Below are 45,802 nucleotides of genomic sequence, written 5' to 3'. Positions count from 1 at the left end.
TCGGCCATGCCCATTGGGGCACCGGGATGGCCGGAGTTGGCTTTCTGCACCGCATCCATACTGAGGACGCGGATGGCATTGGCAAGCACTTTACGGGAAGTCATGTTTTTACTCCGATCGGATAAAAAAACGCCGGTAATCAGTCAGAGGAACGCATTCTGCCTGGTCATGCAGCGGCGTAAAAGGAACCGGATAAATGTACCCCGATTGTACGGACGCTGTACATGCAGTAAATAGCGCTAAATCAGGTGTAAATACCCTGAACTCGGCAAGTTGAAGGACGCATCGATTTACATTTACAGACATTTCCCCTGTTATGGCTGACAAAAATCAGACATATTCATTGCAGCGCCTCATTATTTAACTAAACTACAACAATCAATTTCAAAGGGATTTAATTAATGAATAAGAGCTGCACTCTTCTGGGCGGAGCGATTGCCCTGGCCTTGTTGGCCGGTTGTCAGAATATGGATACCAATGCCCTGATGCAATCAGGCACCCAGGCCTTTTCGGCCGCCACCTTATCCGACGAGCAGGTAAAAACCCTGAGCGTGGAATCCTGCGCCAAAATGGACCAGGAGGCCAAGATAGCGCCTGACAGCAGTACCTATGCGGCACGGCTCAAAAAGATTTCCGCCGCCCTGGGCGACAATATCGAAGGCACCCCGGCCAACTATAAGGTCTACCAGACCTCAGATGTCAATGCCTGGGCAATGGCCAACGGCTGCATCCGCGTGTACAGCGGCCTGATGGACTTGATGACCGACCAGGAAGTCGAGGCGGTGCTCGGCCATGAAATGGGCCACGTGGCGCTCGGCCACAGCCGTAAAGCGATGCAGGTCGCCTATGCCACGACCGCCGCGCGCACCGCCGCGACCTCGGTCGGCGGCGCTACCGCAGCCCTTTCCCAGTCCCAGTTAGGTGATTTGGGTGAAGCCCTGGTAGGCGCACAGTTCTCCCAGCGCCAGGAAAGCCAGGCCGATGATTACTCATATGATTTATTGAAAAAGCGCGGTCTGAGCACGCAGGCACTGGTGACCAGCTTCGAGAAGCTGGCCAGCCTGGATAAGGGCAAGTCGAGCAGCATGTTTGATTCCCACCCGCCTTCCGAAGCGCGTGCCCAGCATATCCGGGACCGGATCGCTTCAGGCAAGTAACTGTCCGGCGGCATCAAAAAGGGCGGCATCGATGATGTCGCCCTTTTGTGTTTCAGCCGTCAGCGTCAGACTGCAGGCTTTATTTCTTGGCTGCCTGGATATACAGCATTTCCAGGGCCAGCGTGGCGGCGGCCAGCGCCGTGATCTGGGCATGATCGTAAGCTGGCGCCACTTCCACCAGATCCATACCAACGATATTTAACGATTGCAGGCCACGCACCAGTTTCAGTGCGCGATCGGAGGTCAGGCCGCCGATAACCGGGGTGCCGGTGCCGGGGGCGGCAGACGGATCCAGGCAATCGATATCAAACGTCAGATAGACCGGCATATCGCCGACAATCTGCTGCACTTGGGCCAGGATATCGTCGACGCTGCGATCATTGACCTGAGCGGCATCCAGTACGTTGAAACCATTATCCCGATCATACTCGGTACGGATACCGATCTGCACCGAACGGGTCGGGTCGATAAGGCCTTCTTTAGGTGCATGATAGAACATGGTGCCATGGTCAAATTTGGCGCCATTGGAATAGGTATCGGTGTGGGCATCAAAATGAACCAGCGCCATCTTGCCAAAATGCTTGGCGTGGGCGCGCAGCAGCGGCAGGGTCACATAATGGTCGCCACCGAACGACAGCAGGCGTTTACCGCTGGCCAGCAGCTGTTCCGCATGAGCCTGCAGCTTGTCAGTCAAGTCCTGGGCGTCGCCAAAATCATAGACCAGATCGCCGCAGTCAACGACGTTCAAACGCTCGCGGACGTCAAAATCCCACGGCCAACGGTTACCTTCCCAGGCCAGGTTGGTCGAAATCTGGCGGATGGCGCCCGGGCCATGGCGGCTGCCGGAGCGTCCTGAGGTCGCCATATCAAACGGAATACCGGTAATGACCCAGTCGGCATCGCTCTGGTAAGGATTGAATTCCAAGGGAAAACGCATAAATCCGAAGGCGTTGGACACCAGCGAATTATCATATTTATTAGCCAGGGTAGCGTTCATGGTTTGTCCTTCATTATTATTCATCTTCAAGGTAGGTATAACCGTATAGACCTGCCTCGAACTCTTCGAGGAACTCGGTTTGCAATGCGCTGTCCAGGTCGGTTTCCTTGACCTGGTCACGGAAACGCGTCAGCAACACATCCGGATCCAGCTGCACATAGCGCAGCATGTCCGCTACCGTATCGCCTTCGTCTGATTCGTTGACTTCAATGCTGCCGTCTTTGAAGACAAAAACATCCACCGTTGCGGTATCACCGAACAGGTTATGCATATTGCCGAGGATTTCCTGATACGCGCCGACCATGAAAAAGCCCAACGCCGGCGGATTATCAGGATCGTATGGCGGCATCGGCATGGTGGCGGCAATGCCGTCGCCATCGACATAATGATCAATGGTCCCGTCCGAGTCACAGGTAATGTCCAGTAGTACCGCGCGACCGACCGGCGGCTTGTCGAGCCCCTCCAGCGGCAGCACCGGGAACAGCTGATCTATACCCCAGGCATCCGGCATCGATTGGAACAGGGAGAAGTTCACATAAAGCTTATCAGCCATGCGCTCCTGAAGTTCATCGATAATCGGCCGATGGGCGCGGTTGCTCGGATCCAGCTGAGTCTGGATCCGCTGGCAGATATTAAGATACAGCTGTTCGGCCCAGGCGCGCTGCGTCAGGTCGAGCATGCCATGGGTATAATGGGTATGGACATCGTGCAGGTCCATCTGGCTGTCATGCAGCCACTCGCGCAGGGAGCGGCGATTAAGCGGTTCCTGCATTTCCTGCCAGGTCTGCCACAGGCTTTCCAGCGCGCGGGGCGCATCTTCAGCCGGCGGGTGAGGCTCGGTAAACTCGTTGCGCTCAACGCCTATCACGTTAGACACCAGCACGGTGTGGTGCGCAGTTACCGCCCGGCCCGATTCAGTAATGACCGTAGGATGCGGCAGGCCATATTCATTACAGGCGTCGCCAATCCCCCAGATCACATTGTTGGCGTACTCGTTCAAGCCATAGTTGGCGGAACAGTCAGACTGAGAACGCGTCCCTTCATAATCGACCCCCAGACCGCCGCCGACATCGAAGCATTCAATATTGACGCCCAGCTTATGCAGTTCCACATAGAAGCGCGCCGACTCACGCACCCCTGAGGCGATATCGCGAATGTTCGACAACTGCGATCCAAGATGGAAATGCAGCAGTTGCAGACTGTCCAGACGGCCTTTGCTGCGCAGCAGTTCGACCAGTTGCAGCACCTGAACCGCCGCCAGGCCAAATTTGGATTTTTCACCGCCGCTGGACTGCCATTTACCCGATCCTTGCGAGGCCAGACGAGCACGTACACCCAGGCGCGGCACCACGTTCAGACGTTCAGCCTCTTCCAGCACCAGCTTTATCTCGGTCAATTTTTCAATCACCAGATAGACTTTATGGCCGAGCTTTTCGCCTATCATCGCCAGGCGGATATATTCCCGATCTTTATAACCATTACAGACAATCACCGTACGGGTCATGCCGGCATGAGCCAGCACCGCCATCAGCTCGGCTTTGGAGCCGGCCTCCAGGCCCAGCGGTTCGCCTGAGTTCACCAGCGACTCAATCACCCGGCGGTGCTGGTTTACCTTGATCGGATAGACCAGGAAATAGCCGCCCTGGTAGCCAAACGACTCGCGGGCGCGCTTGAAAGCGCCATTAATAGAGCGCAGCCGGTGCTGAAGGATTTGCGGAAAGCAAAACAGCGCCGGCAGCCGCTGACCGTCACGCTGCCGTTCCTTTACCAGTTCGGCCAGATCGACTCGGGCCTCAGGATAGTCAGGATCGGGGCAGACGCTGATATGGCCCAGCTCATTGACGTCATAGTAGTTATTGCCCCAATGGGTGACATTGTAGGTTTGCAGCATTTTGCTGGCATCGCTGTCATTCATTGCTACCTCCTGCATGGAACGCATATTGTCCTGGAGTCCGGCTCGGCTCGGCCCCTGCTTGTTGTTACCATCAGACATGGTGACACACTCTTGATTTCACGTTGATGATCCTGTTCACCGGGTTATCGGTACCCGACACCTGGAGGTTGGGGGTCAATAAAAAACGCTGCGGGATAAGGTCATTACCCGCGACATCATTACAGTAATTGTAAAACACCTTGATGAACTCCGTGGAACGGGATGAAAAATAGCCGGATAAATGAGCCGGATGAACGGCCTGGGCCACCGCCTTCAGCAGGCTGATAAAGCGGTGCCGGCCCGGGGATCCCGGCAGGCGCAGCCAGAGCGGAAACGTCGACGAAAAACAGTGATGATGGCAGAGGGAGCAATGGCGTAAAGGCGACGCTCATGGCCAGCAACGGGGTTGGACAGTGCCGGTAGATTGCGGATCATTAACTGCGTCACCTCCAGAAATACCGTCGTTGTCGCGGTGTGCATCGTGTGCCAGATAAAAGCGTTACCTGATGTAAATGTGCGGCGATGGAGCTGCCCTTCGCCAGCGCCGGATTTATACCGCCAACCCTGGCAAAAAGCAAAATGAAATTCACCCAGGCCGTTATTTTACCGGCGATTATCGCAGTTTCGGAGTAACCCGATTAACAAGCTGACAAAATTCAGCTTAAAAATCGCTGGTAATCGGTCAGCGGCGTACCTTAAAATAGCCATCCAGAAGTTAATCCATCTATACGGGTTAACTGTTTTACTGCTAAACACGTTTTCCGGGGAACGTCCAATGACGCGTAACGTCATCATCAGAACATCGCTGTTTTACTGATGCCCTCTCCCCAGCGCTACGCAGTCATTTGCAACCCGTACTAAGGTAAAAAAAGCCATGGCCAAACATTTATTTACGTCCGAGTCGGTGTCAGAAGGGCATCCCGATAAAATCGCCGATCAGATTTCCGATGCGGTGCTTGATGCCATCCTCGCCCAGGATCCCAAGGCGCGTGTTGCCTGCGAAACCTATGTCAAAACCGGTATGGTGTTAGTCGGCGGTGAAATCACCACCAGCGCCTGGGTTGATATTGAAGAACTGACCCGCAACACCATTCGCGAGATTGGCTATATACATTCCGATATGGGTTTTGATGCCAATTCCTGCGCCGTACTCAGCGCCATCGGCAAGCAATCACCCGATATCAACCAGGGTGTTGACCGGGCTGATCCCTTGGAACAAGGCGCCGGCGACCAGGGACTGATGTTTGGTTACGCCACCAATGAAACAGAAGTGCTGATGCCGGCCCCTATCACTTACGCTCACCGCCTGGTCGCGCGCCAGTCACAGGTCCGTAAAAACGGTACCCTGCCCTGGCTGCGTCCCGATGCCAAAAGTCAGGTCACTTTTGCCTATGACAATGGCAAAATCGTCGGTATCGACGCGGTGGTGCTATCTACTCAGCATTCCGAAGAGGTTTCTCTGACCACCCTGCAGGAAGCGGTCATGGAAGAGATCATCAAACCGGTACTGCCGGCTGAATGGCTCTCGGCCAGTACCAAATTCTTCATCAACCCGACCGGCCGGTTTGTCATCGGCGGCCCGATGGGCGACTGTGGCCTGACCGGACGTAAAATCATCGTCGATACATACGGCGGCATGGCCCGTCACGGCGGCGGCGCGTTCTCCGGCAAGGATCCGTCCAAGGTTGACCGTTCAGCTGCGTATGCAGCCCGCTATGTGGCTAAGAATATTGTTGCCGCCGGCCTGGCCGATCGCTGTGAAATTCAGGTGTCTTACGCCATCGGCGTGGCTGAACCGACTTCGATTACCATCGAAACGTTCGGCACTGAAAAGATCTCGACCGACAAGCTGACCCAGCTGGTACGTGAATTCTTTGATTTACGTCCTTATGGCCTCATCACCATGCTGGATCTGCTGCAGCCGATTTATCGCGAAACGGCGGCCTATGGCCACTTTGGTCGTGAACATTTCCCATGGGAAAAGACCGACAAAGCGGAACTGCTGCGCGACGCTGCTGGTTTAAAATAACTTAGCCTGCCAAAAACAAAACTTCATCTACACTAGAAACGGTAATCCAAGGGTTACCGTTTTTTTTTGTCATGAATGAAAACGATTACAGCCGTTAAATCCTGTATTTACAGTCATATATAAATCATGGTTATTATTATAATTGATTTTGTTACGTCTATTTTCAGCTGGTGACGGTCTATCGGAATTTTCCGACTTCATCAGGGCGACTTTTCTGCTGATATGCGCGGCTGCAGGTATGTAAAAAGATAATAATGCTAACAATCGGTCAAAATTTTATGTAACCGATTACATGTTTGTGATCTAAATCACACTTCGGCAGTATACGTTTAATTAACATCGCTAATTAATTATTTACATAATAAGGACGGAGGTACTATGAGTACTGCCTCAAAAAGGTCCGGGCATTCCCATGGCCGTATAACCTTTTTTGTTTGTTTTCTGGCCGCGCTGGCCGGATTGCTTTTTGGACTGGATATTGGCGTCATTGCAGGGGCATTGCCTTTCCTGGCAGATGAATTCCAAATCACCTCTCATCAGCAAGAGTGGGTGGTCAGCTCCATGATGTTTGGCGCAGCAGTCGGTGCCGTAGGCGCAGGCTGGATGTCATTTCGCCTGGGCCGTAAATACAGCCTGCTTATCGGGGCAATCTTGTTTGTCGTCGGTTCGCTTTGTTCGGCATTCGCGCCTAATGTTGAATTGCTGATCATTGCCCGGGTGCTGCTCGGTCTGGCAGTCGGTATTGCGTCTTATACCGCCCCGCTTTATCTGTCTGAAATTGCCCCCGAGAAGATCCGCGGCAGCATGATCTCGATGTATCAGCTGATGATAACCATTGGTATCCTGGCCGCTTACTTATCCGATACCGCCTTCAGCTATACCGGCTCGTGGCGCTGGATGCTCGGCATCATTACCATTCCGGCGGTACTGCTTTTCGTCGGCGTGCTGTTTTTGCCGCGCAGTCCGCGCTGGCTAGCTGCCCGTGGTCGCTATCATGAAGCGGAAAAAGTACTTAATATGCTGCGCGGCGGTTCTGAACAGGCCAAAACGGAGCTGGACGAAATCCGCGAGAGTCTGAAAATCAAGCAAAGCGGCTGGGCGCTGTTCAAGAGCAACGGCAACTTCCGTCGTGCAGTCTGGTTGGGTGTGCTGCTGCAGGTGATGCAGCAATTCACCGGTATGAACGTCATTATGTATTACGCGCCGAAAATTTTCGGCATGGCCGGTTTCTCCAGCACCACTGATCAGATGTGGGGTACGGTAATTGTCGGTCTGGTCAACGTATTGGCCACCTTTATCGCTATCGGACTGGTTGACCGCTGGGGTAGGAAACCGACGCTGAAACTGGGCTTCCTGGTGATGGCGGTCGGCATGGGCGTTTTGGGCGCGCTGCTGCATCTGGGTATCGAAACCGACGCCATGAAATACTTCGCCATTGCGATGCTGATGATGTTCATTGTCGGTTTTGCCATGAGCGCCGGCCCACTGATTTGGGTACTGTGTTCTGAAATCCAGCCGCTTAAAGGCCGTGATTTCGGTATTACCGTCTCAACGGCAACCAACTGGATTGCCAACATGATTGTCGGGGCTACCTTCCTGACCATGCTGGACACCCTTGGCAATGCCAATACCTTCTGGGTATACGGCGCGTTAAACATCCTGTTTATCATCCTGACCTTTATGCTTATTCCGGAAACCAAAAATATTTCCCTTGAGCATATCGAACGTAACCTGATGAAAGGCAAACCCCTGCGGGATATCGGCTCACGCTGATATCCACCCGTTAGCAACCGCTGCATTGCCCCGCTGAACAATCAGCGGGGTTTATCCACCGGCTTTCAACTCCGCCAGCTTCCCTCTGCCGCCACCAACAGCCTATCGCCCCGGGAGATCAACTTATCCCCCTCGACGGCTGCCGGTGCTTGCATCGTTGCAGGGAGATGAATTAATGCCCCTCGACGGCTGCCGGTGCTTGCATCGTTACAGGGGCACCGTTAATCTTGGCGCTATGAAACCCGTCCGTATCCCCATCGCCCTTCAGCAAGCCGTAATGCGCTGCCTGCGGAGCAAGCTGCTGCTGGCCGAAACCCACTTTGGCCGCGAGTTTGCCGTGCCGCTGATCAACTACCAGCAGAGAGGCACTTCTGCCGGCACCGCCTGGCTGGAAAAATGGGAGATCCGGCTCAATCCCCTGCTGCTAATCGAAAATCAGCAGATGTTTATCGATGAAGTGGTACCCCACGAGCTGGCTCATCTGCTGGTATACCGGCAATTCGGTCGGGTAGCGCCCCACGGCAGGGAATGGCGCTGGATGATGTCACAGGTACTACACACTTCGCCCAGCCGCACACACAATTTCAGCCTTGACGCGCTGCCGACCAAAACCTGGTCTTATCTGTGCCGTTGCCAGGCCCACTCTCTGACGGTGCGCCGGCATAAACGGGTACAGCGTGGCGAGGCGCAATATCGCTGCCGGCACTGCGGCGAGCTGCTGCGCCCGGCCGAGCGCCAAACGTCTCAATTAAAGGCTTTACCGGAAAGGGATTAGGTGCAGCGTTCCGATTGCCTGGAGCGCTGCAATTCGCTACCCTGCCGTTTTCCTTTATAAAAAAATGAATATGATTCGCAAAACCTTATATTTTATCACCCTCACCTTTCTGCTAGCCTCGAACGTATCCGCCGCCCAGAAGATCAATAACTTTAACCAGGCCAAGGCCGCGGCGGTGAAAATCAACCAGGACGGACCGGGCAGTTTTTACTGCGGCTGCAGCATCAGCTGGCAGGGGAAAAAAGGCACGCCTGATTTAGCCTCATGTGGCTATACCGTGCGAAAAAGCGAGTTGCGTGCGAATCGTATCGAATGGGAACACGTTATGCCGGCATGGGAATTCGGCCACCAGCGGCAGTGCTGGCAACAAGGCGGCCGTAAGGCCTGCGCTAAAGATGCGGGTTACCGTAAAATAGAAACCGATCTGCATAATCTTCAGCCGGCGATCGGTGAAGTTAACGGCGATCGCGGTAACTACCAATTTACGCAGTGGCGTGGCGGCGAAGGACAATATGGCCAGTGTCCGATGAAAGTCGATTTCAAGAATAAGCAGGTGGAACCCCCTGCCCCGGCGCGTGGCGCCATTGCCCGTACCTATTTCTATATGCGTGACCAGTATCAACTGCGTCTGTCCCGCCAGCAGACTCAGCTATTTGAAGTATGGGACCGCCAGTATCCGGTAACCGCCTGGGAGTGCAAACGCAATCTGCGCATCGCGGCAGTACAGGGCAATGCCAATCCCTATATTTCGCAAGCTTGTCAGAGGCAAAAAGGCTGACCTACACTGATACCCCTGGCAGTAACACCGCTGCCGCCTGAAATACAACGAGCCGCAGGCTGATGCCGCGGCAGAGCAACTCACAGGATCCTGAACAATACCGACATGCGAATTCCGCGAATTTATCATCCGGCACCGCTCGCTCAAGGCCAAACCATTGCCTTGAGCGAAGACGCGGCCCACCATCTTCGCGTACTGCGAATGGCGCCAGGTCAGCCGATTGAGCTGTTTGACGGCAGTAACCATATTTATTCCGCCCAACTTGAGGGTCTGGATAAAAAAACCGCCGTTGCCAAGGTCATGGCCGGTGAACTGGCGGACCGCGAGTCGCCGCTGCATCTGCATCTGGGCCAGGTGATGTCGCGGGGTGAAAAAATGGAATTTACCATTCAGAAATCCATTGAATTAGGGGTAAATGTGATTACCCCATTGTTTTCAGAGCGCTGTGGCGTCAAGCTGGAAGGTGAGCGTCTGGCGAAAAAAATACAGCAGTGGCAAAAAATCGCTATTGGCGCCTGCGAGCAGTGTGGACGCAACAGCGTGCCGCTGATCCGTGACGCCATGACGCTTGAAGACTGGTGCGCCGAGCCTGCGGACGGGCTGAAGCTCAATCTGCATCCGCGCGCCCGTCAGAGCATCAATACCCTGGCGCTGCCGGTGGAAAGCATTCGCCTGCTGATAGGGCCGGAAGGCGGCCTGTCGGCACCAGAGATAGACATGACCTCCAGGCAGGGATTTACCGATATCCTGCTGGGGCCCCGCGTTTTGCGCACAGAAACCACAGCTCTCACCGCCATCACCGCATTGCAGGTACGTTTCGGCGATCTGGGGTAAAGGAGATAATAATGATCAAGATAGGCATTGTGATGGACCCGATAGCGTCCATCAATATCAAAAAAGACAGCAGCTTCGCCATGCTGCTCGAGGCCCAACGTCGCGGCTGGCAAATCCACTATATGGAAATGAGTTCCCTTTACCTGCGCGGTGGCGAGGCCAGGGCAGCCACCCGCTTGCTGGCGGTGAAACAGGATTACGACCAATGGTACAGCTTCCATGGCGAGCAGGATATCGAGCTGGGCTCGCTGGATGTTATCCTGATGCGCAAGGATCCGCCGTTCGACACCGAATTTATCTATGCCACCTATATCCTGGAACGCGCCGAAGACCAGGGCACGCTTATCGTCAATAAGCCGCAGAGCCTGCGTGACTGCAATGAAAAACTGTTCACCGCCTGGTTTGCGCACCATACGCCGGATACCCTGGTCAGCCGCAGCGATGCCCATATCCGTGCATTCTGGCAGCAGCATGGCGATATCATCCTCAAGCCGCTCGACGGCATGGGCGGTACCTCCATTTTCCGCGTCAAGCAAGACGATCCCAATCTGTCGGTGATCATTGAAACCCTGACCGGCTACGGCCAGCATTTCTGTATGGCGCAGAATTTCCTGCCGGCAATCAAGGACGGCGACAAGCGCGTGCTGGTGGTCGATGGCGAGCCGGTGCCCTATTGCCTGGCCCGGATACCGAAAAGCGGCGAGACGCGGGGCAACCTGGCGGCCGGCGGCCGCGGCGAAGCCCGTCCACTGACCGACAGCGATTGGAAAATCGCCCGCGACGTGGCGCCGGTGCTTAAGCAAAAAGGCCTGATTTTCGTCGGCCTGGATATTATCGGCGACAAGCTGACTGAAATTAACGTCACCAGCCCTACCTGCATACGCGAGATTGAAGCGGCATTCCCGATTTCAATTACCGGCATGCTGATGGACGCCATTGAAAAGAGGCTCAGCGCCAGCGCCTAGCCCTCAGCGTGGCTGCGGGCTGAATTGGCCCGCAGCGAGTGACATATTCCCGGTTTGCCCTCATACTGAACCTCGCCTCTTTATTAAACTAACATGACCTGCACACTGACAGAATGAATCTACAGCATCACTTTCTTATCGCTATGCCCGCGCTTTCGGACCCGCTGTTCAAGCGCTCGGTTATTTATATCTGCGAGCACAATGATGACGGCGCCATGGGGATCGTCATCAATAAGCCGGTGGAGCAGTTCACCGTTGAATCGGTATTGCATAAATTGAAAATCATGCCTGCCAAACGTGACCCGGCGATCCGCCTGGATAAACCGGTGTTCGCCGGCGGACCGATGGCTGACGATCGCGGTTTCATCCTGCACACGCCGAGGGAAGGGTTTGGATCGAGTATCGAGATTTCGCCAGAGACCATGATAACCACCTCCAAGGATGTACTGGAGACGCTGGGCACCGCCGATCAGCCGCAAGACGTGCTGGTCGCCCTGGGCTACGCCGGCTGGGAGAAAGGCCAGCTGGAGCAGGAGCTGCTGGAAAATGCCTGGCTGACCACCCCTGCCGACAGCGATATCCTGTTCCATACGCCGATAAGCGCCCGCTGGCGCGAGGCGGCCAAAAAGATCGGCATCGATATCCATAATATCGCCAATCAGGCGGGCCACGCATAATGGCCAGCCGCACCATGATGGCCTTTGATTTCGGCACCAAAAGCATCGGCGTGGCGATCGGCCAGGAAGTCACTCGCACCGCCCGCCCGCTGGCGGCCTTCAAGGCGCAGGATGGCACACCGGACTGGTCGCTGATAGAAAAGTTGCTTAAAGAATGGCAACCCAGCCTGCTTATCGTCGGGCTGCCGTTAAATATGGACGGTACCGAACAGCCGCTGACCGCCCGGGCCAGGAAGTTCGCCAATCGGCTTGCGGGACGATTCGGTATTGAGGTGCTGCTGCATGACGAACGCCTCAGCACCGTGGAGGCCAAGGCAGGGCTGTTCGAACACGGCGGCTATCGGGCGCTGCAGAAAGGCCGCATCGATGCCGGCTCGGCCGTGGTGATCCTTGAAAGCTGGTTTGAACAGTCTCCCGGCTGAGTCAGCGGTGAGGTCCCACAGCGCCGAGAGTTGGGTTCCCCGTGTCGTTAACCATCGGTTCGCCGGGCTTGCGGTACGACGCCTTTCGGCACCGCTCAAGGCAAATAAAAAACCTCAAGCAGCTCATCGCTCTTGGGGCTGTGGTCTGCATTGGCCGGCATCACATCGGTCATGTGTTTCCACCAGCGCTGACAGATTTCGGTCTGGGCGACCGCATTCCAGCGAGCTTCGGACTCGATTTCAACCGAGGCAAACAGCAGGTTTCGCTTTTTATCCAGGAAGATCTGGTAATGATGGGCGCCATGGCTCTTTAAGGTCTGCTCAAGCTCCGGCCATATCGGATTATGACGGCGCTGATATTCGTCATGGGCGTCAGGATTGACCTGCATGACAAAGGCTTTTCTGATCATCGTTCTGCTCCTTTACCGGTATGGCGGGCTTGCCGCCGCTGCCTGATGGCAACAGCGGCAACGGGCTATCACAGCGAATTATTCCACGTTCAATGCCGACTCCAGCGGCTTGACGCCAAAGCGTTTGCCCAGGGCAATCAGCTCATCACGGCTGATAGTCTGCCTTTTGCCGCCCATCGAGCGCACCTTGACCATGATTTCGGCTGATTTCTCGGCGGTATCGATAAGACCGAAGGCATCGTCCAGGCTCGGGCCGCTGGCGAAAATACCGTGGAACGGCCACAGTACCAGCGAATGGTGATGCATTTTCTCCGATGTAGCGTTGCCAATGCCGTCGGTGCCGGGCACCATCCAGGGGATAATGCCGACGCCGTCAGGGAACACCACCAGGCATTCGGTACTGCCTTCCCACAGTTCACGGGTGAAATGATCGGTGTCCAGGTCCAGTACAAAACTCAGGGCGATAAGATTGGTCGCATGGCAGTGCATGATAACCCGATCGGCGCCATGGGTAACCTGCTTGCGTACCGCATGAGACTGGAAGTGGGTCGCCAGTTCAGAGGTCGGCAGTCCGCCGGCGCCCAGGCCCCAGAAAATACTGTAGGCGTCGCCCGCGGCATTGACCCGCAGCAGCGCCAGGTTATCGGCCGGCGACAGCTGAACATTCCGGAAGAATTTGCCTGAACCGGTCACCAGGAACCAGGTATCGGCAAGATCAGGAACCGGTTCGCTCAGCTTTTCGGTGCGCGGCTGCAGGGCAAAATCCGCCCGGTAAGGGGCCACATCTTCCGGGGTCAGGCGCAGGCTGACGTTACCGCCATTGCGTTCATCCCAACCCTTAAGCCACATATCGGTGGTCGCCTTGACCATACCCTGGACGAACCAGGAAGTAAGAATAGTTTGCATAACTCGGTGTCCTTTAGCGTGTGCTTAATACGGAATGTTCATACTCGCGAACCGATTGCAGCCACTCGGCGCCGACCGGAACGTCATGTAACTGGCAATATTTGTCCCACACTGCCTGCCAGGGCAGCGATTTTTGTTCTTCCAGCAACGCCAGGCGGGCGGTGTAATCGCCGTCCCTTTCCAACTGACGCAATTGCTCGGTCGGTTCAAGCAGGGCGCGTAGCAGCGCTTTTTTCATATTACGGGTGCCGATAACCCAGGCGGCGATGCGGTTAATCGAGGCATCAAAGAAGTCCAGGCCGATATGAACGCGGTTAAACAACTTCTGGCGCACGATCTCATTGGCGATAGCCTGGGTTTCATCATCCAGCAGCACCACATGATCGCTGTCCCAGCGCACCGGACGGCTGACATGCAGCAGCAGGCGCGGCACATACAGTATGGCGCTGGAAATCTTGTCAGAGATGACTTCGGTCGGATGAAAATGACCGGCATCCAGGCACAGCGCGGTGCCGCGGCTGGTGGCATAGCCCAGATAGAATTCGCTGGAGCCAACGGTGTAACTTTCGGCGCCGATGCCGAACAGCTTGCTTTCTACCGCATCGATATGATGCTTGCTGTCCAGTTTTTCCGAGATTACCGTATCCAGCGCCGCCAGCAGACGCTGACGCGGTGCCAGACGATCAACGGTCAGGTCTTTCATGCCGTCGGGGACCCAGATATTCATTACCGAAGGGGTGCCCAGTTCCTTACCGAAATAAGCGGAGATATGACGGCTAGCCTGGCAGTGCTCAATCCAGAACTGGCGAATATTGTCGTCCGCATGGGACAGGGTAAAACCGTCCGCGCTGAGCGGATGAGAGAAGCAGGTAGGGTTGAAATCCAGGCCCAGCTGATGCTGGCGCGCCCAGCTCACCCATTGGGAGAAATGCTTAGGCTCAATTTCATTACGATCGACTTTACCCTCAGCTTCCAGATAAATCGCGTGCAGGTTCAGACGCTTGGGACCGGGAATCAGCGCAAAAGCCTGTTCCAGGTCGGCCCGCAATTGGCCCGGGTTAGTGGCTTTGCCGGGATAACTGCCGGTTGCCTGGATGCCGCCGGTCAGCGAGCCGCCGGGATTCTCAAAGCCGGCGACATCGTCGCCCTGCCAGCAGTGCATTGATACCGGCAGGGTATCCAATAATTCGAGCGCGCCGTCCACACTGACATCAATGTCCGCATAGCGTTGCTTGGCCAGTTGCCAGGCTTGTTCAAGCGATTGACTCATAATGATACTTCCTCTTGCAATGGGCAGAGCGCTACAAAGCGTTGCCAGTGATTGGCAAAATCGGGATGTGTTTGGGGTGTGTAATGGCGCAGAGGAAAATTCTGCTCCAGCGTCCGGCGCCAGGCGGTGACATCTTCAACCTCACCCAAGGCCATCAGTTGGCAGCCGATGTTGCCAAGGGTCGACGCTTCTACCGGACCGGCGGTAACCGCAACCTGACAGCAGTCGGCGCACAGCTGGTTAAGTAAATGATTCTGACTGCCGCCGCCGACGATATGCAGATGGGTCAGCGGCGAGCCGCTTAGCGATGCCAGTTCCTGCAGCACCTGCCGATAGAGCAACGCCAGACTGTCAAAGATGCAGCGAGCCAGCGCAGCGGTGTCCTGCGGCACCGGTTGTCCATGCTCGCGGCAGGCAGCCCGAATGGCTTCGGTCATTGATGGCGGATTGATAAACCGGTCGTCATTGGGATTGATAAGGCTGGCAAATGCCGGGCGCTCAGCGACGGCGTCCAGCAGGGCCGCCAGGCTGGCGACCTGCTGCTCTTCGCAGACCCGGGTCAGCAACCAGAGCCCCATGATGTTCTTCAGCACGCGAAAACGCCCATTGATGCCGCCTTCATTGGTGATGTTCAGCGCCAGAGCGTTGGCGTCGTTGTACGGCGTTTGGCTCTCAACCCCCATCAGCGACCAGGTGCCGGAGCTGAGATAGGCGCTGGTGGAGGAAAACAGCGGCGCTGCCACCACCGCGCTGGCGGTATCGTGGGTAGCCACGGCAATAACCGGTACCTGCTGGCCGCTGGGGCTCTGCCAGCTACCCAGCCGATTGCCGGGAGCCGAAGGTGTGCCCAGCCACTGACGAGGAATCGCCAGGTAATCGAGCAATGCCTGGTCCCAGTCGCCGGTGGCCAGGTTAAGCAGTTGGGTGGTGCTGGCGTTGGTATATTCCCAGTTCAGCGCGCCGGTCAGCCGATAGTGGAAATAATCAGGGATCATCAGCAGATGGCTGACCTGATCAATGCCGTCAGGCTGGCTGTCGCGCCAGGCTTTCAGCTGATAGAGCGTATTGAAAGGCAGGAACTGGATGCCGGTGTGCCGGTAGATCTTATCCCGACCCAACTGGCTGAGTACGGTCGCCATCACGCCATCGGTTCGATGGTCCCGGTAGGACACCGTGGGCGCCACGCGTTCGCCCTGGCTATCAAGCAGCACGTAATCCACTCCCCAGGTATCGATGCCGAGGCTGTCGATCACGGTGCCTGCGGCATCAAGTCGGGTTATCCCGGCGATAATTTCCTGATAGAGAGCATCCAGATCCCAGCAATCATGCCCATCGCGGGCGACAAAGCCATTGGTAAAGCGATGAATCTCTTCAAGCGTTATCGCTTGCCGGTCCGTATGCCAAGTGGCCAGCATCACTCTTCCGCTGGACGCTCCCAGGTCGATAGCGACAATATTACGCACGGCCATAGTCAGTAATCCCTCTCCATTTCATGGCTCGCAGTGTAGGGACTTACCGCGTTGGCCACCTTCCGGTGGCTGCCACCCCCCTGATGGGGCTGGCAAAATCGTCAAGATGAGCGTGAAACGGATCACAAAACAGAGATCTGCTCGGCGGGGATAGCGTGGGGCGGGCGGCCTGATTGGCTGTGATCCTTGCCTCAATTCTGCATAACAGTCGGCCAATCTTTAAAAAATAACAGCAATGAAACAAATGCAGGTCATTTATTCAAGGCAGCAGCGCTTGCGGCAGCTTTATGATGGGTGCCCGGATTCCTGAGGAGGTGAATAAAATGACGTTACTCTGCGGTGATGATTTTTTTGTCTCTCGAGACGCGACGGTGGCCATTGAACCGCGCCATCCTCAAATCGATTTTCCAGAGCACTATCATGACTTCTGGGAAATCCTGCTGGTGGAAAGCGGATCCGGTATCCATGTTTTCAATGACCAGCCCTATACGCTCAATAGCGGCACCGTGTGTTTTGTGCGGGCAGATGATCGCCATCTTTTTGAAAATGTAGATAATTTAAACCTGATAAACGTGCTCTATCGTTCACCAAGCGACTTTCGCTTTCTAGCGGATATCGGCGGTTTCCTGCCGGCCAACAACCAACCGGACTGGCAGGTGCATTGGCAAATCAACCAGGCCGAAATGCAGCGGGCCAAACAGTTCATCGCCTCGCTGGCAGCCCTTTCTACCGACAACAGTGCTGAAAACATCGCCGCCAGCGAAGGACAATTCCTGCAACTGCTGATTATGCTGCGCCAGGGCTGTTATCAGACCGGCTGTAACGGCAATCGAGAACAGCGGCTGCAGAGCCTGCTGCGCTGGCTGCAGAATAATTTCAGTGAGGAGGTGGACTGGACAGCGCTTGCCGATGAATTTGAATTGCCGCTGCGGACCCTGCACCGCCAGTTGAAGCAGCAGACCGGCATGACCCCCCAGCGCTATCTTAATCGCCTGCGGCTGCTGGAAGCACGTAAACAGCTACAGCAAAGCGATAAAACCATTACCGAAATTGCCCACGCCTGCGGCTTTAGCGACAGCAACCATTTTTCTACCCAGTTCAGACGTGAGTTCACCTGTTCGCCTAAAATGCTGCGCCAGGGCGAAATGAGCCCTGTGATGGGAAAAAATATTCAGTAGTTGTCGCCGGTTTCAATTTTTTTAATGCTCGGCTATGTCACTATCTAATGATGTAACTGCCTGATGAGTATTAACCATGTGCGACCTGAAGCTGCAGACTACCGACTATTTTGTCAGTGACAAAAATGCGGTAATGGTAGCGGACAGACATCCACAGCCGGCCTTTCCACCCCATCGACATGACTTCGACGAACTGGTGATAGTCTGGCGTGGTAATGGGGTGCATATCCTGAACGACGTCCCCTACCCCATTACCTGTGGCGATCTATTCTATGTCAATGCCGAAGACTGCCATAGCTATGAATCGGTTAACGGCCTTGAGCTGGATAACATCCTCTATTGCCGCCAGCGCTTTTCGCTGGCCTGCGACTGGGATGCCCTGCTGCCCGGCAAGCACCATGACCAGTCGGCGCGCTACTGGCGGTTAAGTACGCCGGGCATGACGGCGCTGCGCCAGGAGGTTGACACCCTGGCCGCTGAATGCATGAAAACCGATGACATTTCCCTTCAACTGAGTGAAGCCCAGTTCCTCAGACTTGCCCTGCTGGCAATGCGTTTTCGCCATGCCCCCGACAGTACCGTGCTTTCGGATGCCGAGCAGTTGGATCTGCTGCTGATGGCGCTGAGGGCCAGCATCGCCGCCCCCTTCCGGATGGAGCCATTCTGCCGGCGGCATCAGCTCAATCCCCGCGGCCTGAAACTGCTGTTCAAGCAGCAGACCGGCATGGGGGTAAACCATTATCTGCGCCAGCTGCGCCTTTGCAAGGCGATGGATTTACTGCGCCACGGGCAGGAAACGATCGGGGAGGTGGCGGCACTGTGCGGCTATGAAGACAGTAATTATTTTTCAGTGGTGTTCAATCAGTGTGTCGGCATTTCGCCGCGGCATTATCGCCAGCGGTTTCAGAAGAGCTCTGCCTGACGATAGCGTAACGCTGCAAGCCCGGCGATAGAAGCCTGACGCTGGAAGCCCGGCGTCAGAAGCCCGGCGCTGGCCGGGCTCTGGCCGGGCTGGATAAGCCGGGTAAGCATGGTCTCAGGACGCCATGCCGAGTCCCACCACGTTTGCCGCCAGGATAATCACCAGGCCGCCGAGACAAAGCCGGCTCACCGGTTTTCGGCTGACGCCGACCCACTCTTTAAGCAGCAGTCCAACGATACCGCCGCACAGCACATAGGCGCTCATATGCAGCATCCAACTGACAAAGGAATACTGTGCCGGGATGTTGGCGTGCCCCCAGGCATAGAAGAAAAACTGCAGATACCACATCACGCCGCCGAGAATAGCGAAGCAGGCATTGGCAAACAGTAATGATTTGGCCAGCGAGAAATCGGCCCTGACCGACAGGTCCTTACGGGTCGCCAGACGAATAAAACAATAGGCCAGGTTGATGATAGCGCCGCCGCCCATGATCACCACATAACTGGGCAGGGCCACATACAGCGGACTGATGCCTAAACCAGCGGCGGCCTGGTGCATCGGTATCGCCGCATCCATGGCGAATGACATACCGGCGGAAAAAATGCCGCAAAACACCGCCAGCACCAGTCCTTTCTTTAAATTGAATTCTTCGGTGCGGATGCCCATTTCCCTTTCTTTCAGCAAGCCGGCATAGCTGACGATGCCGACGCCTACCAGCGCAATGAACACGCCCAGCAGAGTGATTTGTCCACCGGTGGTGCTGGTAAGCACCGAGAATTTCCCCTGAATGATCGGCGTCATCAGCGTACCGACGATCAGGGTAATACCGATGGCAATACCGATACCCATCGACATTCCCAGATAGCGCATGGTCAAACCATAATTAATATTGCCGATGCCCCACATAGCGCCAAATAAAAATATCGGTGTTAATGTGGATAAAGAAAACGAGGAATAATAAGCGCCAAAATCCGGCAGTAATATCCAGCTCACCGTCCATGGCAAAATTATCCATGAAAATAATCCCGCCAAGGACCACATGGTCTCCCAGCTCCAGTTCCGGACCTTCTTCAGCGGCGCATAAAAGCAGGCGGCACTGGCCGCTCCGACAAAATGCCACAGTATCCCCAACACGATTGAACTGCCCATGAACGTGCTCCTGCCATTATTGTTTGATTTCCGCCGCGCCCTGGAGCGTGGAGGGATAGATAATAATCGGATTAATATTCAGTGCGGCTGACAGTGTAGGAACCGGCGGTCAGTTATTCCTTCTAATGGCTGCCAATATTCATCCAGCGATGGCAATAAACGCATGTTAACAGTGAGCGTAATCACAAAACGGCGTTATTCCGTGGTTAATATTTTTCTTTGGAAATATATATAAATAATGAAACGTGATTTCATTATTTATATATATTTAGTTCACATTTATATATATTCAACGCCAGACAAGCCTATAGCAGCAATATCGCAGCCGTTGCTGCCATGACGGCTACTCGTCCGAGGGTATGCATTTTCAGGCTAGCTGCGCAAAACACCTATCGCCCTCGCCCAATTCAGGTTACCACAGCACCTGTAATCGGGCCGGCGACTCACCGCTTATCAACGCCATGGTCATCTGGGCAATCTGCTTGCCCACCTGTTCCTTGGTGGCCTGAATTATCGGCGTCACTTCGCAGGGTATCAGGCTATGAGCGGGCAGGCCGTCATAGGCTATCAGGGCCACTTTTTGCAGCAGCCCGGCGTCCATCCCGGCTGGAGATACTGGACTTGCCTGAAGCGCTGCAACAGGCCAGAAGCCATACCATGAAGCATTATCCGGCCTGGTTCTCCGAGGAAGTAGCCCTCAGCGGCGAGTGGCTGGAAAATGTCGGGATTGCGTTGCCGATACTGGATCCTGAATCGGCCATCCTGCTGCGGTTCAGCCGCCAGTCGTAACGTCGTTAAAAAAAGCTCGCTACGGGCCGCCGCCAACCGCAACACCCTGAGAAGCCGTCTGCGCCCGTTCTGGCCCAGACGGCCTGTTTCATTGTCCCGGGTTTCCATGGGTTAATCCCGCCAGCAAATGGCTTTTCCCTTCACGGATAAGATTGCGTACCGCCGGCGTCGCCACCATCAATTCAAATTCCCCGCAGCGCCCGCCTTCCGGGCGGCCGACCAGTTTTTGCGACATGACCGCCAACAGCCCCGCCGCCACCTGGCTGCGGACAAATGCCGGCTCCCTGGCGCCCGCCCCTTCAATAAGCCGGTCCACGGCCTGGGCTGGATGATCGGCATGCAGCGTGGCCAGCACCAGATGGCCGGTCTCGGCGGCGTTAAGGGCCAGGCGTATCGTCTGGCCATCACGGAGCTCGCCCAGCATGATAACATCCGGATCTTCGCGCAATGCGCCATGGATCCCGACGCGAAAATCGGTACAGTGGCGGCCAATTTCACGCTGCTGAACCAGGCATCGTCCCGGCCGATGGAGGTGTTCGATAGGGTCTTCCAGCGTGATAATATGCGCCTGCCGATGCTGGTTGAGGTCATCGATCATGGCCGCCAAAGAGCTGGATTTACCGCTGCCGGCCGGCCCGGTCACCAGCATCAGGCCCCGCATCGGCGCCAGCAGTTGCCCGACCGCCGAGGGGACGCCCAGCTGCGCCAGCGACTGGCAGTGCTGGCGGATAAGGCGAAAGCTGGCCGACATGCCGAAATGCTGCATGAAAAAATGCGCCCGGAGCCGGCTGCCGTCCTCGAAGGCAATGGCGCAATCAGCCTGGCCGCTGCGGATAAGGCTTCGATTTCCTGGGCGTCCCAGGTAATGCAATGCACAGCCGGTGATAAAAGCCGGCGCCACCGGCGGCTGATATTCCAGCGGTCTTATCAGGCCATCAGTGCGGATATTAGGAACCTGCCCCGGACAAAGGTGCAGATCAGAAGCATTATGCTTTACACTAAGGGCCACAATTTCACCCAGATTCATATGACCTCCTGAAACCATGAGTACTATCGAGAAAAATTTACACCGGGTAGGCGAGCAAATCTCAGCGGCAGCATTACTGTGCGGCCGCTCTCCACAAGAAATCACCTTGCTTGCGGTAAGCAAAACCAAACCGGTAACCGCTATCGAACAGGCAATGGCGGCCGGGCAGTGGGCATTCGGTGAGAACTATGTACAGGAAGGGGTCGAGAAAATTCAGTATTTTTGCCAACAGGCGCTGGCGCATGACCTGTCATGGCACTTTATCGGCCCGCTCCAGTCCAACAAGAGCCGGCTGGTGGCCGAAAACTTCAGTTGGCTACACACCCTGGATCGCCCGCAGCTGGCTCAACGCCTTAACAGCCAGCGTCCGGCCGGCCTCGGGCCGCTGAATGTGCTGATCCAAATCAATATCAGCGGTGAAGCCAGCAAGGCAGGGATCCTGCCCGACCAGTTGCCGGCACTGGCAGCCCTGGTGGCCGAGTTGCCGCATCTTAATTTGCGCGGCCTGATGGCTATTCCGGCTCCCCAGCATTGCTATGAAGCGCAGTTGGCGGTGTTTGCCGAGATGACCGGCCTGTTTACCCAGTTGCGCGAACAGTACCCGTCCGCCGATACCTTATCGATGGGCATGAGTGACGATATGCCGGCGGCCATCGCTGCCGGCAGTACGCTGGTACGAATTGGTACCGCGATTTTTGGCGCTCGCGACTATGCCGCGAGTACAGACTGATTAACGACAGGATTTTTATGCAGCAGCGCAAAATAACGTTTATCGGTGCCGGTAACATGGCACAGGCAATTGTCGCCGGGCTGGTATCCTCCGGCTACCCGGCCAGCCTGATTACCGTCTGTGCACCGTCGGAACACCATCGGGCGGCGCTGGCAGCCCGCTACGGCGTCAATCACCATGGCGATAACGCCGCCGGCGCCCATGACGCCGACGTTATCGTATTGGCGGTGAAACCGCAGCTTATGGCCGAGGTTTGCCGCCAGCTGGCCGCCACCGTCGATTTTTCAGGCAAACTGGTGCTTTCCATTGCGGCAGGTGTTAACGTGAGCCGGTTTTATGCCCTGCTGGGTGAAAACCTGGCTATCGTCCGTATCATGCCTAACACCCCGTCACTGGTTGGAAAAGGCCTTAGCGGTCTGTTTGCGCCGTCGGGCGTAAGCGAATCGGACCGGGCCTTTAGCGCTGATTTAATGTGTGCAGTCGGCAAAATATGCTGGGTCGAGGATGAAAGCGGCATTAACGGCGTTATCGCCGCCGCCGGCAGCGCGCCTGCCTATTTCTTCCTGTTCATGGACGCCATGCAGCAGCAGGCGGTCAGCATGGGATTTGATGAGCCAACGGCGCGCATGATGGTGCTGCAGGCCGCCAGCGGCGCAGCGGCACTGGCTGAAGCCAACCCGGACCAGCCGTTTTCAGTGCTGCGCCAGAATGTCACCTCCAAAGGCGGCACTACGGCAGCGGCGCTGCAGGTGTTTGAACAACAACAACTGAACCACACTATTGCTGAAGCCATGCAGGCCGCCGTGGCCCGGGCTGAAGAAATGGAAAAATCATTCTGATAACCGGTCAGGTTGTCACGCTTTTTAACGCTATTAAGGACACGACCCGCTTATGCTGACGTTGACGTTTCTGGTCAAGACGCTGATTGATTTATACATCATGGTGCTGCTGCTGAGGATCTGGATGCAGTGGACCCGCTGTGACTTTTATAATCCATTTTCACAGTTTATCGTGAAGGTGACGCAGCCGATCATCGGCCCGCTGCGGCGCATCATCCCCTCGGTAGGGCCTGTCGACACCGCTTCCCTGCTGCTGGCCTATATTCTGGCGACCCTCAAATATCCGCTGCTGATGCTGATACAGGTCGGCGTGCTGGCCCTGGACCCGATGAACCTGCTGGTGGGCCTGCTGACCCTGCTGAAGGCGACGGGAGAAGTGGTGTTCTGGGTTATCATCATACGCTCGCTGATGAGCTGGATAAGCCAGGGCCGCAGCCCGATGGATCAGGTGCTGATGCAGCTCAGCGAACCGCTGATGGCGCCGATTCGCCGTATATTGCCGGCGATGGGCGGCATTGATTTTTCAGCGATGATCGTCATTCTGGTGCTGTATATGCTCAATTACTTGGGCATGGATCTGTTTCCGGGGCTCTGGTACCTGCTGTGAGTTGCGTTATACAGCAGGCCGACGGGCTGGTGCTTAAGCTTTATATCCAGCCCAAGGCCAGCCGTGACCAGATAGTCGGCATCCATGGCGACGAAGTCAAAGTCGCCATTACCGCGCCGCCGGTTGATGGTCAGGCCAACAGCCACCTCACCCGCTTTCTGGCAAAGCAGTTTGGCGTTGCCAAGAGCCGTATTACCATTGAAAAAGGGGAACTGGGCCGCCATAAGCAGCTCAGGATAACCCAGCCTCAGCGCATCCCTGAGATCATTGCCGAGCAATTGAATCAGTAGCGCGATTGTTTACCTGTTTGCGGATTAACACTATGGAAAAATGCGTACTGGCGACCGGTAACCCGGGTAAAGTCGGCGAACTGGCCGGTTTGCTGGCGGAATTCGGCTTCGATATTATCGCCCAGACTGATCTGGGCGTGGACAATGCCGAAGAGACCGGGCTGACATTTATCGAGAACGCCATCCTCAAGGCCCGCCATGCCGCCAGACAGACTGGATTACCGGCTATCGCTGATGATTCCGGACTGGCAGTCGACGCGCTGGGCGGCGCGCCGGGCATTTATTCCGCGCGCTATGCCGGCCTGGATGCCAGCGATCAGCAGAATCTGGACCAGCTGCTGGCCGCGCTGGAGGATGTGCCGGACGCCCAGCGCGGCGCCAGTTTTCATTGCGTACTGGTGTATATGCGCCATGCCGATGACCCTACGCCGCTGGTCTGCCACGGCAGCTGGCGGGGCGTTATCAGCCGCAGCGCAGCGGGCGATGGCGGCTTCGGTTACGATCCGATATTTGTCTTGCCTGAGCTTGGCTGCTCGGCGGCCCAGCTGACCAAGGCGCATAAAAGCCGCATTTCCCATCGCGGACAGGCGCTCACACTGCTACTGGAAGCATTGCGTAATGCGTAGGCTTCCTCCTCTCAGTCTGTATATCCATATTCCGTGGTGCGTGCAGAAGTGCCCCTACTGCGATTTCAATTCCCACGCGTTGAAAGGCGAGGTGCCTCATGAAGAATACGTCAGGCACCTGCTGGCGGATCTTGATGACTCGATGGCGCTGGTGGCAGGGCGCGAGGTCAGCAGCCTGTTTATCGGCGGCGGTACACCCAGCCTGCTGAGCGCCGAAGCGATGCAGTCGCTGCTTGATGGCGTCAGGCAGCGGCTGACCCTCAGTGCTGACGCGGAAATTACCATGGAGGCCAATCCCGGCACCGTCGAGGCCGACCGTTTTCGCGGCTACCAGCAGGCAGGCATTAACCGCATTTCCATCGGCGTACAGAGCTTTGATGCCGAGAAACTGCAGCGTCTGGGCCGGATCCACGGAGCAGATGAAGCCCGCCGGGCGGCCAGGCTTGCCCAAGGGCTGGGGCTGCGTAGCTTCAATCTCGATTTAATGCATGGCTTGCCGAATCAGTCCCCCGAGCAGGCGCTGGACGATCTGCGATCGGCAATCGAACTTGAACCCCCGCATCTGTCCTGGTATCAACTGACCATCGAGCCCAACACGCTGTTTGCCTCGAAACCGCCGGTGTTGCCGGACGACGATGCCTTATGGGATATCTATCAGTTGGGGCATCAGTTGCTCAGCCAGGCCGGCTATCAGCAATACGAGACCTCGGCTTATGCCAAAGCTGGCTATCAGTGCCAACATAATCTCAACTACTGGCGCTTTGGCGATTACCTGGGCATCGGCTGCGGCGCCCATGGCAAAATGACCGCCGAAAACGGCGAGGTAATCCGTACCGTCAAGGTCCGCCATCCTCGGGGTTATATGCAGGGGAATTATCTGGATAAAAAGTATCAGGTCGCCGCTGACGACCTGCCGTTCGAGTTCTTTATGAACCGCTTCCGGCTGTTTGAGGCCACCCCGCGCGAGCAGTTCCAAGCGTTTACCGGGCTTGCTGAAAGCACCGTGCGCCAGGCCCTGGACCAGGCGCTGGCCGACGGCTATCTCACCGAAAGCGCAACGCACTGGCAGACCACCCGCAAGGGGCAGCTGTTTCTTAATCCGCTGCTGGAACTGTTCATGTGAGCATGTCCCCTACTTTAAAGACTGCAGCAGGGTGCTGCGCTGTGTCTCAAGCTGAGTGACTTTCTGACAGACCTGATGGCCAAACTGCTCAAAATCCTGTTCCTGATTATTCCATTCAGTCTGGATAGCCTGCTGCAGGGTGCCGAGATTGCCCATCATCGCCTGCAGCGGGTTATTGCCTGACAGATTGACCGACTGCTTGACGCCCATTTCATTCAGGCTGTCCTGCACCACCCCGCCCATGCTCTGCTGGACGATACGCCGGCCATCCTGCTCTACCTGGCTGATGGCCTGGTGATGAAATGCCAGACCCTCGCTGCGATGCTCCAGGATACGGTTCATCTGCTGTTTGAGCTGCTGGTTCAAAGTTGTGAGCCGGTTGCGGACATTGCTGTCGCTGCCAAGCTGTTTGACTATCACCCGGTCCAGGGACAAACGTCCCTGCTCCAGACGCTGACTGGCGCCTTCATCAATCCAGGGCAGATCCCGGCGCAATGCAGCCTGGTAATCCTGGGCCTGGCGCTGCTGGGCAGCGCTGAGGCTCAGGGTCTGGCCGTTGCGGACCACTGCGCCATCCGGCCGGATAGTCACATCACCGCTGGCGCCCACCACGCGCACGTTCTGCGCACTGATAAAGATATCGTCCTGCGGTTTAACCTGGCACTGATACTCGGCCTGAGCCTGCCATGCGGTCAACATCAATAAACCCAGCACTGCTTTGCGCAACATACACTCTCCCGATGATTAATGACCGCACCTTCCCGGTGGCGGCAAACATTGCGTAGGCCGCCGGATAAGTATGGTTGGTTGTTACCATCAGACCACTTTTTCGAACATTAAATCCCAAACGCCGTGACCTAATCGCTGTCCACGCTGTTCAAACTTGGTCAGCGGCCGGAATTCAGGCCGTGGAACATAGTCCTGGGTGGCTGATTGATTGCGATAGCCTGCGACACTGCTCATCACCTCCAGCATATGTTCGGCATACGGCTGCCAGTCGGTGGCCATATGGAAAACACCGCCGGTCTGCAGCTTGCGCTGCACCAGCTCGGCAAACGGCACCTGGATAATGCGGCGCTTGTTATGGCGGGCCTTATGCCAGGGATCAGGGAAGAACAGCTGCACCAGCGCCAGGCTGCCGTCCGGGATCATCAGGTCCAGCACTTCGACCGCATCGTGGCACATCACCCGCAGATTGCTGATGCCGGCCTCATGGGCGCTGGACAGACAGGCCCCTACCCCCGGCAGATGCACCTCGATACCGAGGAAATTATGCTCCGGATGGGCAGCCGCCATGGTCACCAGCGATGCGCCCATGCCAAAGCCGATTTCCAGCGTAACCGGCGCTTCGCGGCCAAACAGGGAGGGCAGAGAGACCGGCGCGGGCTGATATTCAGCGCCCATCTCCGGCCAAAGGGTGTCAAGTGCGTGCTGCTGTCCTTTGGTCAGGCGACCCTGGCGACGGACAAAACTGCGGATACGACGCAGCGGGCGCCCTTGTTCATCGAATTCCGGGGAGATGACGTTATTACTCATAGTTATGTTTGGTCTGCGCAATATGATGGGCCAACGCGCATTATCCAAAGATGGGGGGGATAAGCAAGGGCGCAGAGGGGGAAAGTTCCTGTTTACAGCCCGCACACTCTGTGCTGGAATCGCTGCCTGAGGCGATGGAGCCGATTCTCAATGATCACCTGCTGGAGTGTAATAGCCTTCTCATGATGCAAGCGCAACCTTTCGCGCAACAAGTCCTGGACTGGTACCAGCGCTTTGGCCGCAAAACCCTGCCCTGGCAGAGTGACAAGACCCCGTATAAAGTCTGGTTGTCGGAAGTGATGCTGCAACAGACCCAGGTAGCGACCGTTATCCCCTACTTTCAGCGCTTTATGGCGGCATTCCCCACCGTCGCCAGCCTGGGGGCGGCACCGCTGGATGAAGTGCTGCATCTGTGGACCGGCCTGGGCTACTATGCCCGCGGCCGTAACCTGCACCAGGCGGCGCAGATCGTCGTTGAACGCCATGGCGGCGTATTTCCGCAAACCTTTGCTGAGATCATCGCCCTGCCGGGTATCGGCCGCTCCACCGCCGGCGCGATTTTATCCCTGGCCCTGGAACAGCATTACCCGATCCTGGACGGCAACGTGAAGCGGGTTCTGGCGCGCTGCTATGCGGTTGACGGCTGGCCGGCCAAAAAAGAGGTCGAAAGCCGCCTGTGGTCGTTGGCTGAATCGGTCACGCCGGCCCAGGGCGTAGCCCAGTTCAACCAGGCGATGATGGACTTGGGCGCCATGGTCTGCACCCGATCCAAACCCAAATGCGAACTCTGCCCGCTGAATACCGGTTGTGAAGCTTATGCAACCCACAGCTGGGCGCGCTATCCGGGCAAAAAGCCTAAACAGGTACTGCCGGAAAAGACCGCCTGGTTCCTGTTGCTCGAGCAGAATCAACAGATCTGGCTGGAGCAACGCCCCCCGGTTGGCTTATGGGGTGGATTATTTTGCTTTCCGCAGTTTTCGCAACGTGAAGATCTTGAACTATGGTTAAAGACCCACGGTCTCAACATCGAGCAATGTGAACAGATGACCTCATTCAGGCATGCCTTCAGTCACTTTCACCTGGACATTGTTCCCATGCACCTCAACGCCAGCGCCCACAAGCGCTGCATGGATGAAGGGGCCGGACTCTGGTATAACTTAGCCCAGCCGCCGTCCGTCGGACTGGCCGCACCGGTCGGTCGCCTATTGCTGCAGGTGCGCGATCCCTTGCACGCCTTAACCCAACATGCTGCAAACCAAGAGGAATAATGATGAGCAGGACGATTTTTTGTAGTTATTTACAGCGTGAAGCCGAAGGCCAGGATTTTCAGTTTTATCCGGGCGAACTGGGCAAGCGCATTTTTAATGAAATTTCCAAAGAAGCCTGGGCCGAATGGCAAACCAAGCAGACCATGCTTATCAATGAAAAAAAACTCAGCATGATGAATGTGGCCGACCGCAAAATTCTTGAGCAGGAGATGATTAATTTTCTGTTCAAAGGCCAGGACGTGCATATCGAAGGGTATACCCCGCCGAGCAAATAACCTTTGTAGCAAGGGTAATCCCTTTTGACTTCCTCGTCCCGACACGGCTTGCAAGATGAAGAAAATTTTAGCGTTACTGGTAGTAGCACCGTTACTGATTTCATGTTCAGGCAGTAATAAAGAAGCCGACTCTGAACTTAACGTCAAAGACACCAATGGTTTTGAAATTCTGATGGGCCAGTTTGCCCATAATATCGAAAACCTCTGGGGTCTGAACGAGGTCCTGATTGCCGGGCCGAAAGATTACGTCAAATACACCGATCAATACGAAACCCGCAGCCACATCAACTTCGATGCCGGTACCATCACCATCGAGACCATCTCGGCGACCGATCCGGCGGCGCACCTGCGTCAATCGATCATCACTACGCTGTTGATGGGTAACGATCCGGGTTCTATCGACCTCTATTCTGATGTGGACGATATTCCGATCAGCAAGCAGCCGTTCCTTTATGGCCAGGTGCTCGACAACAAGGGCGAACCGATCCGCTGGGAATGGCGGGCCGCGCACTTTGCCGATTACCTGATTCAAAACCGGCTGCAGCGCCGCAGCTCAGGCCTGAAAGTCATCTGGTCGGTCACCCTCCAGCTGGTGCCCAACCATCTGGACAAACGTGCGCATAAATACCTGCCGCTGGTGCGCAAATCCGCCCAGAAATACGGGGTGGAAGAGTCGCTTATCCTGGCAATCATGCAGACCGAGTCCAGCTTCAACCCCTATGCGGTCAGCCACGCCGACGCCCTGGGGCTGATGCAGGTGGTCCAGCACAGCGCCGGGCGGGATGTGTTCAAGATGAAGGGCAAATGGGGACAGCCGAGCCGCAGCTACCTGTTCGATCCGGAGAACAATATCGATGCCGGTACCGCCTATCTCTCCATTCTGCAGTCCAGCTACCTGGGCGGTATCGTTAATCCGACCTCCAGACGCTATGCGGTGATCACCGCCTATAACGGCGGCGCCGGCAGCGTGCTGCGGGTGTTCTCCCGGGATAAAAACCAGGCGTTCTCGCAGATAAACGATTTGCAGCCGGATGAAGTCTATCAAACCCTGACCAGCAAACACCCCTCCGCTGAATCCAGGCGTTATCTTTATAAAGTCAACAAGCTGCAGAGAAACTACCTGCGCTACTAGGCGCAGGCGGTCATGGCGAGGGGGAAGTTCTGCTTCCCCCTTTAGCGTGAGCGGCGATAAGCCGCCAAGGTTGGCCGAGTCAAATCCTGCTGGCATCAAGCGAAATAGAATCATGCTGTTTTGATAAGCAAATCCTCAATCTCAAAGACCGCCAGGCTTTCAATCGGCGAAGGGCTAAGGCCATATATAAGCTCATGATCAAAAACCTTATTACCCAGAACAGTCCTTGAAAGCAGCTTGGCTTCGAGTGCTGGCTAATTAAAACGGTGATTGACATAAAACGCCCGCAAACTGGCTTCGCCTTGAGTAGATGTTAAGCATAATAATCAATTGAGGCAATGCATCAGGTCACTGTAAAACCGGCAGCCGCTCTATGCCAGCCCTCTTTTTAACGTAACCGGCCGGCAGCTTAACCCACCCTCTGGGCCAGCACATGCCCGTAAAGCCGCTTTTTACCCTGGTCATCCGCTACTAAATACACGCCCTGCAGTTCAGGCGAAAAGCCCGGCAGCAGATTGACGCCCTCTTCCAGCGCCAGGAAATAGCGCTGGGCCGCCCCACCCCAGACTTCGCCCGGCACCACGCAAAGTACCCCCGGCGGATAAGGCAGCGCCCCTTCGACCGCTATCCGGCCTTCGGCTTCACTGAGCGGAATGAAATCGATATCCCCCCGCACCAGCGCGGTATTGGCATCCTGCGGATTCATGGCGATACGCGGCATACAATCGCTGCGGAACATGTCCCGCTGCAGCTGCTTGGCATCAAAACTGACATACAGATCGTGCATTTCCTGGCATAGCTGATGCAACGTGTAACCCTGATAGCGATCAGTATGTTTTTCATAAATACTCGGCAGCACATCGCACACCAGCGCATCCTGTTCGATATAACGTTCGAACTGCACCAGTGCGGCGACCAGCCGCTGCATTTTGACCGCATCCTCGGCCGGGGTCAGCAGGAACAGGATAGAGTTGAGATCGCACTTCTCCGGCACGATACCGTTCTCGCGCAGCCAGGTCGCCAGGATAGTGGCCGGGATACCGAACGGGGTATAGCGACCGGTCTGGGTATCAATGCCCGGCGTGGTCAGCAGCAGTTTGCAGGGATCGACAAAATACTGATCCTGCACATAGCCGCTAAAAGCATGCCATTTTTCACCCGGCTCAAAATTGAAGAATCGCACATCCCGGGCCATGTCCTGGGTGTCATGGCGCTGCCAGGCTTTGCCATCCACCGTAGCGGGCACAAACGGCCTGATGAGGCTGCACTGATCCAGCAGTTGCTTGCGCGTCTCGATGCCCAGCATCACGCAGTCGTGCCATAACCGGCGTCCGCTGGCCCCTTCATGGATCTTGGCATTGATTTCCAGCGCGGCGAACAGCGGATAAAACGGGCTGGTCGAGGCATGCAGCATATAGGCATTGTTAAAACGCTTATGATTACAAAAGCGCGGCTGCCCCTTGATATGGGTGTCTTTTTTGTGGATCTGCGAGGTCTGGGAAAAACCGGCCTGCTGCTTGTGCACCGACTGGGTGACGAAAATGCCCGGATCATCAGCATTAAGATCCAGCAGCAGCGGCGAGCACTGCTCCATCATCGGAATAAACTGCTCATAGCCTACCCAGGCGGAATCAAACAGGATGTAGTCACAAAGATGACCAATCTTATCCACCACCTGGCGGGCGTTATAGATGGTGCCGTCATAAGTACCCAGTTGGATCACCGCCAGCCTGAACGGGCGTAGCTGGCTCCCCTTCTCTGCCGATACGGCAGCAGCCTGGCCACGCAGATATTGCTCATCAAAACAGCGGGCGTCGATGCCGCCGATAAGCCCAAAGGGGTTGCGGGCGGTTTCAAGATAAACCGGTGTGGCGCCGGCCTGCAGCAGGGCGCCGTGATGGACCGATTTATGGTTATTGCGATCAAACAGCACCAGATCGCCACGCGTCAGCAGCGCATTGGTCACTACTTTATTGGCGGACGAGGTGCCATTAAGCACAAAATAGGTCTTGTCGGCATTAAACACCTTGGCGGCAAATTTCTGCGCTTCTTTCGCCGACCCTTCATGGATCAGCAAATCGCCAAGCTTGACGTCGGCATTGCACATATCGGCCCGAAACAGATTTTCACCGAAAAATTCATAGAACTGGCGGCCGGCCGGATGCTTACGGAAAAATTGACCGCCCTGATGGCCGGGACAGGCGAAGGTGCTGTTGCCCATGGCCACATACTTGGTCAAGGTGTCGAAAAATGGCGGCAGCAGATGTTGCTGATAATGGTCAGCCGCGGCTTCCAGCAGAGCGGCATGACTTTCACTATCATCGCCGGTAAGCATCAGCCGGGTGGCATCGGCGGGCATCTTCAGGTCATCGGCCTCGCCGGCGTATTCCATGCCGATAAATACCGGCACCGCAATACCGGTATTGCGCAGCACGGCCAACAGCCCGGACTGGGCATCCTGAGGCGACACCACCAGGGCGGCCACATCGGTAAAATCCGTTTCTGCGACCGGCACGCGCTCGCGCTCGGTGTGCAGCAGATCAATCAGCGCAGCGCTGGCCGCTATTTTCAATAATTTCATAATCACCGATCCCAAAGGTTAAGGATGAGTGTAGGTGCCTGATAAGCACGCGATGGGAGAGGAAATATCTCGCCCGTAAAGATGTCATACCGCCCTCGCTACAGCAGCAGGTCATTATCGGAAGTACTGGGGAGCAGCAGCCGATAGACATCAGTAAAAGCAGAGACGCGCTCTGGTTTTAATAATGCCTAACAGGTGACTGGAGGTGCCCTCACCGCATGGTGGGTATGGACAACTGTGACGAGCTGATATCTGGACGGCACCAGGCTTGGGACATCAGACAGGGATATCCGGTGCATCGCAATCGCAGCAATGGATGTGTCATAACGTAAGCCTTAGTGACCCTGAAGGGGATGTTGTCAGAATTCGCGCAATAGTTGCATTTTTTGGCGGCAGTTTCAAGAAAAAAACCGAGTTGAAATAGCGCCGCAACACAATACAATTCCATGATTTATAATGATATTATTATCATATGTGTTATTTGGACATCACATTATGGCTAAAGGTTAATGAAAATAGCGTGATCGGGGGATTTACCGAGGTTTTAAACCAGGCTAGAACTAACTGAATGAAAACTCGGCAAACGAGCGGCGAGAAGGCATAAAGCCGTTGACGACCCGCGCCCAATACGGTTTAATGCGCCCCGTTGCCCGGATAGCTCAGTCGGTAGAGCAGGGGATTGAAAATCCCCGTGTCCTTGGTTCGATTCCGAGTCCGGGCACCACCATTCTTTTTTTATGCCTCCTTATAAATTCCTATGCTATTGCAATTCAATAAGTTGGCGTAAAAACCCTTTCCGATACGTTTTGATTTATCCCTAGGTATCCGGAAAATGTGGGGTCAAATTGCGGGTCATTCAGTTCGATGAATGGAGAGACCCTCACATGGCTCTGACTGACAGCAAAATCCGCGCTGCAAAAACCTTCTTAAAATCCTACAAAATCACCGATGCTTACGGTCTGTATCTACTGGTATCCACCAGCGGCTCACGTCTGTGGTATTTCCGCTACAGCTTCGGCGGCAAAGAATCCCGCCTGGCTTTCGGCCCCTATCCTCAGACTACACTGGCGGAGGCCCGTGAAAAGCGCGACGCCGCGCGCAAGCTGCTGGCCTCCGGCATCTGCCCTTCCCTGCCCCGTGAATCCGAAAAAACCGCTGTAGACGAAACCCGCACCTTTAAACACATCGCAACCTCGTGGCACACCAGCAGCCTCCGGCTCTGGTCGGCAAGCCACGCGGATAAAATTCTTACCTGCCTGAAACGCTATGCCTTCCCTGACATGGGCGAAATGGATATCGCGGAGATCGAAACACGGCATCTGGCGCAGCTCATCAAAGCCATCGACGACAAAGGCGTGCATGACGTGGCCGGGAGGATGCGCCAGTACCTGACCAAAATCATGCGTCACGCCGTGCAACAGGGCATCATCAAATACAATCCCGCGTTCGATCTGGGTGGCGTTGTGACGCCGATTGTGACCCAACATCTTCCCGCCTTGCCACTGCGACGCTTGCCAGAACTGTTGGTGAACATAGATAACTACCAAGGTCGGATACTGACCCGCCTGGCGCTGGAACTGAATCTGCACGTCTTTCTGCGCTCAAGCGAGTTGCGCTTCGCCCGCTGGGAAGAGTTCGACCTGAAAGCACGTATCTGGATAGTGCCCGCGCAGCGAGAAACCATAAAGGGCGTGAGATTTTCAGAACGTGGCGCAAAGATGAAGGACGAGCATCTGGTGCCGCTGTCCCGGCAGGCGGTCGACCTGCTGAAACAGATTAAAGCGCTTAGCGGCGAGTCGGTCTTCGTTTTTCCGGGTGCGCGTGGTCTGGACAAACCTATGAGCGAAAACACCATTAATAAAGCGCTACGCGTAATTGGTTATGACACCAAAACCGAAGTCTGTGGCCACGGGTTCAGAACGATGGCCTGTGGCGCCCTAAACGAGTCAGGGCTGTGGTCAAAGGACGCCATTGAGCGACAGATGAGCCATAAGGAGCGCAACGGCGTACGGGCGGCCTATGTGCATAAAGCGGAACATCTGGAAGCCCGGATGGAAATGATGCAATGGTGGTCCGACTATCTGGACGTTAACCGTGGGGGATATATTGCGCCGTATATTTATGCACGAAGGAATAAATTTGATTCAGTAGCCGTATAACCAACTATCTGATTTAAAGCAGCTCATCATGAAAAGAAGCTGCTTTTTCAGAAACTATAATATTCTCCAATTATGAAACTAATTTCCCTATGACTTATCTTTGTTTACTCTCCACGTCGCCATGGGAATAAAACCATCAGCCCCTGAATCGATCTCGATGTTAATTTTAGATGATAATAATTTGTCTTTTATGCGCGCGTTTCCAACTGGGTAAGGTAGGCTATGACTGACAGGGATAGCACCTGTTTTCATCAATGGCTGAATCGCCGCGCTATGCTCCTTGTTGGCATTGGTTGTATAATGATGAGCGGCACAAAACGCGTTGAATAGATGCAATACATACAACACATGGCCTGATTCTAATGATCACTTCCGTTAAAAATGGATATCTCCGTACAGAGGATTCGTGATGCGCAGAAACAGAAGATCTCAACACCATGATATCGAATGATGAGATTCACTTTGCTGAATGGCAAATCTGGCCGCAGCTAAGGATTCTGTTGCACCGGGGAAAACCTGTAAGAATTTCTGCCAGAGCTTTTGATGTTCTGGTAGTCCTGGTGAGTGCTGGAGGTAAAGCGGTCAGTAAAGAGTCTTTACTTACTCAAGTGTGGGGAAATGAAATCGTCGAAGAAAATAATCTTCAGGCGCAAATTTCAGCTATACGCCGCACATTGGGTCATGACCGCCATCTACTGGTTACTGAATTTGGTTGTGGTTATCGTTTTAATATCAACAATCTGCCAATTGAACCACCCTCTAAATCAGAAATACCTGAGCCTGCTGTTACCCCTTTTCTGGCGTCGATTCTGGGGCGTGATCAAGCTGTGCAGGAATTATGCGCCTTATTGAATAAACACCGTCTGGTGACGATTACAGGCTCAGGGGGCGTGGGTAAGACTCGTCTGGCATGGGAAGCCGTCAGCCTTATACACACACATTTTCCTGATGGAATATGTGTGGCTGAACTGGCGCATATCACCGAAGCATCCAGCTTGCTATCTGTTATTTCACAAGCGCTACATCTTCCATTAGCTGCCATTCATAATGATGCCGCTTTACGGCAACAGCTTGCACGGCGTCGATGTTTACTGCTGATTGATAACTGTGAACATGTAATTAATGAACTTGAACCAGTGATTACGTTGCTCCTGAACCTGGCTCCCCATATCAAACTGTTGTTGACCAGCCAGGTAGCGTTACAGGTTGCTGGCGAGCAACAATATCTACTACCGCCATTACAAGTTCCTGAGAGCGAAGGGGCTAATACCCAAGTGCTACTGACTTTTGCCAGTGTCCGCCTCTTTATCGAACGCGGGCAGGCCAACCGACATAATTTCCATCCATCGTCCAGCGAACTGTCGTTAATTGGCGAGTTATGCCGTCATCTTGACGGTCTGCCGTTGGCGATTGAACTTGCGGCCTCCCGTCTGCCAGTCATGAGCGTCAAAGAGATCTATAGCCGACTGGAAGACCGTTTCAAGCTATTGAGCAATACGCACAGCTCTCTGGTGCACAGACATCAGAAAATACTGACCACGCTGGAGTGGACTTATCAGTTACTCAACACACGTGAACAACGATTATTTTGCTCTCTGGGAATCTATACCGATATGTTCAGTGTGAAATCAGTAAGCGACTTTCTGCTTATTAAAGACAAGCATCGCTGGCAGGTTGTTGACGATCTGCAAAGATTGCTGTCCTTATCCCTGATTCAGGTCAGTACTCAGATACCAGAGACCCGTTTCCGCCTGCTGGAAACCATGCGCCAGTTCGCATGCGATAAACTCAGGCAACAGGGTGAATATACCGGTCTTGAGACCCGTTTTGCCGGTTATTATAAAGTTCTGGTAGAAGAGGCCCAAAGTGATTGGTTTATGCTGCCAACAGGACAGTGGCGTGAACGTTATAGCCATATGCTTAATGATTTGCGGAGTGTTTTACAGCAAACATTAACTGAGGGGGCCGATCCCTCTACTGGGCTTGAGATCTTACAAGCGATGACCCCGTTTTGGATTGAATATTCACTATACGATGAATGTCAGCGCCATATCTATCCTCTGCTTTATGAAAATACTTCGCAGGTAGTATTAACGCTACGCCAGAGAATGAATCTCAGCGCTGTAGCAGGTAAGGCATCAACCTGGGCAAAAGGCCCTACGCCTGAAACACATTCAGCCTGGAAAACCGCGCTGGCACTTGCAGAAAAGCTCGATGACAAAGAAATACGTTTACAGGCTCATTACGGGTTATGGTTGTATTATCTGCGTACTGGCGAGCTGGATAAAGCGCTTGAGCATGCGCAATCTATGTGCGAGCTCGCACGGTCCATTAGTGACGTTGAAGCGCTGGCAACCGGGTTGCGTATTCTCGGTGTATCCCTGCATTTCTTGGGGCGTCATGACGTCGGGCGTGATTATCTCCAACAATCTCTTGACTGGTTTGACCAGGGTGGATTAAGTCACTCTTTCCGTTTTGGTCTTGATCAAGAGACCGCCGGTCAGGCCTTTCTGTCTCGTTTACTCTGGTTACAAGGTGAGTATAAGGCAGCGAAACAGATGGCATGGCGCGGTGTTAAAAAAGCCGCTCGTTTGCAGCATGTCTGTTCTCTTTGCTGTGCACTGGCTGAAGGTGCCTGTATGACAGCGGCACTGGATCGTAATCCACGTTGGGTTATAAAGGCCGCAAACTGGCTTATTCATCTGGCAGAAAAGCATGATTTGTATTTCTGGAAGACCTACGGCGAACTTTTTCTTGCTTGGGCCAAACAGTTCAGTCATACCGATGTTAGTCAAGCCACACTGTTTAGCTCGTTGCATGCGATGGGATTAGACTGGCAATATTCCCCTTTGTTGTCAGAAATTGATACCGGGCTATCGCAGAAAACCGCCCGTCAGGATCATGAAAACTGGTGTACGCCTGAGCTGATGCGTCTTTCCGCCACTCAATTACCTCCTCAGGAGCAGCGTCTGCTGTTGGAGCAGGCACTGGACAAAGCGCATCAGCAACAGGCTCACGGCTGGGCCCTGCGTATTGCTTGTTCACTGGCGACATTGCAGACTGAAGCTGGGGAAAAATTGGCTGCTAAACAGCTAATACAGGACGCTTTACACGATGTCGATGGTTCAGATAGGGCGGCGGATGTAAGAAATGCTATGGCACTATGTGCCCGAATGGAGACTTGAATATTTACGTCTCACGGCTATTAACATCCCCAGGATCACGAGCCCTGCCCCCGCTGAAGAAATCAGCGTCCAGTTATGAGTTGTCTCCCATACCCAGGTGGCAGTCAGTGAGCCACATGCTCCGCCAATAAACATAACGCACATAAATAGTGTATTAAGACGGTTTCTGGCATCTGGGCGCAAAGAATAAATCGTGTGCTGGTTAGCTATCAGTACACATTGCTCACCCGCATCCAGTAGTAGAATGCCCACTACCATACCAGCCATGCTGTTCCAGCCCCAAAAAACAACCCAGGCTAGCAGCATGAGTATCACACCAAAAACAACCATTCTGACTGGTCCCTGACGATCACTGAAACTTCCCGCCAGAGGCGCGCACAGAATACCGATTAACCCCAAAGCAGCCAGGGTTCCGGTTACCCCTGCACCGTAATCGTAGCGATGGGCTAACCAGAACGGGAGCACGGTCCACAGTACGCTGAAAGAGGCAAACAGCATTGCTTGTGTAAGAGTTGCATCACGCACCTGCGGCTCGCTTTTCCACAGTTGTCCTAATGAACGTAACACGGCCAAATAGTTAAACTTTGGCGTTGGTAACGACTGAGAAGGCAAAATGCGCAAGATGAAAAATATAGCCAACAATGTCATGATCGCTCCGGCCAAAAAGACGCCACGCCAGTCGAAATACTGACCAATAAGGCCTCCGATAGCCCGGCCAGCAAGGATACCTGCGAGGACACCGCTCATCACGATACCCACTGTTTTACCTCGTGCAGAAGTTCTGGAGAGAGAGGCGGCAAGCGGCACTATCTGTTGGGCTACTGTTGCAGCCATCCCAGTAAGGAAGGAGAAGAACACCAGCACTGTCGCCGTTGGGGATAACATCATGCCGATCAGTGCCAGGAAAAGCACTTGCGCTTGACGGAGGATAAGCCGCTGACGTTCAATATAGTCGCCCAGAGGGATCAGAAAGAATAAACCCACCGCATAGCCTAACTGGGTAGCCATGGGGATCAAAGAAACAGATTCCCATTCATTGGGAAAGGATCTAGCAATCAAATTCAGGACAGATTGATTAAAATAAATATTAGCTACAACAATACAGCAAATAATCGCCAGCATCAGAATCCTGGCAGAAGAAAGCTCGTGATTGTCCGTACGCATTGACCACTCCTAGCTCTAAACTCAATGTTGTCTGGAGTATAAGCAGAGGCGACTCCCAACTCTTTGGCCGCTTTTTTCAGACGTCTGAATTCTGATGCACAAGCTCCTGAAATAGAGATTTGTTACTAATACTGCTCATGTTATTAACTGTGCTTAATTTGAGGAGCAACAAATGGATTTAAAACTGACTGGAAAAGTGGCACTAGTTACCGGAGCCAGAACCGGAATTGGTTTCAGCATTTGTCAAGAACTGGCCGCCAATGGTGTGCATTTAGTCATGGTTGCCAGACGAGAACCTGAACTGATTTTGGCGGCGAAAAAAATCTCGGATAATTACGGTGTTTCGGTGCTGCCGATTGCCGGGGATGTGACTGATATCGAACTACCTCCCCTGGTGGTTGAACAGGCGGAAAAGGTTTTTCAGCGTATTGATTTATTGGTGAATAATGCCGGAAGAGCACATACGGGAACGCTGTTAACCACGTCTGAAGATGACTGGCAGTCAATGACCGAGACCAAGCTTTCCGCCATGCGACGCTTTTGTAAGGCGGTCATCCCAGGGATGCAGAAACGAAACTGGGGGCGCATTGTCACTATCTCATCCATTGGCGGTATCTATCCTAACCCACAGCTTACCGTCTCACACGCCCTGAGCGCCGCAATCAACAACCTGACCCGTAGTCTGGCACTGAGCGTGGCTCCGGATGGCATTCTGGTCAATGCTATCGGAGTGGGCGCTGTCGCGACGGATAACTGGGCACAGAATATGCTACCGAATGTCCGCAATCGTCGTCCTGAACTGGCTGACAGAACAGACGAAGAGGTAATGGCATTACTGGGTAAAGAGAAAACTCCTGTGGGCCGCTTTGGACTGCCTGAAGATATTGCCGCGATTGCTGCGTTCCTGCTTTCTGGAAGAAACCAGTTTGTTACTGGACAGACCATTGAAGCATCAGGCGGAGCGGATAGATTTATGTAATTTCTTCTATTCCCCCAAAATAATGTTTGAGGAATGGAGTGAATTATTCTGGTATTTGTTCATTTTCTTTCTTTCCTACTGCTAAACATGGGCCAGTATACGGGGTCTGAAGCGTTAAGCCGTCCCCGTCTCAATATAATCCAGACCTCACAACGTAATAGATACCGCCCCCTGAAAAAATTTCGTTGAACAATCTCATAAAATTTCGAAAAAAAATTAATAAAGATATAGGAGATTCATCATGTTAAAAAAACAATTATTATCAAATACGAACTATAGTTCACCAGACTGGCTGACTATACGTGAAGCCGTCGAAATGACAAATAAAAAAAAGACTGCAAATTAAACAATAGTGACATTTACAGGTATGCATTACATGGTAATATTCGTCTTTCCATTTACTTTCAGTCGCCAATTACATTACGAAAAATTCAAAGATCAGGCTACAAAGTAAAGCTTAGATCATCAGAGATGTCGTTAATAAATCGTTTATGCCTTCTTGACAAAAAAACCTTTCTTAACGGGCATAACTTTCTTATTAGCACTAATGGTACATATATCATGCCCACACAGAGAGTTATTGACACTCCATTGATTGGATATGAATATGTTCTAATACAGAAATTACTTGCCTATTCTCTTAGAATTCCCTTACCTGTAACAGGAGCTATTGAGTTTAATCATGGCATAACAGTCAGCTTACAGGGAGAAATATTTCAACTATTCGACAGGGTAACATGGAAGCAAAGAATAAATAAAAAAATTATGCAACTACCTAAAAATATTGCACAAGATGTACACGAAGAAATATTCTCTCAGAGGATAAACGGTTACTTGGAAAAAGAGTATTTCCCGGTTCATGTTCTACCTCGGGATGCCTGGTTTGTCATTCGACATGCTGAACTTGATAAATTAATTAACATCGCGATTAAGAAAAAAATGAACCCATTATCTTCAACACGAATATCAACACCACTATCTCGTTTTTTCTGGCTAGCCTGTAAAAATAATGAAGCTATCAGCCCATTAATAAAAAAACCGTACAAGTTACTGTCCATTTTCGAAAAATGGGCATCTGCCGAAGGTATTACCGACAGGCTCAGTGGTGATACGCTAAAAACTGCGCTTGAGCGCGGCTCTCCCACATCAGCATCAGATTGATACAAGTGAAATTCACTAAATAAGAATGTCCGTATTAAGGACTCTAAAACCCGTAATACGGGCTTGATTACTTTCTTTCCCTCACTACTTAGTGTTTCTTTGTCATCTCCGGGCATATGCCATTTCTGCACTGGAGGTATCTATGACATCTCATCAGTTATTACCTCTGAAACAAGTAGAAGTAAAAACCGGTCTGAAACGCTCGCAAATATACCTTTACATGAAAGAAGGCACCTTTCCCTGTTCAATAAAGATTGGACCTGCCAGCGTAGCCTGGCTCGAATCTGAAATTGACGAGTGGATCAATTTTAAATTAGCCAATCGCCTGACTCGTTGAAAGGAGATACAGAATAATGATCCCGTCACTGAATTATGCCATATTAACCGACGCCCTGCATGCCCTTAAGGAAGGCAACATTCGCCACTGCGAAGCGCTGGGTTTCACTTTCGATGAAATGAACGCCCTCAATCAGCTGTCCCTGGATGAACTGTTTATCATCAGCCGGGCATCAGCGCAGTTTATGGCTGTCACTGTCCATCATGACGCTTTACACCAAATCCTGGCATTGTCGCGTCAGGAAGTTCAGCGCCAGCATCAGATCAACCGGGCCATGACGCTGGGCGGTTCAATTGCGCTGCTGAACCAGTATTTTGGCCTCACCTCCAATGAAGTCTGCATCCGTCGCCGGTTGCTGGGGATCACTATCCCTCATGGACGGACGCCCATACCAGATGAAGAGACCGATGCCGAGATCTGGCGACAATGGCAGAAACGCCATCCGGGAAATATCGCATCGCTCGACGCGCTGGATGTCATGATGCAGATCACTGAAGAGTTGTCATCACCACCGCAGGATGGTCCGTCCCTCACCGCTATCTGTAACCGTATTACGCTTTGCGAAAAAGAAGCGTCGGACAGGAGGACATCCCATGCCGGATGAAATCGATCGCGATCAGGAATTTAATGAACAGCGTCTGGAGGATATGATTGAACAGAACCGTTTCAAATCGACAACAACGCCATCATTGCCCTACTGCCGCCTGTGTGGTAAGCCCATTCCTGATAAGCGCCGTCAGACTTTGCCGGGCGTGACAACCTGTATTGAATGCCAGACAGCACTTGAACGCCGTCAACGCTGAGAATACGACGTCTTGCGTGCGGAGCGATATTCTTATCCGCACGCTTTTTATTATCTGCCTAAATCACTATGCATATTTGCATTGATTTAAATACAAATAAATCCGCCATAATATTTCAGACAATCCCTTCGCCCAAGTATTTAATCAAATTCAAATACCATTAATTCCTCGCCATTTTTCTTCTAATTTCCAGTTTGATTTTATTATTACCCACCTGAATCAGAAAGCGCACCCTGACCACGCCATCATTCGCTGGCAAGCCTTATGGACGTTCATTCGTCCGGGCCGGGTATTCGCTCTTTAACAACATGGGTCGGGCTGTCACGTAACCACAATTCAGGGTGCCGCTGAATGTCCTCGCTGACCCGTTGAAATCGGAATGCAGGATCGGGATGTGATTCATTTATTTCATCCACTGCTGTTTTCATTCAAGGAAAATGAGATGCGAAAACCCACTTATAACGTGTATGTCACCCAGGAAATCCAGCCTGATCCACAAGGTGAAAAAACCACGTACTGGACGAAAGTCGGCGTGGCGTTTGCTCATAACAGCAAACCCGGCCTGAACGTGATGCTGACACCCGGTATTGCCGTCTCCGGCAAGCTGGTCCTCCTTGAGCCCAGAGACGATAGCGACGCGCCGCAGGAAGTCCCACTCGGTTAACGTCAGGGTTCACGATCAACCTCGATACGTTCCTTTCCTCGCCAAGCACCGTGCTCTGCCAGACGGCTGCGCGTGTTGCTCGGCTAACTGTCCTAAGGCCACCATGCTTTCCACCACTGCCTTTCTGGCGGCGGCCATGCAGTGCGCCGCCAGTGTTCATCCGTCCACATCGTTCGATGTCGCCCGCGTCGAATCAGGTTTTAACCCTTTAGCCATCGCGGAGATAGTGCCGAAGAATGAGCGCCTCCATGGCCGCAAAGGCGTTATTTCTCATCTACCCACTAACAAAGCGGACGCAGTCAGTATCGTCAGACGACTGGAGGCAAAAGGCCGCCGCTATTCGGTCGGGCTGATGCAAATCACCAGCACCAATTTCCGCCATTACGGCGTGACCGCCGGTGACCTGCTTGACCCCTGCACCAATCTTTCCGTCTTTGAGCGCATCCTCACCGACTGCTACCGGCGCGGTGGCTCCCTAAAACGCGCGCTCAGTTGCTACTACTCTGGTAATTTCGATACCGGCCAACAGCCGGAATCCGCCTTTAACCAGTCCAGCTATGTGCAGCGTATCGGCTACGTCGTCCCGTCAACACAGGAAGATAAACAACGGCATGCCGCCGTAAAAGCTGGGCCGGAGACTCGTTATCCCGCCACCGTCCTGCGCGGTGTCATAACCGACAACTGCACGCCAGCGCAGCTATCCCTGCGCTATCCGAACACTCTTATTCGCGGCGATTTACCCGTCCCTGTTACCCAAGAGGAGAAATGACCATGCAAAAACGTCAATACTGGCCTGCGGTCGCTTACCTGTTACCCGCTTCCCGCGTGCTGCCGGCGGACAGCGGATTTGATAAAGCCAGCGATACGCTGAGCAACACCTCTACCGGTCTACTGGGGCTGGCCGCCGTCACCATCACGCTGGCCACCATGTGGATTGGCTACAAGGTGCTTTTTGACGGCAAAAGTCTTTCTGACATGCGCAATGTCATTATTGGCGCCATCCTGATTGTCGGCGCGTCAGGCTTCGGGGCCTACTGGGCGGCGTAGGGGGAACGAATGACTACGCTGAACAAGGCGCTGACGCGCCCCGCCGCCATCATGGGCATTCCCCTTGTGCCGTTCGTTATCGTCAGCGGAACGCTTGTCCTGCTGTCGGTCTATCTCAGCTATTACTTGGCGTTGCTGCTCATACCGGCCTGGATGGAAATGAAGGCCAAAGCCCGAACGGACATTCATTATTTCGGTCTGCTCTGGCTGGCGTTTAAAACCCGTGGCCGGTTTGCCACCAACCGGCATTACGGCGCGAACGCCATGCTGGCCAATCGCTATGATGCCGTCGATGTTTCGGAGTTCACCCATAAGATGAAGTTAAACGAGCGCATCACGCTGGATAAATACATTCCGTATTCCTCTCATATTCACCCGCAGGTGATAAGGAACCGCCATGGCGACCTGGTTGCCACCTGGGAGCTGTCTGGAGCCGTATTTGAATGCGAGGATGAACACCATCTGACCTTTCTGGCAACCCATCTCAACAATGTTATTCGTTCGTATGAAGGACTGCCGGTCACCTTCTATATTCACCGCATAAGAGAGCAATACCGGGATGCGTTTGAGGCGGTAATCCCCCCGAAAAACTGGGGTACTCATGAGTAGAATTTTCTCGTAACATGAATCGAGGAGATTCGGATGAAAAAATCACGTTTTAGCGACAGCCAGATCATGGCCATTTTGAAGCAAGCCGAGGCAGGCACACCGGTTTCAGAGCTTTGCCGCGAACATGGCATGAGCAATGCCAGTTTTTATAAGTGGCGCTCACGCTTTGGCGGTATGGATGCCTCAATGATGGCCCGCCTGAAAGAACTGGAAGATGAAAATCGACGGCTCAAAAAGATGTATGCCGAAGAGCGTTTAAAATCCGAGATCATCCAGGAGGCCATGCAAAAAAAGTGGTAACGCCATCCCGGCGACGCGAGATGGCGCGGCACGCAATCAGCGTGAAAGGTATCTCTATCCGCCTGGCCTGTTCCATTTTTGGCCTCAGCGAAAGTGGCTACCGTTATTGCGCTAAATTGCGTGATGAAAATGTGCAAATAGCCAATTGGCTTACCGATTTAACGGCGCGGCACCGTAGTTGGGGATTTGGCCTATGTTTTTTATTTCTGCGTAACGTCAAAGGCTTTCATTGGAATCATAAACGCATTTATCGGATTTATTGCGAACTCAAATTGAATTTGCGGATCAAGCCAAAACAAAGGATTATTCGGCCTCATCCAGCCCCGTTAGTTGTGCCTGACAAGGCCAACCATACCTGGTCAATGGATTTTATGCATGATCAATTAAGTGATGGCAGAAGCTTTCGCACATTCAATGTGATAGACGATTTTAATCGAGAAGGTCTTGTCCTGGATGTTGATTTTTCCCTGACGCCAGAACGCGTTGTTCGCTCACTTGAACAGCTTATCGAATGGCGCGGAAAACCGGCCTGCATACGGTGCGACAACGGGCCAGAATACCTGAGTATTCAACTGCAAAAATGGACGATCAAACATCAAATAACCTTGCTCTATATCCAGCCGGGCAAGCCCCAGCAAAATGCCTATATAGAGCGATTCAACCGCACTGTACGTTATGACTGGCTAAATCAATATGTGTTTAGTTATATTGCCGAAGTACAAGATTTCGCGACGCGTTGGCTTTGGACCTATAACCATGAACGTCCCCATATGGGGCTAGGTGGGATAACGCCCATGCAGAAGCTCGCATTGGTAGCATAATTCTACTTAGAGTTCCCGTTGAAAACGGGGTGATTACCGTCGATTTTATGAGTGATGCCTTGGGCGACGGGCGACGATTCAGGTTATTTAACGTAGTTGATGATTT

The 45,802-nt window shown here is 53.8% G+C and carries 47 protein-coding genes, 1 tRNA gene and 4 pseudogenes (1 of these 52 running past the window's edge); 35 read left to right on the top strand and 17 right to left on the bottom strand.

Features of this window, described 5'->3' with window-relative positions:
* Positions 1 to 104, bottom strand: a 104-nt coding sequence (locus EDC52_RS11675) for a hypothetical protein (protein ID WP_131864046.1), incomplete at its 3' end; no start/stop codon positions are given.
* A 297-nt stretch (positions 105 to 401) separates the two neighbouring features.
* Here EDC52_RS11675 and loiP point away from each other — a divergent pair.
* The gene (gene loiP, locus EDC52_RS11670; RefSeq protein ID WP_131865489.1) at positions 402 to 1,157 is read left to right on the top strand and encodes a metalloprotease LoiP; all 756 of its coding nucleotides are present in this window, start codon (positions 402 to 404) and stop codon (positions 1,155 to 1,157) included.
* Positions 1,158 to 1,236: 79 nt separating this feature from the next.
* Here loiP and speB read toward each other — a convergent pair whose 3' ends face one another.
* From speB to EDC52_RS11655, 3 genes are all read right to left on the bottom strand, one after another.
* A complete protein-coding gene (speB, locus tag EDC52_RS11665; protein WP_131865488.1) occupies positions 1,237 to 2,154 on the bottom strand; it encodes an agmatinase in 918 nt (305 codons plus the stop codon).
* 16 nt (positions 2,155 to 2,170) lie between these two features.
* Positions 2,171 to 4,147, bottom strand: a complete 1,977-nt coding sequence (gene speA / locus EDC52_RS11660) for a biosynthetic arginine decarboxylase (RefSeq protein WP_131865487.1) — start codon at positions 4,145 to 4,147, stop codon at positions 2,171 to 2,173.
* A 213-nt stretch (positions 4,148 to 4,360) separates the two neighbouring features.
* On the bottom strand, positions 4,361 to 4,567 hold the full coding sequence (locus EDC52_RS11655; protein WP_131865486.1) for a hypothetical protein: 207 nt from the start codon (positions 4,565 to 4,567) through the stop codon (positions 4,361 to 4,363).
* 394 nt (positions 4,568 to 4,961) lie between these two features.
* On the opposite strand from EDC52_RS11655, the gene metK reads away from it, so the two are divergent.
* From metK to ruvX, 8 genes are all read left to right on the top strand, one after another.
* Positions 4,962 to 6,116, top strand: a complete 1,155-nt coding sequence (gene metK / locus EDC52_RS11650) for a methionine adenosyltransferase (protein ID WP_131865485.1) — start codon at positions 4,962 to 4,964, stop codon at positions 6,114 to 6,116.
* Positions 6,117 to 6,494: 378 nt separating this feature from the next.
* Positions 6,495 to 7,889 (top strand): sugar porter family MFS transporter, encoded by a 1,395-nt coding sequence (locus tag EDC52_RS11645; RefSeq protein ID WP_131865484.1) that lies wholly within the window; start codon positions 6,495 to 6,497, stop codon positions 7,887 to 7,889.
* A gap of 235 nt (positions 7,890 to 8,124) precedes the next feature.
* Entirely contained in the window at positions 8,125 to 8,664 is a 540-nt protein-coding gene (locus EDC52_RS11640) for a SprT family zinc-dependent metalloprotease (RefSeq protein WP_131865483.1), read from the top strand.
* Positions 8,665 to 8,734: 70 nt separating this feature from the next.
* Positions 8,735 to 9,442 carry a deoxyribonuclease I gene (gene endA / locus EDC52_RS11635; protein ID WP_131865482.1) on the top strand — a complete coding sequence of 236 codons (708 nt, stop codon included), beginning with the start codon at positions 8,735 to 8,737 and terminating at the stop codon, positions 9,440 to 9,442.
* A 105-nt stretch (positions 9,443 to 9,547) separates the two neighbouring features.
* Entirely contained in the window at positions 9,548 to 10,276 is a 729-nt protein-coding gene (gene rsmE, locus EDC52_RS11630) for a 16S rRNA (uracil(1498)-N(3))-methyltransferase (protein ID WP_131865481.1), read from the top strand.
* Between the two features lie 11 nt (positions 10,277 to 10,287).
* Complete coding sequence (gshB, locus tag EDC52_RS11625; protein ID WP_131865480.1) at positions 10,288 to 11,241, top strand: glutathione synthase; 954 nt, start codon at positions 10,288 to 10,290, stop codon at positions 11,239 to 11,241.
* A gap of 113 nt (positions 11,242 to 11,354) precedes the next feature.
* Complete coding sequence (locus tag EDC52_RS11620) at positions 11,355 to 11,918, top strand: YqgE/AlgH family protein (RefSeq protein WP_131865479.1); 564 nt, start codon at positions 11,355 to 11,357, stop codon at positions 11,916 to 11,918.
* A complete protein-coding gene (gene ruvX, locus EDC52_RS11615) occupies positions 11,918 to 12,340 on the top strand; it encodes a Holliday junction resolvase RuvX (RefSeq protein ID WP_131865478.1) in 423 nt (140 codons plus the stop codon). The genes EDC52_RS11620 and ruvX overlap by 1 nt, the downstream gene beginning before the upstream one ends.
* Before the next feature lie 95 nt (positions 12,341 to 12,435).
* On the opposite strand, the gene rhaM is transcribed toward ruvX, so the two are convergent.
* The 4 genes from rhaM to rhaB all read right to left on the bottom strand — a co-directional run bounded on the left by rhaM (position 12,436) and on the right by rhaB (position 16,395).
* Positions 12,436 to 12,750, bottom strand: coding sequence for an L-rhamnose mutarotase (rhaM, locus tag EDC52_RS11610; protein ID WP_131865477.1), 315 nt, complete (start codon positions 12,748 to 12,750; stop codon positions 12,436 to 12,438).
* Between the two features lie 78 nt (positions 12,751 to 12,828).
* On the bottom strand, positions 12,829 to 13,656 hold the full coding sequence (gene rhaD, locus EDC52_RS11605) for a rhamnulose-1-phosphate aldolase (RefSeq protein WP_131865476.1): 828 nt from the start codon (positions 13,654 to 13,656) through the stop codon (positions 12,829 to 12,831).
* Positions 13,657 to 13,669: 13 nt separating this feature from the next.
* Positions 13,670 to 14,926, bottom strand: a complete 1,257-nt coding sequence (locus EDC52_RS11600) for an L-rhamnose isomerase (RefSeq protein WP_131865475.1) — start codon at positions 14,924 to 14,926, stop codon at positions 13,670 to 13,672.
* A complete protein-coding gene (rhaB, locus tag EDC52_RS11595; RefSeq protein ID WP_131865474.1) occupies positions 14,923 to 16,395 on the bottom strand; it encodes a rhamnulokinase in 1,473 nt (490 codons plus the stop codon). The genes EDC52_RS11600 and rhaB overlap by 4 nt, the downstream gene beginning before the upstream one ends.
* A gap of 323 nt (positions 16,396 to 16,718) precedes the next feature.
* Between rhaB and rhaS the strand changes: the two genes are divergently transcribed.
* Together rhaS and rhaR are read left to right on the top strand one after the other, a co-directional pair.
* Positions 16,719 to 17,573, top strand: coding sequence for an HTH-type transcriptional activator RhaS (gene rhaS, locus EDC52_RS11590; RefSeq protein ID WP_131865473.1), 855 nt, complete (start codon positions 16,719 to 16,721; stop codon positions 17,571 to 17,573).
* Between the two features lie 76 nt (positions 17,574 to 17,649).
* The gene (rhaR, locus tag EDC52_RS11585; RefSeq protein WP_131865472.1) at positions 17,650 to 18,495 is read left to right on the top strand and encodes an HTH-type transcriptional activator RhaR; all 846 of its coding nucleotides are present in this window, start codon (positions 17,650 to 17,652) and stop codon (positions 18,493 to 18,495) included.
* On the opposite strand, the gene EDC52_RS20265 is transcribed toward rhaR, so the two are convergent.
* From EDC52_RS20265 to EDC52_RS11575, 3 genes are all read right to left on the bottom strand, one after another.
* Positions 18,477 to 18,605: a hypothetical protein gene (locus EDC52_RS20265; RefSeq protein ID WP_268990351.1), complete on the bottom strand. Its 129-nt coding sequence runs from the start codon at positions 18,603 to 18,605 to the stop codon at positions 18,477 to 18,479. The genes rhaR and EDC52_RS20265 overlap by 19 nt on opposite strands.
* Positions 18,606 to 18,609: 4 nt before the next feature.
* A complete protein-coding gene (gene rhaT / locus EDC52_RS11580; RefSeq protein ID WP_131865471.1) occupies positions 18,610 to 19,644 on the bottom strand; it encodes an L-rhamnose/proton symporter RhaT in 1,035 nt (344 codons plus the stop codon).
* A 412-nt stretch (positions 19,645 to 20,056) separates the two neighbouring features.
* Positions 20,057 to 20,245, bottom strand: a complete 189-nt coding sequence (locus tag EDC52_RS11575) for a type 1 periplasmic-binding domain-containing protein (protein ID WP_131865470.1) — start codon at positions 20,243 to 20,245, stop codon at positions 20,057 to 20,059.
* A 20-nt stretch (positions 20,246 to 20,265) separates the two neighbouring features.
* On the opposite strand from EDC52_RS11575, the gene EDC52_RS19880 reads away from it, so the two are divergent.
* Positions 20,266 to 20,433 (top strand): hypothetical protein, encoded by a 168-nt coding sequence (locus tag EDC52_RS19880; RefSeq protein ID WP_165911703.1) that lies wholly within the window; start codon positions 20,266 to 20,268, stop codon positions 20,431 to 20,433.
* 88 nt (positions 20,434 to 20,521) lie between these two features.
* Here EDC52_RS19880 and EDC52_RS11570 read toward each other — a convergent pair whose 3' ends face one another.
* On the bottom strand, positions 20,522 to 21,460 hold the full coding sequence (locus EDC52_RS11570; RefSeq protein WP_165911702.1) for a type IV pilus twitching motility protein PilT: 939 nt from the start codon (positions 21,458 to 21,460) through the stop codon (positions 20,522 to 20,524).
* Between the two features lie 16 nt (positions 21,461 to 21,476).
* On the opposite strand from EDC52_RS11570, the gene EDC52_RS11565 reads away from it, so the two are divergent.
* From EDC52_RS11565 to hemW, 6 genes are read left to right on the top strand one after another with little or no spacing between them, the layout of a single operon-like run.
* Positions 21,477 to 22,190, top strand: coding sequence for a YggS family pyridoxal phosphate-dependent enzyme (locus EDC52_RS11565; RefSeq protein WP_131865468.1), 714 nt, complete (start codon positions 21,477 to 21,479; stop codon positions 22,188 to 22,190).
* A gap of 17 nt (positions 22,191 to 22,207) precedes the next feature.
* Complete coding sequence (proC, locus tag EDC52_RS11560) at positions 22,208 to 23,029, top strand: pyrroline-5-carboxylate reductase (protein WP_131865467.1); 822 nt, start codon at positions 22,208 to 22,210, stop codon at positions 23,027 to 23,029.
* A 52-nt stretch (positions 23,030 to 23,081) separates the two neighbouring features.
* Positions 23,082 to 23,636: a YggT family protein gene (locus tag EDC52_RS11555; protein ID WP_131865466.1), complete on the top strand. Its 555-nt coding sequence runs from the start codon at positions 23,082 to 23,084 to the stop codon at positions 23,634 to 23,636.
* Entirely contained in the window at positions 23,633 to 23,926 is a 294-nt protein-coding gene (yggU, locus tag EDC52_RS11550; protein WP_131865465.1) for a DUF167 family protein YggU, read from the top strand. Before EDC52_RS11555 ends, yggU begins: the two co-directional genes overlap by 4 nt.
* A gap of 32 nt (positions 23,927 to 23,958) precedes the next feature.
* On the top strand, positions 23,959 to 24,552 hold the full coding sequence (rdgB, locus tag EDC52_RS11545; RefSeq protein WP_131865464.1) for an RdgB/HAM1 family non-canonical purine NTP pyrophosphatase: 594 nt from the start codon (positions 23,959 to 23,961) through the stop codon (positions 24,550 to 24,552).
* Positions 24,545 to 25,675, top strand: a complete 1,131-nt coding sequence (gene hemW / locus EDC52_RS11540; protein WP_131865463.1) for a radical SAM family heme chaperone HemW — start codon at positions 24,545 to 24,547, stop codon at positions 25,673 to 25,675. Before rdgB ends, hemW begins: the two co-directional genes overlap by 8 nt.
* A gap of 9 nt (positions 25,676 to 25,684) precedes the next feature.
* Here hemW and EDC52_RS11535 read toward each other — a convergent pair whose 3' ends face one another.
* Entirely contained in the window at positions 25,685 to 26,404 is a 720-nt protein-coding gene (locus EDC52_RS11535) for a YggN family protein (protein WP_131865462.1), read from the bottom strand.
* An 87-nt stretch (positions 26,405 to 26,491) separates the two neighbouring features.
* Positions 26,492 to 27,211 carry a tRNA (guanosine(46)-N7)-methyltransferase TrmB gene (gene trmB / locus EDC52_RS11530; RefSeq protein WP_131865461.1) on the bottom strand — a complete coding sequence of 240 codons (720 nt, stop codon included), beginning with the start codon at positions 27,209 to 27,211 and terminating at the stop codon, positions 26,492 to 26,494.
* A 182-nt stretch (positions 27,212 to 27,393) separates the two neighbouring features.
* On the opposite strand from trmB, the gene mutY reads away from it, so the two are divergent.
* From mutY to mltC, 3 genes are read left to right on the top strand one after another with little or no spacing between them, the layout of a single operon-like run.
* Positions 27,394 to 28,479: an A/G-specific adenine glycosylase gene (gene mutY / locus EDC52_RS11525; RefSeq protein WP_131865515.1), complete on the top strand. Its 1,086-nt coding sequence runs from the start codon at positions 27,394 to 27,396 to the stop codon at positions 28,477 to 28,479.
* 2 nt (positions 28,480 to 28,481) lie between these two features.
* Positions 28,482 to 28,754, top strand: coding sequence for an oxidative damage protection protein (locus EDC52_RS11520; protein ID WP_131865516.1), 273 nt, complete (start codon positions 28,482 to 28,484; stop codon positions 28,752 to 28,754).
* A 55-nt stretch (positions 28,755 to 28,809) separates the two neighbouring features.
* Complete coding sequence (gene mltC, locus EDC52_RS11515; RefSeq protein WP_131865460.1) at positions 28,810 to 29,886, top strand: membrane-bound lytic murein transglycosylase MltC; 1,077 nt, start codon at positions 28,810 to 28,812, stop codon at positions 29,884 to 29,886.
* Positions 29,887 to 29,996: 110 nt separating this feature from the next.
* Here the strand turns inward: mltC and EDC52_RS20070 are convergent.
* Together EDC52_RS20070 and EDC52_RS11505 are read right to left on the bottom strand one after the other, a co-directional pair.
* Positions 29,997 to 30,197: pseudogene (locus EDC52_RS20070) on the bottom strand (steroid delta-isomerase); the annotation flags it as partial.
* A gap of 98 nt (positions 30,198 to 30,295) precedes the next feature.
* Complete coding sequence (locus EDC52_RS11505) at positions 30,296 to 32,467, bottom strand: ornithine decarboxylase (RefSeq protein ID WP_131865459.1); 2,172 nt, start codon at positions 32,465 to 32,467, stop codon at positions 30,296 to 30,298.
* Positions 32,468 to 33,115: 648 nt separating this feature from the next.
* On the opposite strand from EDC52_RS11505, the gene EDC52_RS11500 reads away from it, so the two are divergent.
* The 3 genes from EDC52_RS11500 to EDC52_RS11490 all read left to right on the top strand — a co-directional run bounded on the left by EDC52_RS11500 (position 33,116) and on the right by EDC52_RS11490 (position 37,811).
* Positions 33,116 to 33,191, top strand: a tRNA-Phe gene (locus EDC52_RS11500).
* Between the two features lie 160 nt (positions 33,192 to 33,351).
* On the top strand, positions 33,352 to 34,626 hold the full coding sequence (locus EDC52_RS11495) for a tyrosine-type recombinase/integrase (protein WP_131865458.1): 1,275 nt from the start codon (positions 33,352 to 33,354) through the stop codon (positions 34,624 to 34,626).
* 437 nt (positions 34,627 to 35,063) lie between these two features.
* Positions 35,064 to 37,811, top strand: coding sequence for a winged helix-turn-helix domain-containing protein (locus EDC52_RS11490; RefSeq protein ID WP_131865457.1), 2,748 nt, complete (start codon positions 35,064 to 35,066; stop codon positions 37,809 to 37,811).
* Here the strand turns inward: EDC52_RS11490 and EDC52_RS11485 are convergent.
* Positions 37,788 to 38,975: an MFS transporter gene (locus EDC52_RS11485; RefSeq protein ID WP_131865456.1), complete on the bottom strand. Its 1,188-nt coding sequence runs from the start codon at positions 38,973 to 38,975 to the stop codon at positions 37,788 to 37,790. The genes EDC52_RS11490 and EDC52_RS11485 overlap by 24 nt on opposite strands.
* Before the next feature lie 172 nt (positions 38,976 to 39,147).
* Between EDC52_RS11485 and EDC52_RS11480 the strand changes: the two genes are divergently transcribed.
* From EDC52_RS11480 to EDC52_RS11430, 11 genes and pseudogenes are all read left to right on the top strand, one after another.
* A complete protein-coding gene (locus tag EDC52_RS11480) occupies positions 39,148 to 39,954 on the top strand; it encodes an SDR family NAD(P)-dependent oxidoreductase (protein ID WP_131865455.1) in 807 nt (268 codons plus the stop codon).
* A 241-nt stretch (positions 39,955 to 40,195) separates the two neighbouring features.
* Positions 40,196 to 41,115: pseudogene (locus EDC52_RS11475) on the top strand (hypothetical protein).
* Positions 41,116 to 41,257: 142 nt separating this feature from the next.
* Complete coding sequence (locus EDC52_RS11470) at positions 41,258 to 41,452, top strand: AlpA family transcriptional regulator (RefSeq protein ID WP_131865454.1); 195 nt, start codon at positions 41,258 to 41,260, stop codon at positions 41,450 to 41,452.
* A 16-nt stretch (positions 41,453 to 41,468) separates the two neighbouring features.
* On the top strand, positions 41,469 to 42,056 hold the full coding sequence (locus EDC52_RS11465) for a DUF2857 domain-containing protein (RefSeq protein WP_196237759.1): 588 nt from the start codon (positions 41,469 to 41,471) through the stop codon (positions 42,054 to 42,056).
* Positions 42,046 to 42,255, top strand: coding sequence for a TraR/DksA family transcriptional regulator (locus EDC52_RS11460; protein ID WP_131865452.1), 210 nt, complete (start codon positions 42,046 to 42,048; stop codon positions 42,253 to 42,255). Before EDC52_RS11465 ends, EDC52_RS11460 begins: the two co-directional genes overlap by 11 nt.
* Positions 42,256 to 42,697: 442 nt before the next feature.
* A complete protein-coding gene (locus EDC52_RS11455; protein ID WP_131865451.1) occupies positions 42,698 to 42,919 on the top strand; it encodes a hypothetical protein in 222 nt (73 codons plus the stop codon).
* Positions 42,920 to 43,022: 103 nt separating this feature from the next.
* A complete protein-coding gene (locus EDC52_RS11450; RefSeq protein WP_131865450.1) occupies positions 43,023 to 43,688 on the top strand; it encodes a lytic transglycosylase domain-containing protein in 666 nt (221 codons plus the stop codon).
* On the top strand, positions 43,685 to 43,966 hold the full coding sequence (locus EDC52_RS11445) for a TrbC/VirB2 family protein (RefSeq protein WP_131865449.1): 282 nt from the start codon (positions 43,685 to 43,687) through the stop codon (positions 43,964 to 43,966). Before EDC52_RS11450 ends, EDC52_RS11445 begins: the two co-directional genes overlap by 4 nt.
* A gap of 9 nt (positions 43,967 to 43,975) precedes the next feature.
* A pseudogene (locus EDC52_RS11440) lies at positions 43,976 to 44,539 on the top strand (VirB3 family type IV secretion system protein); the annotation flags it as partial.
* 69 nt (positions 44,540 to 44,608) lie between these two features.
* Positions 44,609 to 45,696 (top strand): IS3 family transposase gene (locus tag EDC52_RS11435; RefSeq protein ID WP_131865448.1). Its coding sequence is split into 2 segments (ribosomal slippage): positions 44,609 to 44,861 and positions 44,861 to 45,696, totalling 1,089 coding nucleotides; the frame shifts between segments, so codons are not numbered across the junction.
* 5 nt (positions 45,697 to 45,701) lie between these two features.
* Positions 45,702 to 45,802 (top strand): annotated as a pseudogene (locus EDC52_RS11430) (integrase core domain-containing protein); its annotated part runs 418 nt beyond the window's last position; the annotation flags it as partial.

The organism is Biostraticola tofi (assembly GCF_004343195.1).
Taxonomy (GTDB): domain Bacteria; phylum Pseudomonadota; class Gammaproteobacteria; order Enterobacterales; family Enterobacteriaceae; genus Biostraticola; species Biostraticola tofi.
Note: the sequence above shows the minus strand (reverse complement) of the source record. Positions and strands in the feature narration are given on the sequence as shown.

Bases quoted from the DNA above. Each gene is read 5' to 3' on its own strand.
- gshB (WP_131865480.1), top strand. From the start codon at position 10,288: ATGATCAAGATAGGCATTGTGATGGACCCGATAGCGTCCATCAATATC.
- EDC52_RS11565 (WP_131865468.1), top strand. From the start codon at position 21,477: ATGAGTACTATCGAGAAAAATTTACACCGGGTAGGCGAGCAAATCTCA.
- rsmE (WP_131865481.1), top strand. From the start codon at position 9,548: ATGCGAATTCCGCGAATTTATCATCCGGCACCGCTCGCTCAAGGCCAA.
- EDC52_RS11480 (WP_131865455.1), top strand. From the start codon at position 39,148: ATGGATTTAAAACTGACTGGAAAAGTGGCACTAGTTACCGGAGCCAGA.
- rhaR (WP_131865472.1), top strand. From the start codon at position 17,650: ATGTGCGACCTGAAGCTGCAGACTACCGACTATTTTGTCAGTGACAAA.
- rdgB (WP_131865464.1), top strand. From the start codon at position 23,959: ATGGAAAAATGCGTACTGGCGACCGGTAACCCGGGTAAAGTCGGCGAA.
- EDC52_RS11450 (WP_131865450.1), top strand. From the start codon at position 43,023: ATGCTTTCCACCACTGCCTTTCTGGCGGCGGCCATGCAGTGCGCCGCC.
- EDC52_RS11570 (WP_165911702.1), bottom strand. From the start codon at position 21,460: ATGAATCTGGGTGAAATTGTGGCCCTTAGTGTAAAGCATAATGCTTCT.
- EDC52_RS11495 (WP_131865458.1), top strand. From the start codon at position 33,352: ATGGCTCTGACTGACAGCAAAATCCGCGCTGCAAAAACCTTCTTAAAA.
- EDC52_RS11645 (WP_131865484.1), top strand. From the start codon at position 6,495: ATGAGTACTGCCTCAAAAAGGTCCGGGCATTCCCATGGCCGTATAACC.
- EDC52_RS11600 (WP_131865475.1), bottom strand. From the start codon at position 14,926: ATGAGTCAATCGCTTGAACAAGCCTGGCAACTGGCCAAGCAACGCTAT.
- trmB (WP_131865461.1), bottom strand. From the start codon at position 27,211: ATGAGTAATAACGTCATCTCCCCGGAATTCGATGAACAAGGGCGCCCG.
- EDC52_RS11460 (WP_131865452.1), top strand. From the start codon at position 42,046: ATGCCGGATGAAATCGATCGCGATCAGGAATTTAATGAACAGCGTCTG.
- hemW (WP_131865463.1), top strand. From the start codon at position 24,545: ATGCGTAGGCTTCCTCCTCTCAGTCTGTATATCCATATTCCGTGGTGC.
- proC (WP_131865467.1), top strand. From the start codon at position 22,208: ATGCAGCAGCGCAAAATAACGTTTATCGGTGCCGGTAACATGGCACAG.
- EDC52_RS11455 (WP_131865451.1), top strand. From the start codon at position 42,698: ATGCGAAAACCCACTTATAACGTGTATGTCACCCAGGAAATCCAGCCT.
- rhaS (WP_131865473.1), top strand. From the start codon at position 16,719: ATGACGTTACTCTGCGGTGATGATTTTTTTGTCTCTCGAGACGCGACG.
- EDC52_RS11555 (WP_131865466.1), top strand. From the start codon at position 23,082: ATGCTGACGTTGACGTTTCTGGTCAAGACGCTGATTGATTTATACATC.
- rhaM (WP_131865477.1), bottom strand. From the start codon at position 12,750: ATGATCAGAAAAGCCTTTGTCATGCAGGTCAATCCTGACGCCCATGAC.
- EDC52_RS11535 (WP_131865462.1), bottom strand. From the start codon at position 26,404: ATGTTGCGCAAAGCAGTGCTGGGTTTATTGATGTTGACCGCATGGCAG.
- EDC52_RS11520 (WP_131865516.1), top strand. From the start codon at position 28,482: ATGAGCAGGACGATTTTTTGTAGTTATTTACAGCGTGAAGCCGAAGGC.
- EDC52_RS11465 (WP_196237759.1), top strand. From the start codon at position 41,469: ATGATCCCGTCACTGAATTATGCCATATTAACCGACGCCCTGCATGCC.
- EDC52_RS11470 (WP_131865454.1), top strand. From the start codon at position 41,258: ATGACATCTCATCAGTTATTACCTCTGAAACAAGTAGAAGTAAAAACC.
- metK (WP_131865485.1), top strand. From the start codon at position 4,962: ATGGCCAAACATTTATTTACGTCCGAGTCGGTGTCAGAAGGGCATCCC.
- rhaB (WP_131865474.1), bottom strand. From the start codon at position 16,395: ATGGCCGTGCGTAATATTGTCGCTATCGACCTGGGAGCGTCCAGCGGA.
- endA (WP_131865482.1), top strand. From the start codon at position 8,735: ATGATTCGCAAAACCTTATATTTTATCACCCTCACCTTTCTGCTAGCC.
- EDC52_RS20265 (WP_268990351.1), bottom strand. From the start codon at position 18,605: ATGCTTACCCGGCTTATCCAGCCCGGCCAGAGCCCGGCCAGCGCCGGG.
- EDC52_RS11445 (WP_131865449.1), top strand. From the start codon at position 43,685: ATGACCATGCAAAAACGTCAATACTGGCCTGCGGTCGCTTACCTGTTA.
- mltC (WP_131865460.1), top strand. From the start codon at position 28,810: ATGAAGAAAATTTTAGCGTTACTGGTAGTAGCACCGTTACTGATTTCA.
- EDC52_RS11620 (WP_131865479.1), top strand. From the start codon at position 11,355: ATGAATCTACAGCATCACTTTCTTATCGCTATGCCCGCGCTTTCGGAC.
- EDC52_RS11655 (WP_131865486.1), bottom strand. From the start codon at position 4,567: ATGCACACCGCGACAACGACGGTATTTCTGGAGGTGACGCAGTTAATG.
- EDC52_RS11575 (WP_131865470.1), bottom strand. From the start codon at position 20,245: ATGGACGCCGGGCTGCTGCAAAAAGTGGCCCTGATAGCCTATGACGGC.
- speA (WP_131865487.1), bottom strand. From the start codon at position 4,147: ATGTCTGATGGTAACAACAAGCAGGGGCCGAGCCGAGCCGGACTCCAG.
- EDC52_RS11485 (WP_131865456.1), bottom strand. From the start codon at position 38,975: ATGCGTACGGACAATCACGAGCTTTCTTCTGCCAGGATTCTGATGCTG.
- mutY (WP_131865515.1), top strand. From the start codon at position 27,394: ATGATGCAAGCGCAACCTTTCGCGCAACAAGTCCTGGACTGGTACCAG.
- rhaD (WP_131865476.1), bottom strand. From the start codon at position 13,656: ATGCAAACTATTCTTACTTCCTGGTTCGTCCAGGGTATGGTCAAGGCG.
- EDC52_RS11505 (WP_131865459.1), bottom strand. From the start codon at position 32,467: ATGAAATTATTGAAAATAGCGGCCAGCGCTGCGCTGATTGATCTGCTG.
- EDC52_RS11640 (WP_131865483.1), top strand. From the start codon at position 8,125: ATGAAACCCGTCCGTATCCCCATCGCCCTTCAGCAAGCCGTAATGCGC.
- loiP (WP_131865489.1), top strand. From the start codon at position 402: ATGAATAAGAGCTGCACTCTTCTGGGCGGAGCGATTGCCCTGGCCTTG.
- EDC52_RS11490 (WP_131865457.1), top strand. From the start codon at position 35,064: ATGATATCGAATGATGAGATTCACTTTGCTGAATGGCAAATCTGGCCG.
- speB (WP_131865488.1), bottom strand. From the start codon at position 2,154: ATGAACGCTACCCTGGCTAATAAATATGATAATTCGCTGGTGTCCAAC.
- ruvX (WP_131865478.1), top strand. From the start codon at position 11,918: ATGGCCAGCCGCACCATGATGGCCTTTGATTTCGGCACCAAAAGCATC.
- rhaT (WP_131865471.1), bottom strand. From the start codon at position 19,644: ATGGGCAGTTCAATCGTGTTGGGGATACTGTGGCATTTTGTCGGAGCG.